This is a genomic window from Campylobacter sp. MIT 12-8780 (assembly GCF_006864535.1).
Taxonomy (GTDB): domain Bacteria; phylum Campylobacterota; class Campylobacteria; order Campylobacterales; family Campylobacteraceae; genus Campylobacter_D.
The window spans coordinates 172,192-229,862 of record NZ_QHLL01000002.1; the positions used below are offsets into that span (position 1 = coordinate 172,192).

54 protein-coding genes and 1 riboswitch (2 of these 55 only partly in view) are annotated in these 57,671 nt (G+C 35.0%); of the genes, 32 read left to right on the forward strand and 22 right to left on the reverse strand.

Annotated features, from left to right (window positions below; all coding sequences use genetic code 11):
- The 13 genes from DMB95_RS02310 to DMB95_RS02370 form a co-directional block, all read left to right on the forward strand.
- Positions 1 to 175 carry the final stretch of an acetyl-CoA carboxylase biotin carboxylase subunit gene (locus DMB95_RS02310; RefSeq protein WP_142930752.1) on the forward strand. The gene continues 1,157 nt to the left of window position 1, outside the view, so the window shows 175 of its 1,332 coding nt (coding positions 1,158–1,332); the start codon falls outside the window, past its left edge; it ends in the stop codon at positions 173 to 175.
- A gap of 473 nt (positions 176 to 648) precedes the next feature.
- Complete coding sequence (locus DMB95_RS02315; protein ID WP_238386858.1) at positions 649 to 2,703, forward strand: nucleotidyltransferase; 2,055 nt, start codon at positions 649 to 651, stop codon at positions 2,701 to 2,703.
- A gap of 3 nt (positions 2,704 to 2,706) precedes the next feature.
- Positions 2,707 to 4,503 carry a glutamine--fructose-6-phosphate transaminase (isomerizing) gene (glmS, locus tag DMB95_RS02320; protein WP_142930754.1) on the forward strand — a complete coding sequence of 599 codons (1,797 nt, stop codon included), beginning with the start codon at positions 2,707 to 2,709 and terminating at the stop codon, positions 4,501 to 4,503.
- Positions 4,504 to 4,550: 47 nt separating this feature from the next.
- On the forward strand, positions 4,551 to 7,727 hold the full coding sequence (locus tag DMB95_RS02325; RefSeq protein WP_142930755.1) for a S8 family serine peptidase: 3,177 nt from the start codon (positions 4,551 to 4,553) through the stop codon (positions 7,725 to 7,727).
- Positions 7,728 to 7,835: 108 nt separating this feature from the next.
- The gene (locus tag DMB95_RS02330) at positions 7,836 to 9,077 is read left to right on the forward strand and encodes an anthranilate synthase component I family protein (protein ID WP_142930756.1); all 1,242 of its coding nucleotides are present in this window, start codon (positions 7,836 to 7,838) and stop codon (positions 9,075 to 9,077) included.
- Entirely contained in the window at positions 9,077 to 10,690 is a 1,614-nt protein-coding gene (gene trpD, locus DMB95_RS02335) for an anthranilate phosphoribosyltransferase (protein WP_142930814.1), read from the forward strand. Before DMB95_RS02330 ends, trpD begins: the two co-directional genes overlap by 1 nt.
- A complete protein-coding gene (locus tag DMB95_RS02340) occupies positions 10,680 to 11,270 on the forward strand; it encodes a phosphoribosylanthranilate isomerase (RefSeq protein WP_142930757.1) in 591 nt (196 codons plus the stop codon). Before trpD ends, DMB95_RS02340 begins: the two co-directional genes overlap by 11 nt.
- Positions 11,267 to 12,445 carry a tryptophan synthase subunit beta gene (trpB, locus tag DMB95_RS02345; RefSeq protein ID WP_142930758.1) on the forward strand — a complete coding sequence of 393 codons (1,179 nt, stop codon included), beginning with the start codon at positions 11,267 to 11,269 and terminating at the stop codon, positions 12,443 to 12,445. The genes DMB95_RS02340 and trpB overlap by 4 nt, the downstream gene beginning before the upstream one ends.
- The gene (trpA, locus tag DMB95_RS02350; protein ID WP_142930759.1) at positions 12,438 to 13,181 is read left to right on the forward strand and encodes a tryptophan synthase subunit alpha; all 744 of its coding nucleotides are present in this window, start codon (positions 12,438 to 12,440) and stop codon (positions 13,179 to 13,181) included. Before trpB ends, trpA begins: the two co-directional genes overlap by 8 nt.
- Positions 13,182 to 13,247: 66 nt before the next feature.
- Positions 13,248 to 13,667 carry a hypothetical protein gene (locus DMB95_RS02355; protein ID WP_142930760.1) on the forward strand — a complete coding sequence of 140 codons (420 nt, stop codon included), beginning with the start codon at positions 13,248 to 13,250 and terminating at the stop codon, positions 13,665 to 13,667.
- Complete coding sequence (fliN, locus tag DMB95_RS02360) at positions 13,664 to 13,975, forward strand: flagellar motor switch protein FliN (protein WP_142930761.1); 312 nt, start codon at positions 13,664 to 13,666, stop codon at positions 13,973 to 13,975. The genes DMB95_RS02355 and fliN overlap by 4 nt, the downstream gene beginning before the upstream one ends.
- Positions 13,975 to 14,772 (forward strand): hypothetical protein, encoded by a 798-nt coding sequence (locus DMB95_RS02365; protein WP_142930762.1) that lies wholly within the window; start codon positions 13,975 to 13,977, stop codon positions 14,770 to 14,772. The genes fliN and DMB95_RS02365 overlap by 1 nt, the downstream gene beginning before the upstream one ends.
- A gap of 103 nt (positions 14,773 to 14,875) precedes the next feature.
- On the forward strand, positions 14,876 to 15,376 hold the full coding sequence (locus tag DMB95_RS02370) for a phosphatase PAP2 family protein (RefSeq protein WP_185906673.1): 501 nt from the start codon (positions 14,876 to 14,878) through the stop codon (positions 15,374 to 15,376).
- A gap of 9 nt (positions 15,377 to 15,385) precedes the next feature.
- On the opposite strand, the gene DMB95_RS02375 is transcribed toward DMB95_RS02370, so the two are convergent.
- The 4 genes from DMB95_RS02375 to plsY all read right to left on the reverse strand — a co-directional run bounded on the left by DMB95_RS02375 (position 15,386) and on the right by plsY (position 18,597).
- Positions 15,386 to 16,846 carry a Ppx/GppA phosphatase family protein gene (locus DMB95_RS02375; RefSeq protein ID WP_142930764.1) on the reverse strand — a complete coding sequence of 487 codons (1,461 nt, stop codon included), beginning with the start codon at positions 16,844 to 16,846 and terminating at the stop codon, positions 15,386 to 15,388.
- Positions 16,847 to 16,913: 67 nt separating this feature from the next.
- Positions 16,914 to 17,585: a homeostatic response regulator transcription factor HsrA gene (gene hsrA / locus DMB95_RS02380; RefSeq protein ID WP_137632132.1), complete on the reverse strand. Its 672-nt coding sequence runs from the start codon at positions 17,583 to 17,585 to the stop codon at positions 16,914 to 16,916.
- 83 nt (positions 17,586 to 17,668) lie between these two features.
- Complete coding sequence (locus DMB95_RS02385; RefSeq protein ID WP_142930765.1) at positions 17,669 to 17,986, reverse strand: dihydroneopterin aldolase; 318 nt, start codon at positions 17,984 to 17,986, stop codon at positions 17,669 to 17,671.
- Complete coding sequence (plsY, locus tag DMB95_RS02390; protein WP_260604813.1) at positions 17,971 to 18,597, reverse strand: glycerol-3-phosphate 1-O-acyltransferase PlsY; 627 nt, start codon at positions 18,595 to 18,597, stop codon at positions 17,971 to 17,973. The genes DMB95_RS02385 and plsY overlap by 16 nt, the downstream gene beginning before the upstream one ends.
- 348 nt (positions 18,598 to 18,945) lie before the next feature.
- Here plsY and DMB95_RS02395 point away from each other — a divergent pair, with 348 nt between their 5' ends.
- Together DMB95_RS02395 and DMB95_RS02400 are read left to right on the forward strand one after the other, a co-directional pair.
- Positions 18,946 to 20,589, forward strand: a complete 1,644-nt coding sequence (locus DMB95_RS02395) for a GspE/PulE family protein (protein ID WP_142930766.1) — start codon at positions 18,946 to 18,948, stop codon at positions 20,587 to 20,589.
- On the forward strand, positions 20,586 to 21,773 hold the full coding sequence (locus DMB95_RS02400) for a type II secretion system F family protein (RefSeq protein WP_142930767.1): 1,188 nt from the start codon (positions 20,586 to 20,588) through the stop codon (positions 21,771 to 21,773). The genes DMB95_RS02395 and DMB95_RS02400 overlap by 4 nt, the downstream gene beginning before the upstream one ends.
- A 224-nt stretch (positions 21,774 to 21,997) precedes the next feature.
- Here DMB95_RS02400 and DMB95_RS02405 read toward each other — a convergent pair whose 3' ends face one another.
- The 12 genes from DMB95_RS02405 to gatC form a co-directional block, all read right to left on the reverse strand.
- Positions 21,998 to 22,534, reverse strand: a complete 537-nt coding sequence (locus DMB95_RS02405; protein WP_137632136.1) for a HyaD/HybD family hydrogenase maturation endopeptidase — start codon at positions 22,532 to 22,534, stop codon at positions 21,998 to 22,000.
- On the reverse strand, positions 22,534 to 23,256 hold the full coding sequence (gene cybH / locus DMB95_RS02410) for a Ni/Fe-hydrogenase, b-type cytochrome subunit (protein ID WP_238386846.1): 723 nt from the start codon (positions 23,254 to 23,256) through the stop codon (positions 22,534 to 22,536). The genes DMB95_RS02405 and cybH overlap by 1 nt, the downstream gene beginning before the upstream one ends.
- Positions 23,257 to 23,266: 10 nt before the next feature.
- Positions 23,267 to 24,982, reverse strand: coding sequence for a nickel-dependent hydrogenase large subunit (locus DMB95_RS02415; protein WP_142930768.1), 1,716 nt, complete (start codon positions 24,980 to 24,982; stop codon positions 23,267 to 23,269).
- A 3-nt stretch (positions 24,983 to 24,985) separates the two neighbouring features.
- Positions 24,986 to 26,125 (reverse strand): hydrogenase small subunit, encoded by a 1,140-nt coding sequence (locus tag DMB95_RS02420; RefSeq protein WP_137632139.1) that lies wholly within the window; start codon positions 26,123 to 26,125, stop codon positions 24,986 to 24,988.
- 254 nt (positions 26,126 to 26,379) lie between these two features.
- The gene (locus DMB95_RS02425; protein WP_142930769.1) at positions 26,380 to 27,174 is read right to left on the reverse strand and encodes a shikimate dehydrogenase; all 795 of its coding nucleotides are present in this window, start codon (positions 27,172 to 27,174) and stop codon (positions 26,380 to 26,382) included.
- On the reverse strand, positions 27,171 to 27,974 hold the full coding sequence (locus DMB95_RS02430) for an SPOR domain-containing protein (RefSeq protein WP_142930770.1): 804 nt from the start codon (positions 27,972 to 27,974) through the stop codon (positions 27,171 to 27,173). The genes DMB95_RS02425 and DMB95_RS02430 overlap by 4 nt, the downstream gene beginning before the upstream one ends.
- Positions 27,975 to 27,987: 13 nt before the next feature.
- Positions 27,988 to 28,533, reverse strand: a complete 546-nt coding sequence (locus tag DMB95_RS02435) for a DUF1882 domain-containing protein (RefSeq protein ID WP_142930771.1) — start codon at positions 28,531 to 28,533, stop codon at positions 27,988 to 27,990.
- Positions 28,530 to 29,774, reverse strand: a complete 1,245-nt coding sequence (locus DMB95_RS02440; RefSeq protein ID WP_142930772.1) for a serine hydroxymethyltransferase — start codon at positions 29,772 to 29,774, stop codon at positions 28,530 to 28,532. Before DMB95_RS02440 ends, DMB95_RS02435 begins: the two co-directional genes overlap by 4 nt.
- A gap of 2 nt (positions 29,775 to 29,776) precedes the next feature.
- The gene (lysS, locus tag DMB95_RS02445) at positions 29,777 to 31,276 is read right to left on the reverse strand and encodes a lysine--tRNA ligase (protein WP_142930773.1); all 1,500 of its coding nucleotides are present in this window, start codon (positions 31,274 to 31,276) and stop codon (positions 29,777 to 29,779) included.
- Complete coding sequence (locus DMB95_RS02450; protein WP_137632144.1) at positions 31,276 to 31,743, reverse strand: Fur family transcriptional regulator; 468 nt, start codon at positions 31,741 to 31,743, stop codon at positions 31,276 to 31,278. The genes lysS and DMB95_RS02450 overlap by 1 nt, the downstream gene beginning before the upstream one ends.
- Before the next feature lie 15 nt (positions 31,744 to 31,758).
- Positions 31,759 to 32,307, reverse strand: a complete 549-nt coding sequence (locus DMB95_RS02455; RefSeq protein ID WP_137632145.1) for a CvpA family protein — start codon at positions 32,305 to 32,307, stop codon at positions 31,759 to 31,761.
- An 11-nt stretch (positions 32,308 to 32,318) separates the two neighbouring features.
- Complete coding sequence (gatC, locus tag DMB95_RS02460; RefSeq protein WP_137632146.1) at positions 32,319 to 32,606, reverse strand: Asp-tRNA(Asn)/Glu-tRNA(Gln) amidotransferase subunit GatC; 288 nt, start codon at positions 32,604 to 32,606, stop codon at positions 32,319 to 32,321.
- A gap of 119 nt (positions 32,607 to 32,725) precedes the next feature.
- On the opposite strand from gatC, the gene DMB95_RS02465 reads away from it, so the two are divergent.
- The 8 genes from DMB95_RS02465 (at position 32,726) to lpxD (ending at position 40,599) form a co-directional block, all read left to right on the forward strand.
- A complete protein-coding gene (locus tag DMB95_RS02465; RefSeq protein ID WP_142930774.1) occupies positions 32,726 to 33,289 on the forward strand; it encodes a hypothetical protein in 564 nt (187 codons plus the stop codon).
- Positions 33,286 to 34,281 (forward strand): hypothetical protein, encoded by a 996-nt coding sequence (locus DMB95_RS02470; RefSeq protein WP_142930775.1) that lies wholly within the window; start codon positions 33,286 to 33,288, stop codon positions 34,279 to 34,281. Before DMB95_RS02465 ends, DMB95_RS02470 begins: the two co-directional genes overlap by 4 nt.
- A complete protein-coding gene (locus DMB95_RS02475) occupies positions 34,278 to 34,592 on the forward strand; it encodes a hypothetical protein (RefSeq protein ID WP_170999453.1) in 315 nt (104 codons plus the stop codon). The genes DMB95_RS02470 and DMB95_RS02475 overlap by 4 nt, the downstream gene beginning before the upstream one ends.
- Complete coding sequence (locus tag DMB95_RS02480; RefSeq protein ID WP_142930776.1) at positions 34,579 to 35,208, forward strand: type III pantothenate kinase; 630 nt, start codon at positions 34,579 to 34,581, stop codon at positions 35,206 to 35,208. Before DMB95_RS02475 ends, DMB95_RS02480 begins: the two co-directional genes overlap by 14 nt.
- Before the next feature lie 20 nt (positions 35,209 to 35,228).
- Positions 35,229 to 36,572, forward strand: coding sequence for an FAD-dependent oxidoreductase (locus DMB95_RS02485; RefSeq protein WP_142930777.1), 1,344 nt, complete (start codon positions 35,229 to 35,231; stop codon positions 36,570 to 36,572).
- Positions 36,573 to 36,622: 50 nt separating this feature from the next.
- Positions 36,623 to 38,068: a pyruvate kinase gene (gene pyk, locus DMB95_RS02490; RefSeq protein ID WP_142930778.1), complete on the forward strand. Its 1,446-nt coding sequence runs from the start codon at positions 36,623 to 36,625 to the stop codon at positions 38,066 to 38,068.
- Between the two features lie 99 nt (positions 38,069 to 38,167).
- Positions 38,168 to 39,556 (forward strand): replicative DNA helicase, encoded by a 1,389-nt coding sequence (locus DMB95_RS02495; protein ID WP_142930779.1) that lies wholly within the window; start codon positions 38,168 to 38,170, stop codon positions 39,554 to 39,556.
- A gap of 74 nt (positions 39,557 to 39,630) precedes the next feature.
- Positions 39,631 to 40,599, forward strand: a complete 969-nt coding sequence (lpxD, locus tag DMB95_RS02500) for a UDP-3-O-(3-hydroxymyristoyl)glucosamine N-acyltransferase (RefSeq protein ID WP_142930780.1) — start codon at positions 39,631 to 39,633, stop codon at positions 40,597 to 40,599.
- Between the two features lie 205 nt (positions 40,600 to 40,804).
- Here the strand turns inward: lpxD and DMB95_RS02505 are convergent, their stop codons facing one another.
- Positions 40,805 to 41,242 (reverse strand): pseudoazurin, encoded by a 438-nt coding sequence (locus DMB95_RS02505; RefSeq protein ID WP_137632154.1) that lies wholly within the window; start codon positions 41,240 to 41,242, stop codon positions 40,805 to 40,807.
- A 476-nt stretch (positions 41,243 to 41,718) separates the two neighbouring features.
- Between DMB95_RS02505 and DMB95_RS02510 the strand changes: the two genes are divergently transcribed.
- From DMB95_RS02510 to DMB95_RS02535, 6 genes are read left to right on the forward strand one after another with little or no spacing between them, the layout of a single operon-like run.
- Positions 41,719 to 42,318: a UPF0323 family lipoprotein gene (locus DMB95_RS02510; protein ID WP_142930781.1), complete on the forward strand. Its 600-nt coding sequence runs from the start codon at positions 41,719 to 41,721 to the stop codon at positions 42,316 to 42,318.
- Between the two features lie 21 nt (positions 42,319 to 42,339).
- Positions 42,340 to 43,512, forward strand: a complete 1,173-nt coding sequence (locus tag DMB95_RS02515; RefSeq protein ID WP_142930782.1) for a glutathionylspermidine synthase family protein — start codon at positions 42,340 to 42,342, stop codon at positions 43,510 to 43,512.
- 13 nt (positions 43,513 to 43,525) lie between these two features.
- Positions 43,526 to 44,458, forward strand: a complete 933-nt coding sequence (locus DMB95_RS02520) for a D-2-hydroxyacid dehydrogenase (protein ID WP_142930783.1) — start codon at positions 43,526 to 43,528, stop codon at positions 44,456 to 44,458.
- Entirely contained in the window at positions 44,448 to 44,939 is a 492-nt protein-coding gene (locus DMB95_RS02525) for a YajQ family cyclic di-GMP-binding protein (RefSeq protein ID WP_142930784.1), read from the forward strand. Before DMB95_RS02520 ends, DMB95_RS02525 begins: the two co-directional genes overlap by 11 nt.
- 10 nt (positions 44,940 to 44,949) lie before the next feature.
- Complete coding sequence (locus DMB95_RS02530) at positions 44,950 to 45,426, forward strand: hypothetical protein (RefSeq protein ID WP_142930785.1); 477 nt, start codon at positions 44,950 to 44,952, stop codon at positions 45,424 to 45,426.
- The gene (locus tag DMB95_RS02535; RefSeq protein WP_142930786.1) at positions 45,419 to 47,143 is read left to right on the forward strand and encodes an ATP-binding protein; all 1,725 of its coding nucleotides are present in this window, start codon (positions 45,419 to 45,421) and stop codon (positions 47,141 to 47,143) included. The genes DMB95_RS02530 and DMB95_RS02535 overlap by 8 nt, the downstream gene beginning before the upstream one ends.
- 71 nt (positions 47,144 to 47,214) lie before the next feature.
- Here the strand turns inward: DMB95_RS02535 and DMB95_RS02540 are convergent, their stop codons facing one another.
- The 5 genes from DMB95_RS02540 to DMB95_RS02560 all read right to left on the reverse strand — a co-directional run bounded on the left by DMB95_RS02540 (position 47,215) and on the right by DMB95_RS02560 (position 54,784).
- A complete protein-coding gene (locus DMB95_RS02540; RefSeq protein WP_142930787.1) occupies positions 47,215 to 48,522 on the reverse strand; it encodes a Cj0814 family flagellar-dependent secreted protein in 1,308 nt (435 codons plus the stop codon).
- A 393-nt stretch (positions 48,523 to 48,915) separates the two neighbouring features.
- Positions 48,916 to 50,211: a phosphomethylpyrimidine synthase ThiC gene (gene thiC, locus DMB95_RS02545; RefSeq protein ID WP_137632161.1), complete on the reverse strand. Its 1,296-nt coding sequence runs from the start codon at positions 50,209 to 50,211 to the stop codon at positions 48,916 to 48,918.
- 108 nt (positions 50,212 to 50,319) lie between these two features.
- Positions 50,320 to 50,425: riboswitch (TPP riboswitch) on the reverse strand.
- 45 nt (positions 50,426 to 50,470) lie between these two features.
- Positions 50,471 to 51,562 (reverse strand): peptide chain release factor 2, encoded by a 1,092-nt coding sequence (prfB, locus tag DMB95_RS02550; RefSeq protein WP_142930788.1) that lies wholly within the window; start codon positions 51,560 to 51,562, stop codon positions 50,471 to 50,473.
- 62 nt (positions 51,563 to 51,624) lie between these two features.
- Positions 51,625 to 53,196 (reverse strand): hypothetical protein, encoded by a 1,572-nt coding sequence (locus DMB95_RS02555; RefSeq protein WP_142930789.1) that lies wholly within the window; start codon positions 53,194 to 53,196, stop codon positions 51,625 to 51,627.
- Position 53,197: 1 nt separating this feature from the next.
- A complete protein-coding gene (locus DMB95_RS02560; RefSeq protein ID WP_142930790.1) occupies positions 53,198 to 54,784 on the reverse strand; it encodes an AAA family ATPase in 1,587 nt (528 codons plus the stop codon).
- 166 nt (positions 54,785 to 54,950) lie between these two features.
- Here DMB95_RS02560 and rimO point away from each other — a divergent pair, with 166 nt between their 5' ends.
- The 3 genes in view from rimO to thiD are tightly spaced (at most 42 nt apart) and all read left to right on the forward strand, a layout consistent with a single transcriptional unit that may run on beyond the window.
- Positions 54,951 to 56,261, forward strand: coding sequence for a 30S ribosomal protein S12 methylthiotransferase RimO (gene rimO, locus DMB95_RS02565; RefSeq protein ID WP_142930791.1), 1,311 nt, complete (start codon positions 54,951 to 54,953; stop codon positions 56,259 to 56,261).
- Positions 56,261 to 57,256: a tRNA lysidine(34) synthetase TilS gene (gene tilS, locus DMB95_RS02570; protein ID WP_142930792.1), complete on the forward strand. Its 996-nt coding sequence runs from the start codon at positions 56,261 to 56,263 to the stop codon at positions 57,254 to 57,256. The genes rimO and tilS overlap by 1 nt, the downstream gene beginning before the upstream one ends.
- Before the next feature lie 42 nt (positions 57,257 to 57,298).
- Positions 57,299 to 57,671: the start of a bifunctional hydroxymethylpyrimidine kinase/phosphomethylpyrimidine kinase gene (gene thiD, locus DMB95_RS02575; RefSeq protein ID WP_142930793.1), read on the forward strand. The gene runs 440 nt beyond the window's last position; only the first 373 of its 813 coding nucleotides appear in the window; its start codon is at positions 57,299 to 57,301; the stop codon falls past the right edge of the window.

The window sequence follows — 57,671 nt, forward strand, 5'->3', positions numbered from 1 at the left end:
AAAGCTTGTGGTTTGGGGCGAGGATAGAAACAGAGCTATTGCAAAGATGAAAGTGGCTTTAGATGAATTAATCGTTTCTGGCATTAAAACCACACGAGATTTTCACTCTGCTATGATGGAAAATCCAGACTTTTTAAACAATACCTTTGACACCAATTACCTTGCAAGACACTAAAAGGCTAAAGGGCGAGTGAAGTTTGTCAGCCCTTTAGCTTTTCAACTCAGCAAAACACAAAGATAAATTTGCTATGATACCATCTGCAAAAAGTTTTATCATCAAAATACTAAAAAAAGAGGTTAGATTTGCAAAGCAAATTTCAAGAACTTAAAAATGATTTAAACGCCTTTAAAGCAAGTTATGGCAAGCTTTTTTTAAAACAGGGCTCTTTTAGCTTGTATTATTCTAAAGAAGTGGATAATTTTGTAAAAAAAACCTTTAAAATCATACTTGAGGATTTTTTTGAGGATTTTTTACCAGATGATGAAAGTGTGCCTTTGTGTATCTTAGCACATCATCAGTATGCAGATTTTAAACTTGCAGCTTATGAGAACTTGCCCTTACTTTTTGTGTATAAAGATGTGCCTGCGTATCATTTAAAACCTATTATGAAGGCTTTTATTGCCGCTTTAAACGATCTTGGCTTTGTTATGCAAGCTGAAATTTGCGAGCTAAATGGACTTGCAAGCAAAGCAAAACTTGGACTTGATCTGCTAAATTTAAGGTATTTGTGCGGTTCAAAAGCCTTATTTAAAGCTGTAAAAGAAACAAGCACGTTTTATCTACAAAATCACAAACTCGAGCTAGCAAACAAACTTTTAAGCCAACTCAACCACACTCAAACGCCTTTTATCGCTCAAGAATTTGATATCAAAAAAGACTTTGGCGGACTTGATAATTATCTTTTGCTTCGTTCTTTGCTTTTGTTGTTTAAAAACTCCCCTCAAAGTTACGCCCTTGAGTTTATCGATGAAAACGAGTTAAGCGAGCTAAGGCTGGCTATGGATTTTTTGCTTTCTTTAAAATCTGCTTTAAATATAGAGCATTCAAAAGATGAAGATGAATTTCAGCTTGCAAAGCTTGATTTTTTAAGCAAACTTATGCAAAAAAAAGATAAAAAAAGCGTTGATGCAAAAAAGGCTTTGCTACAAAAAGCGATGAGTTCAATGCAAACAAGTGGAATTTATGCTCTTTATCTACAAAAATGTATTCAAAACCTGCTTGATAAGAATGAAAATTTAAGCAAAATCGGGCATTTCAAGCAAGATCAAAAAGGCGTAATTTATCTTGATGAACATATGCAGTTTCAAAATGCAAGCGAGTTTTTAGCCGCTTTAAATTCCCTTGAAGATAAGCCTTTGGAATTTGACATTAGTGTTTTGATGAGCTTGCGTCGTTTAAGGGTGCAAAAAGATGATTTTGAAGAGCTTCTTAAGCATTTTAAACAAAGTCTTTACCGCAAACACAGCTTTTCTTTACTCAAGCTTTTCTTTGACAGCTCCTTTTTAAGCATAATGCTTAAGCCCTTAGCTTCATTTCGCTTTTTACTTAGCGAGGAAGGAGCTTACAGCCTTGATGAAAATGCCTTACTTTGCCTTAAAGAGCTTGAGCTAAGCTTTGATGAGTTTGAATGCTTTAAGGCTTTAAATGCTGATGAAACAATGATCTTAAAGCTAAGTGTTGTGATGAGTGCGATTGAGGCTGAAAATGAAGTTTCTTTAGCAAACATTTATCGATCATATTGTGCAAAACTTAGCTTAAATGCTGATTTGGTAGAATTTGGCTTAAGAGTGTTTAAAAATTTTAATGCCATGAAAGATATCATCGAAAAAGAAGATATTTATAATGAAACCATTATCTTTACGCTCATTAGTCGTCTTGAAAATGAAAAAACTTTGCGTTTGATTCACGCTTTAACTCTTATCAATGCACGAGTTTTACATATCACGCATGATTTTTATTTTAGAAGTCTTGAAAAACTGCTTTTAAATGCTTTGGCTGGCTTTGAAGATGTGAATTACCTTGATGAGATCGCAAGAAGGGTAAAAAAAGAGCAAACCTTAAAGCGAAGCAAGGTATTTTTAGATCAAAGCAGTATCTTGCAAGATAAGATCACACATATAGTTTCAAACCTTTTCATCATCAAAAATAGCTTTGAAGATATAGTAAAAATTGCCAAAATCGCCCAGCAAAAAGACTTTAGTTTTAGCTTTAACAACGAAAAAAATCTCATCTTAGAAATGATAGCTTTAAAGCAATTTGATATCGCTAGTATTTTAAATGCGCTCAGTAGTCTAAACCTTATCTTTATGAGCTTTTTTCAGCTTTTTGATGAAAAAATTTATCTTAAATTTGAGTATTCAAATACCATAAGTGATATTCAAAAACAAAAACTCACTCAACTTTTAGAGCAAAATTTAGTGCATAAAAACAAGATAGAGCTAAAAAAACCAAGCATTAAAAAAGATGAGCTAAAATTTGATTTAGAGTATTCAAAAAGCTATGTTAAGCTCAATCTTAATGCCAAAGATCAGCAAGGCTTAATGGCTTTTGTAATGCACGAGTTTAAACGTTTTGATTTGAATTTAAGCGCAGCTAAAATTCAAACGATCAAAGGACGCACACGCAATAGTTTTTATTTTGAAAAAAACGAAAATTTATTGCAAAACAAAGATAAACTCATCAAATCCCTAACAAGCGAGTAAAAAATGTGTGGAATAGTAGGCTACATAGGCAAGAAAGAAAAAAAAGAACTCATCATCAGCGGTTTAAAAGAACTAGAATATAGAGGCTATGATAGTGCTGGGCTAGCAGTGATGAAAGAAAATGAACTTGACTTTTTCAAAGCTGTTGGCAAGCTTGAAAATTTAAGCAATAAATGCAAAAACTTCACAAGCGAGGGCTTAGGCGTAGCCATAGGACACACGCGTTGGGCAACACATGGTAAGCCAACAGAGATCAATGCTCACCCTCATCTAGGGCAATATTCTTGCGTTATTCACAATGGCATTATAGAAAATTACAAAGAGCTTAAAGATAAGCTTGAAAGCAAGGGCGTAAGCTTTTTAAGTCAAACAGATACTGAAGTTATCGTGGCTTTGTTTGAATTTTATGCAAGCACACATGAGCCTTTTGAAGCCTTTAAGCTGACTATAAAAGAGCTAAAAGGGGCTTTTGCTATACTTTTGGTGAGTAAAAAAAGTCCAGATTGTATATATTTTGCTAAAAATGCTGCACCTTTAATCATAGGCAAAAATGCCTCAAATGAGCTGTATTTTGCTTCAGGTGATGCAGCTTTGATAGGACATGTTGATGAGGTGGTGTATCTTGAAGACTTAAGTTATGGCAAAGCTAGCCCAAATTCGCTTGAAGTATATGAAAACAATACGCTTAAAAACTTACACTTTAGCAAACTTTCTCAAGATAAATCCTACGCCCAAAAAGATGGCTTTCGCTTTTTTATGGAAAAAGAAATTTATGAGCAAAGCCGTGTTTTAAGCGAGGTTTTAATGGGACGTGTTGAGGGTGAAAGCATAGTTTTTGATGAGCTTAAAAGTGAGGACTTAACAGCCTTTGATGAGATCACTTTGTGTGCGTGTGGCACGAGCTATCATGCGGCTTTGGTGGCAAGTTATTTGTTTGAAAGAGTGGCAAAAATCAGAGCTAGGGTTGAAATAGCCAGCGAGTTTCGCTATAAAGAAGGCATTATCAAGAAAAATTCACTTTTCATCGTCATCTCTCAAAGCGGAGAAACAGCTGATACGCTTGAAGCTTTAAAGATCGCTAAAGAAAAAGGTGCAAAAAGCTTTGCGATTTGCAATGTAGATAATTCAAGCATAGTTCGCCTTGCAGATTTAAGTATTTTAACAAGAGCTGGCATAGAAAAAGGCGTAGCAAGCACCAAAGCCTTTGCTTCTCAAGTGCTTACCTTGTGGCTCATCGTTTTATATATAGCTCAAAAAAAGCAATTTAATATCAGCAAAGACATAAAAGCACTTTTACACACTCCAAGTGTGGTTGTCGTTCAAAGTAAGCTTCATGAAAAAATCCACCGCCTTAGCAAGCGTTACTTAGATGGGCATGGCTTTTTTTACATAGGACGCGATGTATTTTATCCTTTAGCTTTAGAAGGGGCTTTAAAGCTTAAAGAGCTTAGTTATCTGCATGCTGAGGGCTATCCAAGTGGAGAGATGAAGCACGGACCTATAGCCTTAGCTGATACCAAGCTTTACACCATAGCCTTAATGCCAAAAAATATGCTTTATGATAAAACAAAGTCAAATGTTGAAGAACTCATCGCAAGGGATTCAACCTTACTTTGTATCTCGCCGCTTGAGTTTGACTTAAGTGATGATTTTATCAAAACTTCAGAGCAAGAACATTATATGTGTGAGTTTTTTGAGATGATGCTCATCACTCAGCTTTTAGCTCTTGAAATTTCTGTGCGTCTAGGCAATGATGTGGATATGCCAAGAAATTTAGCCAAATCAGTTACGGTGGAGTGATTTGCAACGTTTTTTATAGTTTTATAAAAGCGTAAAGTGGAGTTAAAATGTGCTTGTTTAAAAGGGCTTGGGTTTTATTTTTTGTTTTTACATTAAAGCTTTTTGCCTTAAGTCCTTTTGAACTTCATAATGTTAATGAAGCTCATCAAAGTGGCATTACAGGAAATGGCATTCATATAAGCATACTTGATGATGCCTTTAATATTACCCATCAAAGCCTTAAAGATAGAATTTTAGGTTCTGTAGCTTATCCTAGCGATCAAAATGGGCAAAGCTATACTCCAAATTTTTTAATTGATACTCATGGTAGCCATGTGGCTGGCATAGCACTTGGTTCAAGACTTGGAGGAAGTGAGCCTTATGGGGCTGCTTATAATGCAAGCTTTTATGGTGTTGGCATTTTTGGTGATAACACACATACAAACTTACCCGATATTTACAATATACTTAAAAACAAAGGTGAAGTAAAGATCGTAAATAATAGCTGGGGTTCTAACATATACCCTGTTGTGGGGTTTGAGTATGATTTAAATAAGAACTTAGTTCAAAACACAAGTATAATAGATGATGCAAATTATGCTATGAAAGAGCTTACAAACCCTTTAGCTCACACAAGTGGGCTGTATAAACTTGCTCAAGAAAGAAAGCTTTTAAGTATATTTGCAGCTGGCAATGAAGGTGTTTTATCGCCAAACATACAATCTGTTTTGCCAAGATATGATGAAAGTATTCGATCTTGGCTTGCGGTGGGTGCGCTTGATAGCGAGTATATCACTAGACAAGCTGATGGTAAGCTTATTATCGATGGCAAGGGCGTGGCTGATTTTAGCAATGGCTTTAAAGGAGCTGTAAATTTCTCCCTCACAGCAGCTGGAGTAAAGATTAACTCAGTTGATGCAAATACAAATAATAGTTATACTTTAAAACAAGGCACTTCTATGGCTGCACCTTTAGTCAGTGGAGTTGCAGCTTTGGTGCAAGAAAAATTTCCCTTTTTAAACGGCGCACAAATTGCAGATGTGCTTTTAAGCACGGCAAATAAAGATTATCAAGCTCCAAAAATGGTTGTTAAAAGTATTGGCGAGGGCAGTGGTGCAAGCGTTAAAACAACTTATACTCTAGTGTATATAGATCAAGCCGTGCCAGCAACTGATGCTGAAAAAAGAGCTGATGTTGATGTTTTGTATAATGGCTTAGCACTTAATATAGGTGGCGTGCTTCAAAACTACACAGATTATATAATGAATAATTTAAATACCACTCAAGCTGCTCAGCAAGTAAGTAAAGAAGAGATTTTCGGACAAGGCATACTAGACGCTCAAAAAGCTTTGCAAGGTTTAAGCATACTTGATACAAATCGCTTGAATTTAAAAGACATTCAAACACATGATAACAAACAACAAGCCTTTTATACCCTTGATACTCAAGGACATACAGCCGAGTTTAGCAATGATATCAGTCAAAAAACTTGGGATAGCAATTTACATTTAAGTTCAGCTCTTAACAGCCCAGCAGCACAAATGCAAAATATCACTGAAGTAGGCTTGATCAAAGAAGGACAAGGCTCACTCATCTTAAGTGGAACAAATTCTTATCAAGGCGATACTATAGTGCGTGGAGGTACTCTTGCTTTATATAAAAGAAATGATGGTTCAGGAGGAAGCCTTCAAAGTTCAGTTTTTGTAGAACAAGGCGGAACCTTATTTGTGGGCGAAAGAAGCGATTTAAACACAGACATTAAAAGGCTTGCGAGTACATTTTCTAAGGCTATGCCAAGTACAAGCAGTGTGATTTTAAATCAAAATTTACACAATAATGGCTTGCTTGATATAGGAGGTAATGGTTTAGCAGTGCTTGAGGTAAAGGGTGCTTATACTCAAGCAAGTTTGGCGACTTTAAGATTGAGCTTTAATACAAGTGGAAATTCCTTACTTCAAGCTAATAATTACAATATAGCTCAAGGTGCTTCTTTAGTGTATGTGCCTATAATTGCTCAAATTTCACCGAGCGCGCAAAATATTGCTTTAAATTTGGGCGATTTAAAACATTCTTTATCTCAGTTTAATGTAAGTGTGGCTAATTCTTCAGTATTTGACTTTACTCTTTCACCTGATAAGCTGGTTTTAAATGCAAGCACCAAAGCAAATGTTTATGCAAATTATGAAGGAGCAAATGCCAGTTTAGCAAGGGCTTTAAGGGCTATGGCTATGTCAGGAACTTTGCCAGCTTCTTATACTCAGTTTTTTGGCGAGCTTAATGCTATGGCAAATAATGATTATGTAAAAACCTTAGAAAGTATAGACAATAACGATCATCTTAAAAATACAGCAAGGATAAGAAGAATTCAAGAAAGATTAGGCTTTGAAAATATACTCTTGCTCTTGCAAGAAAATAGCGAGCAAATCAGCTTAAATCCAAGTTATACTTATGTTGATGATGAATCTTATGATGGATATGGCGTGGGTTCAAAATTAGAAGCTTTAAAGTATGTTGATGAGAGAACTTTTTTGGCTGGATTTTTAAACTATGCGTATAATTACAGCGATTTTGAAAACTCATATATAAAAGCTCATCTTCTTTCAACGGGTTTTACTTTCAAATCTGATCTTGATTTTGTAAATGTTGTGAGTGGTGTATCTTTGGGCTTTGCTCGAAATCAACTTCGAAGAAATATTTACAATCAAGACTCTCGCCCAAAAGCAAGCTATAACAACCTTTTAAGCTCTTTTCACGCAGGTATAAGCAAGGATTTGCTTTTAGATGAAAAGCTTTCTTTTGCTTTGGTTGATTCTACATTGAAACTCTCTCCTATGATTTATGGCGCTTATACTTTTATGTATCAAGATGAGATCAAAGAAAACAAAGCCTTGCTTAGCGTAAATCATAAAAACAAAAACTATCATAGTCTTAGTATGAGCGTGGGGACAAATTTATCTTATACATTAAGTGATGCGTATGATTTAAATCCAAGTTCAGGTTTTAATCTTTTTGCGTTTTACGAACAAAGATTACTAGGCAATGTGCTTAAAAATAGTGCTTCTTTTTATGATTTTACAGGTTCAAATTTTAATCTGAAGCACAAACTGGATAAAAGTCTTATCCGCATAGGAGCAAATGTGCGTCTTGGCACAGATAAAACTTCTTTTTTGCTGGGTTTTGATGATGAGATAAGTAAAAACTCAAACAATATTAATTTTAATATAAAAGCACAATATCAGTTTTAAACTCTTGGCTTTGTTTCTTGATTTTACAATGCTTTTAAAGCTAAATTCAGCCAAATTTTAGCCTTATTATCTTAAACTTTTATTAAGAAAATAATCAAAGGTTTTTTTATGCTTTCATGCTCGCCGATTGTGTATTATAAACAACTTTTAAAGCATTATGAGTATTCTTATTTTGCTGAAGATGATAATAAAGTCATCATTGGTATTGATCCTCTTTTTTTAGACGCTAAAGATATGGACTTAAGTCAGCTTAAATTTGAGTTTTATCAAGAAAGTGCGAAAAAGCCTTTGTGTGAATATGCTGGATTTTTTGGGGTTTTAGCTGCTGATTTTTATACTTTTTTTGAAAAAATTGACACGCCTAGACTTAAAAATTATGATTTTCCTTTGTTTTTATTTGCCAATGCTAGGGCGTATTTGGTGTATGAAAAGCATTCTAAGCTTTATTTTGAGTATGGAGATAAAAAGTATTTTGAGTGCTTAAAAAATGAAGAAATTCAAGATAAGACTTGTAAGTTTGAATTTAAGATAGAAAATGATTTAGAAGCTGAAAAAGCTGATTTTATAGCCATGATACAAAAGGCTAAAGAATACCTTGCCAGTGGGGACATCTTTCAAGTCGTGCTTTCAAAACAACTTTGCATACAAAGTAATGTTGATAGCCTTAGCTTTTATAGTGAGCTTGCAAAGCAAAACCCAAGCCCTTATATGTTTCATTTTCCAAGCAGGTATGGCGTTGTGGTTGGTTCTTCACCTGAGCTTGTCTTAAGCATAAAAAATAAAGAAATTTTCATCGCGCCTATAGCTGGCACAAGAAATTTAGATGAAACAAGCGATAAAGAGGCTTTAGCAAAAGATTTACTCAGTGATGAAAAGGAATTGTGCGAGCATAGAATGCTTGTTGATCTTGCGCGTAATGACATCTCTAAATTTGGCACAAAAACTCGGGTTGAAAATGTCTTTGAGCTGGTAAATTATCAATATGTTATGCATATAGTTTCAAGTGTGTATGCTTTTTTAAAAGATGAAGCAAGCATTTTTGATGCTATAGGGGCTATCTTTCCAGCAGGCACCTTAAGTGGGGCTCCAAAGATTAGGGCTTTAGAGCTTATATCCCAACTTGAGGGGCTTAATCGTGGCGTGTATGGTGGGGCTATTGGCTTTTTAAATTTTAATGAAAATGTATGCCTAGCCATTATCATACGTTCAGCTTTTTTTACTCAAAATAAAGCTTTTATCGCAAGTGGGGCTGGGGTAGTGATGAAAAGCGAGGCTGAAAAAGAATACGCCGAGATCAAGGCTAAAAGACAAAGCCTCATTAAAAGCTTTGAAGCTTTAAGGGATAAATGATGATTTTATTGATTGATAATTATGATTCTTTTGTATTTAATGTCAAAACCATGCTTACTCAGCTTTATGAAGGCGAAGTAAAAGTGGTGCGAAATGATATGATAAGCTTAGATGAGCTTAAGGCTTTACAGCCAGATTTTATAGTCATAAGTCCAGGACCCAAACACCCAAAAGATAGCGGCATAAGCTTAGAGCTTTTTAAAAGCGGTTTAGATATACCAATACTTGGCGTTTGTTTGGGCCATCAAGCCTTAGGGCTTGCTTTTAACGCGAGTATTTCAAGATTAAAGCAAGTTGCACATGGCAATACTTCAACAATCAAGCTTAAAGATCAAGCTTATATTTTTAAAGATATGCCCTTAAGTTTTGAGGTGATGCGTTATCATTCTTTAGTAGTTGAGGATTTACCCCAGTGCTTAGAAGCTCTTGCTTATACCGAAGATGGAGTTTTAATGGCGATGAGGCATAAAAGCTTGCCTTATTTTGGTGTGCAGTTTCACCCAGAGAGTTATTTTAGCGAATATGGGCTAAAGATTTTTAAGAATTTCTTAGAATTAAAAGCTGAAAAAAAGCCTGAAGAAAAACCAAAACTCACTCATTTTATCAACAAACTTCAAGAAAATACCGCCCTTACAAGCCTTGATTTTGAAAAAATTTGTAAAATCATCGCTTCAAAAGAGTATGAGCCTATACAGCTTGCTGCCTTACTCATCTTAATCACTGAAAAATCCCTAAACGAAGAATCCCTAAGTGCCTTAGTGCGTAATATCTTAAAATACTCACAAACTTTTAGCGATGAAAGCGAGATGATCGATATAGTAGGCACAGGAGGCGATGGTTTTAAGAGTATTAATGTCTCTACCACAACAGCTTTTATCTTAGGCGCACTTGGCGTAAAGGTAGCAAAGCATGGAAATAAAGCCATTTCAAGTTCAAGCGGAAGCTCTGATGTGCTTGAAGCCTTAAAAATCAACACATATAAGAGCATAAGCAAGCAAAAAGAAGTGCTTGATAAACTAGGACTTGCCTTTTTTCACGCTCCTTATTTTCACTCCTTAGTTGGCGAGGTAAGAGAAGTAAGACAAAAACTTGGGGTAAAAACCGTGTTTAATGTCTTAGGACCATTATTGCACCCAAATTTAAAGCTTAAATACCAGCTTTTAGGTAATTATCACGAGCCTGTGCATAAGCTTTTAGCTGAGGTTTTAAGAGTGCTTGGACGAAAACATGCCCTTGTAGTGCGTGGTAAGGACGGCATGGATGAGATAAGCATTTGTGCAGATACTAGCGTATATGAGCTTAAAGATGGTGAGATCTTATACTATGAAGTAAGCCCAGAACAATTTGGCTTTAAAAGAGCTTTTCACAGCGATATAGTAGGGGCTGATGCGAGCTTTAATGCGAAGATTTTGCTTGATACTCTAGCTGGGAAGATTAAGGGGGCTAAATTTGATATAGTGGTGCTTAATGCTATGTTTGCTCTTTATACAGCAAATAAGGTTGAAAATCCTATGCAGGCTAAGGATATAGTGCTTGAGGCTATTTATTCTGGTAGGGTGCTTGACTTTTTTCACACCTATCAAGAACAATTAAGAACCTTGCATGAAAATTAAAATTTGTGGGATTAAAGAAAGGCAAAATTGCGAGCAAATTGCTAGCTTAAATATCGATTATATGGGGCTTATCTTTGCAAAAAGCCCAAGACAAGTAAGCTTTGATCTAGCCCAAGAGCTTAGCCTTATCATTAGAAATTCAGGAAAAAAAGCTGTTGGGGTTTTTGTTGATGAAAGCGATGAGTTTATACTCAAGCATGCAAGTTTTTTAGATGTCCTTCAGTGTTATAAAAAGGTAAGCAAGGATCTTTATACTCAAGCTAAAGCCTTAAAACTTGAACTTTGGCAAGTTATAAGCGTAGATGAAAAGCTTAAATATGATGAAAATATTAATGCTGATTTAGTGCTTTTTGATACTAAGGGTAAATTTAAAGGCGGTAATGGCATAAGTTTTAACTGGAATTTATTGCAAAATTACCCAAAAGACTTTGCCTTAGCTGGTGGCATAGGACTTGATAATATAGAACAAGCTTGTAAGTTTAAGCCTAAGATCATCGATATAAACTCAAGGGTTGAAAATGCTTTAGGCTTAAAGGATAAGGCTTTGATTATACAACTTTTAAAAAAGGTAGGACGATGAAGAAAAGTTATTATGGGGATTTTGGAGGCAGCTTTGTGCCAGAAACGGCTATGTTTGCTCTTATTGAGCTTGAACATGCTTTTAAAACCATAGCTTTTACAAAGGAATTTAAAAAAGAGCTCAAAGGCTTGCTAAAAGACTATGTAGGGCGTAAATCTCCACTCTATAAGGCTCAAAATTTAAGTTCATATTATGGGCATGAAATTTATCTTAAAAGAGAGGATTTAAATCACACAGGCTCGCACAAGATTAACAACGCCCTTTCTCAAGCCTTATTAGCTAAAAAAATGGGTAAAAAAAAGATCATTGCTGAAACTGGAGCTGGACAGCACGGCTTAGCTACTGCCACAGCTGCAGCACTTTTGGGCTTAGAATGTGAAGTCTTTATGGGTGCAACTGATGCACAAAGACAGGCTTTAAATGTCCAAAAAATCAAACTCTTAGGTGCTAAGGTAAGAGAAATTCATACAGGCTTAAAAACACTTAAAGAAGCGACTACAGCAGCCATTCAAGTATGGATCAATGAGATAGAAAAAAGTTTTTATGTCATAGGAAGCGTAGTTGGTCCTTATCCTTATCCTCAAATTGTCGCACATTTTCAAAGTGTGATTGGCAAGGAGTGTAAAAAACAACTTCAAAAGCTTGGTAAAAAGGCTGATTATGTCATCGCTTGTGTGGGTGGTGGATCAAATGCTATTGGAATTTTTCAAGGTTTTTTAAAAGATAAACACACCAAGCTTATTGGTATAGAAGCAGCAGGCTTAGGCATTGATACGCCTTATCATGCAGCTACTTTAACAAAGGGCAGAGCTGGCATAATCCATGGCATGAAAACTAAGGTTTTACAAGATGAATTTGGCAATATCTTGCCCGTTCATAGCATATCAGCTGGGCTTGATTATCCAGGAGTTGGTCCAGTGCATGCGTATTTACAAGAACTTAAACGCGTCAAATACTATGCCATAAATGATGATGAATGTATGAATGCTTTAAAGCTTTTATGTCAAAAAGAAGGCATTATCCCAGCTGTTGAAAGTGCTCATGCTTTAGCTTATCTTGAAAAGCTTTGTCCTAAACTTGATAAAAAAAGCGTTATAGTAGTCAATGTTTCAGGCAGGGGCGATAAGGATATGCACACTATCTTAGGCTATAAAAAAGGAAAAATTTATGGTTGATTTTAAGCATTTTTATAAAGAAAAGGCAAATGTGGCTTTTAGTGTATTTGGTTATCCAAATTTAGCCACAACTAAGGCTTTTTTACAAAGACTTGATACAAGTAAGATTGATATTTTAGAACTTGGCATAGCCTATTCTGATCCTATAGCTGATGGTAGGATAATCAGCGAGGCAGCCTTACAAGCCTTAAATGAAGGCATAAATATACACGAGGTTTTTAAAAGCTTAGCTGAGCTAAAAATCAAAAAGCCTATAGTTTTTTTAGTCTATTATAATTTAATCTTTTCTTATGGGATAAAACAATTCGTTGAAGAGAGTAAAAAAGTAGGCATTAAAGGGCTTATCGTGCCAGAGCTTCCTTTTGAAGAAAATGAAGAGCTTTTTAAGGAGTGCGAAAAAGCAGGGCTTGCACTCATCCCTTTAATCAGCGTTACAACTTCAAAAGAACGTATGCAAAAGATACTCACAAGGGCAAGTGGCTTTGTATATGTGGTGGCTAGTCTTGGCATAACAGGGGGCAAGCAAGTAGGATTTTCAAGGCTTAAAAGCTTAGTCAAAGAACTAAGAGCTTACACAACTTTACCTATTTTTATAGGTTTTGGAATAAAAAATGCTAAAGATGTGCAAAATATCAAGCAAATTTGTGATGGAGCTATAGTTGGCACAAGCATTGTTGAGGCTTTTAAGGAGAAAAAGATCACAAAAATCATGCAAAAAGTGAATGAAATTTTTTAAAAAGCGAAGAATAAATTATTTTTTTATTTTTCATTTATTATAATTATACTTAAAAAAGGAGAAAAGATGTTTAGAGCTGTTGAGGATTCTATCAAGCATTTTTTTGAGGAAATTTTAAAAGGCAAGCTTACTCAAAGAGAGCGCATAGAAGGTGAGCTTTATGGCGCGGCTATTATGCTTAAAAGCGAGATTGAGGGGGAATTTAACTTCTATCTTTTTTTCTCAAAAGACGTTTTTGAACATTTTAGATTGGTATTTTTGCAAAATGTAACTTTTCATGAGGGCGATTTTTGCGACTTAGCTAAAGAATGCGCTAATGAAATCATAGGCTATGCAAAGATGCAACTCAATGAAAAAGGCGGGGATTATGTGCTTGGCATACCTGAGTATTTAGGTAGGGTTGATTTTGAAAATTTCAAGCTTGATAGAGCTTTAACTTTTGATCTTAACGGAGCTTTATTAAGAGTAGGTTATAAAAAAATATGAGTGAAAAATTAAATGAATTTGGCGATCATGCCGGCTTACTTGAATCATACGAAGATATCTTAGACATAACCGTTGATTTTGTCAGCGAACTTGGCACTACAAATATGAGCGTAAGTGATCTTTTAAAGCTTGATGTGGGTTCTATTATCGATCTTGAAAAGCCAGCTGGAGAAAGCGTGGAGCTTTATATCAACAAAAGAATCTTTGGTAAAGGTGAAGTCATGGTCTATGAAAAAAATCTTGCCATTCGTATCAATGAAATTTTAGATTCTAAAAGCGTTTTGCAATACTTTAAAAAAGAAGTATAATGAAATTTTTACTCTTTTTATGCTTTGCTTTGCCCCTTTTTGCTACTAAGCTTGTTGATTTTAGCGTGTATGAAAGAAGCGATAGGGTTGATTTGATGTTTGTTTTTGATAGTGCGTATAAGGGCAAGATCGTCCAGAAAAAAGAAGGGAATTTCGTGCTTATCACGCTTGATGAGTTAAGCACTGCAAAAGAAGAAAAAAGGGAACTCAAGTCAAATTTACTCAAGCAAATTCTCATCACCCCACAAAATAAACAAACCCTTATCATGCTTGAAACGCAAAATAACGCAAGCGTGAATGCAAGTAGCGATAAAGATCAAATTTCACTTCGCGTAAGAGTTTTGCCTCAAGGTGTAAGTCAAAATGCCTTAAATGCCTCTACAGCAAGCATTTTAAGCTTAAAAAATGAAAACAATGAAAGCATAAAGCCCAAGAACTCGAGCCTAGAAGGCTTTGATTTTACAAATTATATCCTTGTTTTAAGTGTGCTTGTTTTACTCTTAATCGTGCTTTGGTGGATTAAACGCAAGCTTGAATACAAAAATCATTTTAACTCAAAAGAAGTTAAGCTCATCTTTCAAAGACCTTTAGATAAAAATAATAAATTCATCATACTTGAATATGATAATAAACGCTACACCTTAATCATAGGGGCTTCAAATCTACTTTTGCAAACCAGTGATGCACAAAGTGAAGAAAGCCTTGAGCATACACCTAAAGAGCGTAGTTTTGACAGCTTTTTTGAGGAAAACAAACAAAAAATTCAAAATCTTATCAAAAAAAAGGAGAAACAATGAAAAAATATCGATTAAGAAAGCTTGTGCTAGCTTTTGCTTGCATGATAAGCTTTTCTTATGGCAATGGGGGGGGGGGCATTGGATTGAAAAATATGGCGATGTAATGCAGTTTTTGCCCTTAAGCTTGGCTACTTACACGCTTGCAACACAAGATTATGAAGGCTTTAAGCAACTTGCTTTAGGCTCTGCTTTAACTCTTGCTTCAACTTACGCAGTCAAATACAGCTTCGTAGCCCTTTCTAAACACGATGAACACTCCGCTCAAATTTCTCAACGTCCTAAAAACGGCAGTTTTGATGGCTTTCCTAGCGGACATACTTCTTTTGCCTTTGTTGCAGCTGGTTTTTCGCATAAACGATATGGCTTAAAAGCGAGTTTGCCTTTTACTTTGCTAGCTAGCACGGTTGGAGCTTCAAGGATACACGCTCAAAGACACACCACAGCTCAAGTTATCGCCGGAGCAGTTTTAGGCTATAGTTTAAGTTATTTCAGCGCTGATAAGCTTGATGAAAATTTACATTTAGCTTTTCTTATGGATAGCGAGAAAAAGCTAGATCAAAGTTATCAAAACACGTATAAGCTTGTATTTTCATATAAATTCTAAGCTTTTAAATCAAGGCTTTTGATTTAAAACAAGAACCAAGTCCTGAGGCAAGATAAGTTTTTTAAGCTCATCTTTTGGGATATTGAGATTTTTAGTGCTGTAAAGATATAAGCTGTTATTGTGAAGTGTAAATTCAAGTTTGCTTTCATTTGGGTGATTTAAAGCGATGATTTTTGCATAACCAAGCATAAAATTCAGCCAAGACATAATCTCAAATGAAGGCAAAAGCTCCTTAAAAGGCTCAGCATAAATGCCGATCTTTCGTCCAGCACTACGAATAAGTATGGCAATGAGTGTTTTTTCTTGATGAGAAAAATTATAATTTAAAGCATTGAGGATAAAATATGAACTATGCTCATTTGAAAAGTAAAAATTCAAATACGAGCCTATATTGCAAAGCTTAGCAGCATGAATTAATGTGCTTTTATAATGTGCGTCAAGATTGTGTAAATTTGAAAGCTCGTCAAAGAGCAAAGAAACATAATGAGGAATTTTAGTTTTTTCCTTACCCAAAAATCGATCCTGCAAGGACTTTACGCTTGGATTAAAATTACTTGCAAAGCGTTTATTAGGTGGTAAGATATCATTTAAATACACACCCTCACGCACTCCAACTCCACTTGTAATCACTTCTTTTGTGCCAAGTTTGGCTGCGATTTTTGTAAAGATCAACGTGCCTTCTCTGATCGTATCAAAACGATCCTTTTTGATACCATAATCATACAAATCCTCAACGCTCGCATTTAAAATTCTCTCAAGGTGTTTTTTTTCATTTTCAAGTTTATAACTAAATTCGTGCAAAGTTTTCAAAGGATATGAGTTTTTATCCATAATGGAACTTGAAATCGCCCTTAAACTTCCCCCTATAGCGATGAGTTTGTCGTTTTTAAAATGCTCTGGGATCAGCTTTAAGCTCTCATCTAAAAAAGTATCAAGCTTTTCAAACCTGTTTGTATCATAAAATAACTCCTTAAGCCTCACTGTTCCAAGGTCTAAAGAAAGGCAGTCTTGAATTTTACCCTCTTTAATCAAACACAGCTCACTTGAACCTCCGCCTATATCTAAAGTCGTCGCATTTTTTATGTTTGAGAGTAAATTTAAAGCCGCTAAGCCGCCTAGGTAAGATTCTGTTTTGCCGTCTATACAGCGTATGTTTAAGCCAAGCTTAGCTTTTACTTCTTTGATAAAATCCTTACCATTTGGAGCGTCTCTTAAGGCTGAGGTGCCAACAATGAGAATTTTTTTACATTTGTGTTTTAAAGCCATTTCTTTAAAATACTCTAAGGTTTCTAGAGTCCTTTGCATGGCTTGAGCTTGTAAGAATTTAGCATTATTATAGGCGTTTTCGCCAAGTCTTACCTTGCGTTTGTATTCAGCTAAAGTATGAAAGGCGTATCGAGAACTTTTTTCAAAGATAACAAGACGCACTGAGTTAGAACCCAAATCCACTATAGCTGTTCGTTTTGCCATCACAAAACTCCCTAAGCAATTTGGGTTTGATTGTTGAGTTTTTGCATTATCTCAAACTTTAAATAGCTTATGATTTTTTAGGAAAACAAAAGCGATAACCGCGACGACGAACGGTTTCTATGGTTGAGATATTTAAAGGTTTATCCATTTTTTGACGAATTTGATTGATAGCAACTTCGATGACATTAGGAGTGACAAGCTCTGGCTCTTCCCAAATCGCATCTAAGAGTTGTTCTTTAGAGACAATTTGATCAGAATGCCTTGCAAGATGTGTAAGAACTTCAAAAGGCTTACCTTTAAGCTCTATTTCTTGTCCTTTATAAGTGATCTTTTCTTCATCTGGATCGATAGTTAGCTCATCTATCTTGATGACATTGCTTCCACCCATTCTTAAACGAGCTTCAATGCGGGCTAAAAGCACATCAAAATCAGCTGGCTTTTTGATATAATCATCAGCACCAAGTTTAAGGGCTTTGATCTCATTTTGCTTGTCGTTTTTAGCAGAGAGTATCAAAACAGCAGTGCGAGGAGATTTTTGCTTTACCACACCGATGAGATCAGCACCCTCGCCGTCTGGTAAGCTCCAGCTTGAAAGTACAAGATCATAATGTCTAATGCCGATAAAGTATTCGCCATCTTTGAAATTTTCTGAAGAATCAGTTTGATAGCCTGATTGATTGAGATTTTCTACGAGGTTTTTGTTTAAAGCATTGTCGTCTTCAATCACTAAAATTCTCATTGGATTAATCCTTAAATTTTTAAAATCTTAAGTGTAAATGATAACACAATTTAAGTAAATATTCAAAAAACTTTAAAAAAAATTTAATATTTTTTCTTTAAGTAAGCACCGCATTTTGCTTTTTTTATAATCTTTGGTTTATAAATGCTGATTTTTATAAATGTCAAATTTGGATAAAGCTCTTTTAGATGAAGACTTATAAAGCTCAAAGCCTCTTCTAAAAGTCTAAATCGCTCTTCTTTGAAAGTCTTTTTAAGCCATTTACAAATCAAAGCATAATCTAAAAAATCACTACTTTTAGCCCTAAGCTTAATGATAATCTTTTGCTTTTTTTCTCGCTCAAAATCCAAAATTCCAATGATACATTTGAATTGAAGTTTTATTTTTATATGACTTTGCATTCTTCTTTGAAAATCAATCTTTTGATATTTGGTATGTGTTTATAAAAGATGATAAAACAAATGATAAGAATCGGTGCGTGTGTATGAATTTGGGGCATATCATAATGAAATACAAAAGAAGCGATAATAAAGCTTAATGCCCCAGCAAGTGAAGCAAGACTTGAAATTTTAAACACTTTACCAACCACAAACCAAACAAATAAAGCCACCAAAAGCTCAAGTGGCAACAAAACAGCCATAACCCCAGCCCCAGTAGCTATGCCCTTGCCTCCGTCTAAAAAAAGATAGATAGAAAAACAATGCCCAAGCACCGCAAAAACACCTATACTCCAAAGCATATTTGCATCAGCTCCCATAAATTTAGCGATTAAAATCGGACATGCTGCCTTAGCAAAATCAAGAATGATAGTTGCGATAGCAAGTTTTTTAGCTAGGGCTGGGTCAGTTTGCTTGACTACTCTTAAGACATTTGTTGCGCCTATGCTTTTGCTTCCCTCGCTTTTAATATCTACTTTTGCAAAAACAAGGGCTAAAATCAGTCCAAAAGGAATGGAGCCTAAAAGATATATGCTAAGATAAATGAGTAAATTTGCCCCTTGATTTGAACTTATATCGCCAAAAGCAAAGTTAAGCACGATGAAAAAGCCCACAAAAACATATAAAGCGCTATCATCAAAGTCTAGTTTTTTAAACGCACAGACATACAAAATAAGCCCAGAAATCAGTCCGCAGGTGATTTTAAGCATAAAATGAGTATGAAAAAACGGCACAACGCAGATCAAAACAGCTGCAGCTAAGCCAAAAGCAAAGAGAGTGGTATTTTTTTGCATCAATTTTTCCTTATTTTTTGAAATTATACCCGAATTCATAAGCCATAAATTAACACATTCTTAAAAAATCTTTATAAATTCGCCTTTCTTAAAGTTGGCTTTTGTTATGATTAAAGAAAGGAGGGTAGGGTGCAAAATTGTGATGAGTTAAAAAACAAATTTCAAGCTTTAGGCATAAATATTCAAGATAAAAACTCGCTTCAAAAACTTGAGTATGCGAAAATCTTGCCTATTTTATGTGAGTTATATGAGCAAGATAAGCTTACACTTGATACAATTTATCTTGATTTAAATATCAATAAAGAGCATTTTTTTCGTGATTTTGCTGTGTTTAAAGGGTTTGAATTTCAAGCTTTAAAAGAGTATGATCCTTATTTTTTGTCTAAATTAAGTCTTAAGCAGATGAAAGAGTGTCAATGTCTTGTTTTTCAAGAAGATGAAAATTTCATTTATCTTGCTTTTGCAAAAATACCTTCAAATGAACTTTTAGACAAGCTTCAAGCTTCTTTTAAACATAAATTCATCAAAATTTTTCTTGCAAATCCTTCAAAGATAGAAAATTTCATTGAAAAATATAGCCTTGAATGTGAGATTAATGATTTGATCGCTGAGCTTAAAATAGAGCTTACACATAGCGATAAAAAGGATAAAAGTGCAGTAGCAAAGCTTTTTGAACTTATTTGTTTGCAAGCTATAAAGCTTAGGGCAAGTGATATACACTTTGAGCCAAGCAGTGAAGAAGCTTTGATACGATTTAGGATAGATGGACTTTTGGGCGTTTTTTTGCGAGTAGAGCTTGAAATTTATCATGCTTTGATTTTATATATCAAGCTTTTGGCTCACTTAAATATAGCTGAGACAAGAAAAGCCCAAGATGGAAGTTTTGTGATGGAATTTGAGGGTTTAGAATACGATTTTAGGCTTTCATCTTTACCTTTGCTTTATGCTGAAAGTTTAGTGCTTCGAATTTTAGAACGAAAGCAGAAGTTTTTAAGCCTTGAAAATTTGGAGTTTGAAGCTAAGAGTTTGCAACTTTTTCGCCAAAGCATTCAACTGCCTTTTGGTATGATTCTTGTTACAGGACCAACAGGAAGCGGAAAAAGCACGACTTTGTATGCAGCGATGAGTGAAATTCAAAATGAAAATAAAAAGATTATTAGTGTTGAAGATCCGGTAGAATACCGCTTAAGCTTGGTGCAGCAAATTTTACTTAATCCTAAAGCTGGACTTGATTTTAACAATGCTTTAAGGGCAATTTTAAGGCAAGATCCAGATGTGATTATGATAGGTGAGATGAGAGATGAGCAAAGTCTTGATATAGCTGTTAAATCAGCTCTTACAGGGCATTTGGTATTTTCAACCTTGCATACAAATGATGCTGTCTCAGCCATCAGCAGAATGCTTGATATGAAAGCAAAGCCTTATTTGCTTGCTTCAGCTCTTACGCTCATCATCGCTCAAAGGCTTGTGCGAAAGCTTTGTAAGCATTGTAAAGAAAAAGTTAGCATTGAATTTGAAGGCGTAAAAGAAGAGTTTTTTGAAGCAAGAGGTTGTGAATACTGCAGGCAAAGCGGTTTTGTAGGTAGGGAAGTGGTGGCTGAGTTTTTATTTATTGATACAAATTTAGCTGAAATGATACGAGAAAACAAGAGTAAAAACGAGCTTTTAGCGTATGCAAGAAAACAAGGTTTTAAAACTATGTTTGAGCTAGGTTTGGCTAAGGTAAGGCTTGGAGTTACGAGTTTGCAAGAGCTTTTAAGGGTGCTAAGATGAAAAAATTTAGTGTTCTTATCAAGTCTAAAAATAAAACAAAAAGCCTTATCATCAAAGCTCAAAACAAGCTAAAAGCACAAGATGAGCTTAGGGCTAAGGGTTTTAATGTCCTTCATATAGAAGAATTTAGGTATTTTGATCTTAGCTTAAAGCCACAAATTTTAGCCTTACTTTTTAAGGAGCTTTCCTTGCTTTTGGGTGCTGGAGTGAGTGTATCTTTGGCTTTTAAAGAGTTAAAAGCTCATCATAAAGACACTAAAATCAAGCTTTTTTTAACACGAATTCTCCAAGCTCTTCAAAGCGGACAAAGCTTAAATATAGCTTTTGAAAATTCTGGTTTTGCTTTTGATAGGGCTGAGCTTGCTTTGATTAAGATGGGGGAGAATACAGGCGATTTATCTAGTGTATTTTTAAGACTTTGCGAACTAAGAGAAAAAAGCTTAAACAACACAAAACGTCTTAAAAAAGCTTTGGCGTATCCTTTGTTTGTCTTTGTATCTTTGATCGTGGTATTTTGTGCTTTAATGCTTTTTGTAGTGCCTGAATTTAAACTTATCTTTGATGATTTTGAGCTTGAACTGCCTTTTATCACGCGTTTTATGCTGGCTATATATAATTTTTTGCAAGACTTTTTCGTGCCTTTGCTTGTGTTTTGTTGCGTGTTTTTGATATTTTTTGTGTATTTGTATAAGAAAAATCACGATTTTGCGTATTTTAATCATACTCTCTTGCTAAAAATTCCTTTTTTCTCAAAACTCATCTTTTATAATCAAAACACTCATTTTTTTATGATTTTTGCTTTGCTTTTGCAAAGTGCGTTGCCACTACAGCACTCTTTAAAACTTGCAAGAATGAGCCTAAGTAATCTTTTCTTGCAAGAAAAGTTTCAAAAGCTAGACGAGCTTTGCGAGCAAGGCTTAAGGCTTGATGAGGCATTTAAGAGGCTAGCTTTGTTTGAGCCTATAGTTTTATCTATGTTAGCTGTAGCGATGAAAAGCTCCAAACTTCACGAAATGAGTGCAAAAATCGCTGAGTATTATGAGCTCAAACAAAATCATATCATGGATACTTTTTTACTTCTTTTAGAGCCTTTAATGACGCTTTTTGTAGCAGTTTTGGTGCTATTTTTGGCTTTGGGAATTTTCTTGCCAATGTGGGAGCTTAATTCTGGCGTAAGTTTTTGATATGAAATAAATCATAAAAAAGCAAGAATTTTTTCCATTGTGAGAAATGAAAGGGCATTATAATCTAATCTTTAGTTGCCTCAAGCTTAACAACCAATCCACAAAATTTAGTAAAATCTAATTTTCTTGGTTTAAATTTTTACATAATAAATTATTTTTCTCTTAATTTCATTTTTTAAAAAAGTATTAAATTTAAGCTTATATTAAAAATAAGCGGGTGTGGTTTAGGGGTTTTTATATGAAATTTCAGCAAGTTCTTGTATAGAAAAATCATTTATTTTTTCGTAACTAAAGCCTTCTTTGCTAAGGTATTCAAGTAAAGTTTTTTGCATGAGAGGTATGGCTTTTAAAAGCTCGCTTGAAAGCTCAAAGCTCATAGGTTCTATGCGTTTTGGTATCACAGCTAGAATTTGAGTTTGGGGCAAATCCCCGTTTAGCTCCATAAACTGCAGAGTTTGAAGCATTTCTATCTCATGAGCGCTTCCACTCCAAGAGATTTTTTTTGGCATGGCTGAATAAGGAAAGAAAAACACATCGCCTATATTTGCATCATCAGCTTCTAAGCAATCTATAATGATAAGCCTATCATAGCTTGCAAGTATGTAGCTAAGCTGAAAGGCTAAGGTGCCTCCATCCATAAATTCAAGGCTTGCATTTGGGTGATGAAAGGCGTAGTTTTTTTGCATAAGCTTTGCAAAATGCACCCCCACGCCCTCATCGGCAAACATGATATTGCCTATACCAAGTACAAGATAACGCATTAAAATCTTTGATCGTCTCTTATGTATTTGTAGCCACTAAATATAGCATCTAAACTACCATCTTTACCTTTAAGCGAGTTAAACACAGCCATATAAATGTGTATAGGCACAAAAACAATAATAACCCACATTAAAAGCCTATGGTAAGTACGAACTTCAGCTAATCCACCAAGCATAGCTTCTATAGGGCGAAGTATGCCATACAAAAAGCCGCCAAGTCCGTCATGATATACATGCACATACAAAATAAGCCCTGTGATAATGATACCAAACATAACTGCATAAAAAAAAGTATAAGTTGCAAACTGCAAAGGATTATAACAACCTTTTAAATGTGGATGTTTGCCTATAAAAAGATAGAATTTAAGCTGCTCTATCCATACTTTTGGGCTAAGCGTATCTTTAAGACTGACGCGTTCTTTGTGACTGATCCTATCAAAGAAGAACAAATATACCTTAAAAAGTATACAAGCAAGCAAGATAAAGCCAGCAACTTCATGCACAAAGCGGTATTTTGCCTGCATAAAATTTGTTGGCTCTGCATTGCTTATAGGGCTTTGAAACACATAAGAAAGGTAAAAGCCTGTGCCTACTAAAATCACTATGCTAATAGCTCTAAGCCAATGCGTAGCACGAAGTCCTATGCTAAATTCATACTCAGTGCGACGAGGCTGTCCGTCAAGATCAGCTCTTAGGCTATTGAGTGCAATTTTTTCTTTCATGTGAAGCTCCTTAGACATTTACGCTGACTTTGTATTCGCTTAAATTGTTGCCTTTAGTATCCATAACATGCACAGCACACGCTATACAAGGATCATAAGAGTGAATTTTGCGTATGATTTCAAGCGGTTGTTTAACATCAGCTATTTTAAGTCCTATGAGGCATTCTTCATAGCTTCCGCCTTTGCCTTTGCTATCTTTTGGGGAGGCATTCCAAGTGCTTGGCACTACAGCTTGCCAGTTTTCAATCACGCCGTTTTTAATCCTGCACCAATGAGATAAAGTTCCTCTTGGCACATGCCCCATATATCGTCCTTTATACTCTTTGTTTGGATCGATAACATAAGGCGCGCAAGTACTTTGATCTGTTTTTAAATTTTCAACCAAGTTGTTAAATGCTGTAAGAGCATTATCAGCGATAACTTTTGCTTCTATACAACGAGTTGCAGTTCTTCCAAGTGTGCTTAAAACGGCTGTTATAGGAAGCCCTGTTACCTTTAAGAACTCATCAACAACTGGTACGACATATTTATTACCTTTGACATAATTTACAGCTATATTTGCCAAAGGTCCTACTTGCATAGCCTCACCATCATATCTTGGTGCTTTGATCCAGCTGTATTTACCTGCTGTGTTAAAATTCTTTGTTTTCACAACTTTGCCGTGATGATCTATGCTCTCACCATCAACAAGTCCGGTATAATTTGGCTCAGTTTCGCCATCATAAGGATGAAGTGGAGCATCATTTTTATACCAAGAATGCGTTGCTTCTTCAGTGATCTTATCTTCTTCTACCTCATAAACCTTGCTTAAATCGCCATTTTTGATGATACCGCTCTCAAAGAGCCATTCATTTGCCCCAAGTTGAAATTCTTTGAAAGTAAATAAATTTGGCACGCCCACATCATTAACCACGCTTGCTTCTGTGGCGTATTTTTTACCAGCCATGATTAAATCCGGATAATACGCACGATTTACAAAGTCAGCCACTTCTTTGAATTTTTCTAAATACTCGCCCATTCTAGCTGGACTTAAAAGATCCATAATACAAGTTACACCACCAACTGTTAAGCTTTGAGGGTGTGGATTTTTAGCCCCAAAAATAGCCATACATTGAGCGATAATCCTTTGCACTCTTAAGCACTCAAGATAATGAGAGAGTGCGATAAGGTTTTCTTCTGGACTTAAGCGATAAGTTGGGTGTCCATAATACGCATTTGCAAAAGGTCCAAGATTGCCCTTATCCACAAAGGTTTTTACTCTTTTTTGCACTTCTAGGAGTTTATCAGCTCCAGTTGCATAAGGATTTGGAGTGAAAGTAAAAGCCAAATCACTTGCTTTTTTCACATCAGCACTTAAGGCTGAAACTATATCTACCCAATCAAGCGCGTGTAATTGATAAAAATGCACTATGTGATCGTGTAAAAAGAGGGCTGAATTCATCAATGTCCTCGTTAAAAGCGCATTAAGAGGAGGGGTGATACCAAGAGCGTTTTCAACTGCTACAATGCCTGCTTTATAATGAGAAAAAGTGCAAACCCCACAAATTCTTTGTGTTAAAAAGCCAGCATCTCTTGGATCGCGTCCTTTAACGATAACTTCTATACCACGCCACAAAGTTGAGCCTGAGTAGGCTTCTTTAACGACATTATTTTCATCAACGACAACTTCAACTCTAAGGTGTCCTTCTATTCTTGTGATAGGATCTACGATAATTTTTTGACTCATATTTTATTCCTCATTTCCTTTTTTCATAGTTGCAATTGCAGCGTGAGCAGCTATAGCTACGCCTGTAAGACAAAGCACGCCAATGCCGATTTTATCAGCCATAGCATCAGAACCCAAACCACCAAATACGCTGTTAAATTGGTGGCTTGCTAAAGGTTTTTCAAAAGGTTGCATAGTATCCCAGAAATTTGGCTCAGAACAGCCTATACAACCATGTCCTGCTTGGATAGGCCAAGAGGTATGCTGGTTAAATCTTTCTCTTGAGCAATTATTAAAAGTATAAGGTCCTTTACAACCTACTTTATATAAACAATATCCATTCTTTGCTCCCTCATCACCAAAATGCTCGACAAATTCACCCGCATCAAAATGCCCCCTTCTTTCGCAAAGATCGTGAATTCTTAAGCCATAAGCCCATTTTGGACGATTATACACATCAAGAGCTGGTTTGCCAAAGAGTAAAAACTGAAGCACATTGCCAACAATGTTTTTTTCACTTGGCGGACAGCCCGGGACATTAATCACTTCTTTGTTTGTGATTTTGTGTAAAGGTTTAGCATTGCTTGGATTTGGGTGGGCTGCTTGAATGCCACCAAAGCTTGAGCAAGTGCCTATAGCAAGGATAGCTTTGGCGTTATTACAGGCTTCAGTAGCGATTTGTCTGCCTGTTTTAGCGTGAGCTCCTATAGTAAGATAGTTTTCAGTTTCTCCAACTGGAATTCCGCCCTCAACCATTAAAAAATAATTCCCTTTGTATTTTTCAATGGCTGATTCTAAATTCTCTTCAGCTTGCCAACCAGAAGCTGCCATAACGGTTTCATGGTATTCTAAAGAGATATAGTCAAAAATAAGGCTATCAATAGTTGGTGTATCGCTTCTTAGTAAGCTTTCGCTACAACCTGTGCATTCAGCCATATGCAGCCATATAACAGGCACGCGATCAGTAAGCTCTGCAGCCCTTGCGACCATAGGCGTAAAGCTTGCAGGCAAAGCTAAAAATGCTGTCATTGCTCCAGCCCATTTCATAAAATCTCTTCTTGAAAATCCAGCTTCTTCTAAAGCTTTGGGTATAGAAGAATTTCCTTTCATAGAAGGCAGACTTTCAAGCTCTTTCAAACGAGCTTCTAGTTCTTTAAAAGTCATTTTGACCCCTTTTGGTTTTTATTTGATTAAGCTAATGATAAGATAAGATTTATTAATTTTAGTTTAATTTTGATAATTTATTTTCAAGCGTGTGAAAAATAAACACAAGAGAAATGTAATTTATTTACCTTTTAGTTTTATATTTTTGTGCCTTATGCATATTTTCGCATTTTTAACATATCTAAAAATTTTTCTTACCTAAGAGCTTTTTAAAAGTAAATTTTTAGCTAAAAAACTAAATTTATAAGTTTTGATTATAGTAAAAGAGCTTCTTTCATGGCTTTGATTATGCTTGCATCTTTAGTCTCGTCTTTTAAATCAAAAAAGAGTTTAAAAGCAAAAATACCTTGCCATAAAAGCATATCAAGTCCGTCTTTGCATTCAAGTTTGTTGTATTTGCAAAGCTGTAAAAAGGGTGTTTGCTTGCCATAAATCACCTCAAAAGCATATCGAGCTTTTTTGCAGAGTTCGTTAAGTAAATTTACTTCGCAAGGTAAGTTCTCATCTTTAAGTCCAGCTGAAGTAGTATTGATGATAAGATCGTATTCTTGCACTTTGAGTTTGTCATAAGTATAGTTTTCATAGTTTTGAAAATGAAGTAATTTTTCTTTTGAGCGATTTGCAACGCACACTTCAACGCCTTTTTGATCAAGCATAAAGGCTAAAGCCTTAGCTGTGCCACCAGCTCCTAAAATCAAGGCTTTTTTTATGGTTGTGAAATTTTCTATAGCCTTTAAAAAGCCTAAGCCATCGGTATTATAAGCATAAATTTGCTTTTCTTTGATAAGTAGAGTATTGGCTGAACCTATTTTTAAAGCAAGTTCATCCTTAAAATCAGCGATTTTTAAAGCTTCTTCTTTAAAGGGTAAGGTGATATTTGCTCCATAAAGCCCTAAAGCAAAAAGTGTATTTTTTAGTTCATTTTTATCACGCAAATGATAGCGAAGATACAAGCCATCAAGCTTTAAAGCTTTAATGGCGTTGTTGTGCATTCTAGGGGACTTTGAATGCACGATAGGATCGCCAATAACAGCTAAAAGACGTTTCATTTTACTTGGAAAGTAAAGGCGTCTTTTTTGATCTTTTCCCTGATCTTGCTAAGTTCGGCGCTAAGTTCATCTTTTGAGAAAGGTCCTATAAGCACTCTTGTTACATCGTTATTATTGACTTTTGTTTTATAAAGCTTATATTCATAGCCATTTTGCTTGATGAGGGCAAGTTCTTTTGACTTTGGATCAAACTTAGACACTGAAAAAATTTGTATATAAGTCCCAGCACTAAGTTTGTCATCATTTGCTGTGGTTTTTACATCATCAAATAAGTCTTTAGGATCAGTAGCTGCTGGTTTTGGCTCAGTTTTTGGCTTTGTTGTAGTTGTAGGGCTTGATTGGGTTTTGCTTGGTGGTGTTGGTTTTTTCTCTTCGGCAGAGGGCTTTGCTGTCGTTTGGGCTGGTTCTTGTGGCAGGGTAGTTGGAATTTCTACCCTAGGTTCTTCTAAAGGTGGCATTGCAAAGCTTTGATTGGCTTCATTACCAGCACTTTCGTTTTGTTCAAGTCCTTGCATTCTATCTCTTAAAGCTTGAAATTGATCATCTTCTATGGTTGAAGAGCTGATTGGAATTTGATCAAAAGTATTTGGACTTTGTTCGTTGCTTGGTTCGCTCGGAAAGATACTTTGAGAATTTTGCGCTTGGTTCGTGCTTTCATCGCTGTTAATGAGCTTCATCACTATCATTACAATCAAAAACAAGATAACAAGGGCGATAACACGAAGCAGGATTTTTTTAATCTTTTCGCTTTTGTTGTTTTTATCCAAGATGAGATCATCAAAACTATTTTTATTCTCCATATTTTTGCTCCTTTTACATATGTCTAGACCATGAAGAACCGCGTTCTTTGCGATATACTTCATAAGGTAAGATCATGATATTGTATTCTTTTGGCATATTTAAATTTGGAAATGCCCTCCATTCAGTTGGCATTTTGCTTGCAAAAAGCGAAGAAAGCTTTGAAGCAAGCTGGCAACCTTCTGTAAAGGTTGTATGCCCTTTATGCACATAAAGATGCAAATGCCCAGGCGTTTTTGTTTTGTAAGCTGTAAAATTAATAAAGCCTTGCTCTCTTAAGATGAGTTGGGCTCTATGCCAGAATTTTTCAGCATTAAAACCATTGTAATCAAAGACTATATTTTCGACATGATTATCTCTCGTGATGAGATCGTGAGCAATGATAATCTTGCCTTCCATATGTTCTTTGATTAAATTTGAAGTTAAAGGAGCATTAATTCTTTCAAATTTATTGAAAAAATATCTACCCCGATATTCAAATTTATTGATTATCTTATCCCGTTTTATAAAATAATGATCGCTAATCATCTTAATCAGCGATAAATCACTCATAGCAATCAAAACATAGCCTTTGTATAGATGATAAATTGATGAGCTAGTTCTTTAAGCTCTTGTTTTACCTTAGCTTGTAAGGCGGTGTTGTTAATGTCATCTAAAACATCAGCAATTTTTTCTCCTACAAGCTCAATTTCTTGTTCTTTAAAGCCCCTTGCTGTAAGTGCTGGAGTGCCAAGTCTTAAGCCAGATGTGATAAATGGACTTCTTTTTTCACCTGGAACTGTATTTTTATTTGCTGTAATACCAGCGTTTCCAAGTGCTATATCAGCATCTTTTCCGCTAAACTCACGATCTAAAAAGCTCATTAATACAAGGTGATTATCTGTGCCATCACTTACGATTTTGTATTTTCTTGCCATGAGTACTTGGGCTAATTTTTTTGCATTTTTAATGATTTGCTCGGCATATACTTTCCACTCAGGACTAAGATTAAACTTAAAGCCTACTGCTTTTGCAGCGATAACATGCATTAAAGGACCGCCTTGAATGCCTGGGAAAATGGCTGAGTTTATCTTTTTAGCAAGCTCTTCATCATTTGTCATGATAATACCGCCTCTTGGACCTCTTAAGGTTTTGTGCGTAGTTGAGCTTACTACATGAGCGTGAGGAAAAGGACTTGGATGAACCCCACCTACAACAAGCCCAGCAATATGGGCTATATCAGCAAATAAATACGCCCCAACCTCATCAGCAATCTCTCTAAATTTAGCAAAGTCAATCACCCTTGCATACGCACTTGCACCACATACTATCATCTTAGGCTTTACTATGTGAGCGATTTGTCTTACTTTTTCATAATTTATACGCCCATCAAGTTCAACGCCGTAAAAAAAGCTCTCATAAACCTTGCCAGATGAGCTTACCTTAGCCCCATGTGTAAGGTGTCCGCCGTGGCTTAAATCCATACCTAAAATCTTGTCGCCAGGTTGAAGCAGTGCCATATACACGCCTTGATTTGCTTGTGAGCCTGAATTTGGCTGCACATTTGCATACTGACAATTAAAAAGCTTTTTGCAACGCTCTATAGCTATGTTTTCTATCTCATCAACAAATTCACAACCACCATAATAACGCTTGCCAGGATAACCCTCAGCGTATTTGTTAGTAAGTATGCTACCCATAACCTCCATAACTTCAGGGAGGGTAAAATTCTCACTGGCTATCATCTCAAGATGATCGCATTGCCTAGTAAGTTCTTTGTTGGTAAGATCAAAAATTTCTTTGTCAAATTGCTCTAAACTCATTTTTACTCCTTGATTTCTGTTTTTAAAGGACGCATAGCTGGGAAAAGTATGACATCGCGTATTGATTTTTTGTTGCTTAAAAGCATAACAAGCCTATCTATGCCTATGCCCTCACCTGCTGTTGGCGGCATAGCATAGCCTAAAGCCTGCACAAAATCCTCATCCATCTCGCAAGCTTCATCATCACCTGCTTTTTTTGCTTCTATTTGTTTTAAAAATCTCTCATATTGATCCAAAGGATCATTAAGCTCATTAAAGCCATTGGCAAATTCTTTACCAGCGATGAAAAGCTCAAACCTTTCAGCAATTTGTGTGTCTTCATCACTTCTTCTTGAAAGTGGGCTTATGGAAATTGGAAAATGCGTGATAAAAGTTGGATTGATGAGCTTACTTTCTACATAATGATCAAAAAGCTCAGCTTGCAAATAGCCTAAATCAAGCTTTTCATTGGCTTCAAAGCCATCTTGTTTAAGTTTGGCTAGAATTTTTTCCTTATCATTAATGAGGGTTTCATCTAAATTGCCATATTTTTTCAAGGCGTCTTTATAGCTTATCCTCTCAAAAGGCTTTGAAAAATCGATAATTTGCTCATCATATTCAAGCTTAGTGCTTAAATTTAGCTCTTTTAAAAGCAAAGCAAAAAGTTCTTCAGTTAAGTTCATCAAATCCTCATAATTATGATACGCCCAGTAAAACTCTATGGAAGTAAACTCAGGATTATGCGTAAGATCCATGCCCTCATTTCTAAAACAACGATTGATCTCAAAAACAGCCTCAAATCCCCCTACAACAAGTCTTTTTAGATAAAGTTCAGGGGCTATTCTTAAAAAACGCTCTACGCCTAAGGCATTATGATGAGTGATAAAAGGCTTTGCATTTGCCCCACCAGCAATAGGGTGCATCATAGGGGTTTCAACCTCCAAAAAGCCTTTGTTTTCAAAAAAATGGCGGATTAAAGAGATGATTTTTGAACGCAAGATAAAGTCTTTTCGCACCTCAGCATTCATAATCATATCAAGGTATCTTTTGCGGTATCTTTGCTCTATATCAGTTAAGCCATGAAATTTCTCAGGTAAAGGCGTGATAGCCTTAGCAGCAAGCTCTAGCGTATCAACATGCAAGCTAAACTCGCCAGTTTTAGTCACAAAAGGATAACCTTTAACAAGGATTATATCGCCTACTTCAAGGTTTTTTTTGATGAGATTATAATACTCTTCACCCAAGCCATCTTTATTAAAATAAATTTGAATGCGATCAAGCTCATCTTCTATGTGAGCAAAAACAGACTTTCCAGCTATCCTTAAAAGCTTTAAACGACCGCTTATTACGACTTTTTGGCTCTCATCTCTGCCCTCTTGGCTTTCTTTAACATAAGCAAATTTTTCTTTAAATTCGCTTATATTCAACTCTTTTTTAAGAAAGTGAGGATAAGGATTGATCCCATTTTTTCGTAGCTCTTCAGCCTTAGCTATCCTTTGTTGTTCTAAAACATTATCAAACATTAAAATTTCACTTTGTTTTGGTTGCAATCCTCACAAATTCCATAAAGCTGCATTAAATGCCCAGTAAGCTTAAATTTATGCTCTTTGGCAATGAGGGCTTGTTGTCTTTCTACGGTTGGATTTTCAAATTCGACTATTTTGCCACAATTTTTACAGATAAGGTGATCGTGGTGAGGTTTGTTAGCAAGTTCAAATTTCTTTCCAGCTGTACCAAAAGAGATGGAAGTAACAATCTCGGCTTCTTCAAGTAAATTTAAGGTTCTATAAACCGTTGCTATACCGATATTTAAATCCGGTTCTTTGGCTTTTACTTCCATATATAGAGCTTCAGGTGTGTAGTGCATATCACTATGATAGAGAATTTTTAATACAACTTCTCTTTGTCTTGTGTATTTAAGTCCGCTTTCTTTCAAAATCTTTTTAAATTTCTCGAGCAAAGCATCATACTCTATGTTTTCGATAAACATTGTTTTTCTCCTTAATTAGTTTGTTTTTGTATCATTGGTGTCAAAACTTTGACTTACGCTTTCAATACCTGCTTTTACTGAAGGTGCATTCATGATAAAAGCACCGGTTTGTTCAAGCAAAGGTAAAGTATAGCTTCCTTGAGTAAATTTGCGTAAGTTTTGATCTAGAAAATCTATCCTGCCGATACAAAAAAGCAAGATTGCAAAAATCAAAAAAACTTTCGCACTTCCAAAAAGAAACCCTCCTATTCGGTCTAAAATTCCCAAACCACTGAGTTTAATCAGCTTTGATACCACACTTCCTATAATCAGACAAAGTATCCAAAAGATAAGTAAAACTGCTAAAAAGCCAATGAAAACGGCTAAGTCTTGATTTTGAATTTGATAAAAGCTTTTATCGATAAAAGCAGCTGCTTCTTGAGAGTATCTTGATGCGACAAGCACGCCACCCACAACGCCTAAAAGCCCAAAAAATTCTTTTACAAGTCCATTAACAATACCCTTAAGTCCTAAGATAATGGTAAAAGCAATGATAAATACATCAAACCAATAAATATGACTCATTTATCCCTCTATTATTCTATAATTTTTGGCACTATAAAAAAGCCATCTTGACATGATGGAGCGTGCGCAAACACTGCATCAATAACCTGTGAAGACTTTACTTCATCTTGTCTAAAAGGCGTTGCAGCTTCGATTACGCTTGTTGTGCCTTGTATAGAATCAAGTTCAAGTTCGTTTAAAATTTCAACAAAGCTTACGATCTCGCTCAGTTGTTCTATGGTTTCATTTTGTTTTTCAGTTGCTATTTCTAAGGCACTGAGCTTTTCAAGTTTATGGAGCAATTCATTATCTATTTTCATAAGCAAACCTAAAATCAATATTTTCCTTATAATTATAGCACAAAATTATCAAAATTTTAGGATATTTGTAATTTTTTAATGCTACAATTATGTTTTATTTTTAAGTTTAAAGGAAAAATATGGCTTTAAAAGATGATATAAAAGCGATCAAAACGGGTTTAAGCACCGAAGAACAGATGATCGAAAACTTCATTAAAGGCGAACGATTTTTTAAAAAATACAAGTATTATATCCTGGCTTTAGTGCTTGCATTGGTGGTTTATTTTGTTTATGATTATGCAAGTGGGGTGATTCATGAAAAAAACACAAAAGCAAATAATGAAATTTATGCAAATTTAATGCAAGATCCAAACAATACCCAAAATCTTGACTTGCTTAAAGAAAAAAACGCAAATTTGTATGCTTTGTTTTTACTCGCCCATGAAAAAGATATGAGTGATTTTGAAACAAGATTTGCAGAGCTTGAAAAGCTAAAGCTTGATCCTTTGTTAATCTCGATTTTAAAATCAGATTTAAATAATAGCACTTTTTTAAGAAATTATAACAAGCTTTTACAAGCTTTTGAACTGCTTGAAGAAGGCAAGATAGAACAAGCTCAGCTTTTGCTTGCTCAAATTCCAACGACTTCTGAGCTAAGAGGATTGGCAAATAATTTTAAGCACTATAAAGGCATAAAGCAATGAAAAGCTTTCTTTTAGCTTTAAGTTTTGTTTTGTTCTTTACGGCTTGTGGAACGAAGCGGCAGTATTTTGAACCAGAAAGTATAGAGGCAAAATTAAGCTATGATGAAAAACTAAGATCAAGCATTATAGATAAAAATTTAAATTATGCAAAATTACGCAACAATCAAGTTCTTGACGCAAACGGCGTCATTGAAAATTTCAAGCTTGAAAAAGGTTATGAGCTTTTAAAATATGAAGCAGGCGAGTTTGTCATTGCAGATGCGAACGGAAATTTAAAGATTATTGATGAAGCAGGCGAAGAGCTTTATGCGCATAAGTTTAGTGCTGCTGTTTTAAGTGTGGCTTTAGAAGGTGATGATTTGGCTCTTGTTTTGGCTGATAATACGCTTATTTTAGCCAACCGAAGTTTAGGTATAAAAATGAGTCAAGCTTTAACCCCAGCACTTGCACAAGATTCACGCGTTGTAGCACCGTATTTTTTATCAAGCATTATTGTGTATCCAAGTTTAGATGGCAAACTTAATATCGTTGATAAAAGCACGCAAAAGATCATCAGAAGCGTAGTTGTAAGCAGTGAGGATTTTTTTAATAACATCATTTATTTTGAAATTTTTCACGATAAAATGATCGCTGCCACAGCAAAAAAGATCGTTGTGGTAAGTGCTGAAAATACTTATTCTTTAGATGAAGATATTAAGAATGTGGATTTTGCGGACGATTTTATTTTTATCTTTGCGAAAAATGGTAACATTATCAAAACAGATTTGACTTTACAAAAGCTTGTTGAAAAAAAATTTAAATTCGCGATTTATAATGAGAGTGAAATATATAATAAGCACTTATATGTTTTTGAAAAAACCGGCTATTTGATAAAAAGTGATTTAAACCTTGAAAATGTGAAAGTTTATAGGCTTAAAGGTGCGGTTGATGAGAAAGCTTTTATGAAGGAAGGTAGATTTTATTATTCTAATAAAATTTTAGATTTGTTATGATAGAAGAATTTTGTGATTACTTGGGGCTTAAGTATATAAAAAGTATCGATTTAAGCCAGCTAAGTAAAAAAAGAGTATATCGCTGTGCTTTAGCAAGCGAGTTTAAAGATGAAGATACCCTTGTTTTTTCAAACTCAGCTCAGGCAAGATTTGTTTGCAAAGACGCTTTGTTTTTATTTGAACTTAAATTAAAACTTATCCAGCATTATCAACACATTCAAAATTGTATTATTTTTATCAAAGCGCCTTTATGCTCAAAAGCAAAAAAGCTACTTGATGAAAGGCAGATAAAACACTATGCTTTTGTGTGATATAGGCAACTCAAGTGCGAGCTTTTTAGATGATAATAAATACCACAGCCTTAGCCTTGATGAGTTTGTGAATTTTCAAAGTGAAAAGAAGGTTTTTTATATTAGCGTTAATGATAGGCTTAAAGAGCTTATAAAACAAAAATCTCATTTTGTCAATCTTGAGCCTTATTTTAAATTTGACACTATTTATAAGGGCTTAGGCATTGATAGAATCGCTGCTTGTTATACTATAGAAGATGGTGTAGTCGTTGATGCAGGTAGTGCCATAAGTGTAGATATAATGTCAAATCGTATGCACTTAGGAGGCTTTATCCTGCCCGGTATTGCAAGCTATAGAAAAGCTTATGCTGAAATTTCTCCACGTTTAAAATGCGAGCTAAACACTCAACTTCGCTTAGATGCCTTTCCGCAACGAACTATTGATGCTTTAAGTTATGGGGTATTTAAAGGAATTTGCTTGCTTATAGAAAATGCTACGCACCAGCAAAAGCTTTATTTTACCGGTGGAGACGGGCAGTTTTTGGCGAATTTTTTTGAAAAGGCGATTTATGATAAATTACTTGTATTTAGAGGAATGAAAAAGGTTATTGAGGAAAACCCGCAGCTTTTGTATTAAAAAAATGATAAGGAAAAAAAATGAAAGAATTTGATGTCATCGTTATCGGTGCTGGAATTTCAGGTGCAGCTTTGTTTTATGAGCTTGCAAGATATACAGATATTAAAAACATTGCACTGCTTGAGAAATACAACGCCCCAGCAACGCTTAATAGCAAGGCTACGAGCAATTCTCAAACCATTCATTGCGGAGATATAGAGACAAATTATAGCGCCCAAAAAGCAGCTAAAGTAAAGCCAAATGCTGATATGGTGGTAAAATATGCCCTTAAAGAAAAAGAAAAAGGCAATCTTTTTGTATATTCACACCAAAAAATGGTGCTTGCTGTTGGCGATAAAGAGTGCGAATATCTTACAAATCGTTATGAAGAATTTAAAAGTTTGTATCCTTACGCACAATTTTTTGACAAAACTCAGCTTAAAAAGCTTGAGCCAAAAGTTGTACTTGGCAAAGATGGCATAAAAGATAGAAGTGAAAATATAGTCGCTATGGGTGCTGAAGCTGGCAAGTCTTATACGACTATTGATTTTGGTAAGATGAGTGAAAGCTTGGTAAAAAACGCCACACAGGAGGATAAAAATACCTTTGTAGCCTTTAATCAAGAAGTGATTAAGCTTGAGAAAAAAGATGGCTATTTTTATATTTTTACCAAAGATTATCAAGAATACAGAGCAAAAGCTATAGTAGTAAATGCCGGAGCGCACTCCTTATATCTTGCACATAAAATGGGCGTTGGGCTTGATAAGTCTTGTTGGCCTGTAGCTGGGAGCTTTTATTTAACCAAACAAAAGCTTTTAAATGGCAAGGTTTATACAGTGCAAAATCCAAAACTTCCTTTTGCGGCTTTGCATGGCGATCCAGATATCATGGCTGATATGAATACCCGCTTTGGACCTACTGCACTTGTGATCCCAAAACTTGAACGATATAGAGGCTTAAAGTCAATGCCTGAATTTTTTGAAGCCTTAAAATTTGACAAAATGGTTGCAAAAGTAAGCCTTGATATGCTTAAGGATAAGGTTGTAAGAAATTATATATTTTATAATTATTTATATGAAATTCCAATGCTTAATAAACAATTATTTGCCAAAAAGATAGGTAAAATCATACCTAGCTTAAAACCAGAGGATATTTACTATGCTCATGGCTTTGGTGGGGTGCGTCCTCAAGTGATCGATAAAACAAAAGGTGAATTACTTTTAGGCGAAGCAAGTATCAATGATATAGAAGGCATTATCTTTAACATGACTCCAAGTCCGGGCGCAACAAGTTGCTTAGGCAATGCTAAAAAAGATGCTTTAAGCGTGTGTGCGTATTTGGGCGCAAAGTTTGATGAGGATAAATTTCAAAGCGAGCTAGTGTAGCCTTTTTGTTTCCAAAATACGCTATGATATGAGAAAATCAAGGAGAAATGATGATTAAAAAAACAAAGATTGTCGCAACCGTTGGACCAGCTAGCCAGAGCAAGGAAGTGTTAAAGCAAATGATCATCAACGGGGTAAATGTTTTTCGTCTTAATTTCTCACATGGCACGCACGAATACCACCAAAACAACCTTAGCACCATTCGAGAAGTTGCTAAAGAACTTGGCGCAAGAGTGGGAATTTTGCAAGATATTAGCGGACCAAAGATAAGAACCTTAGAGCTTAAAGAACCTTTTGAGCTTAAAAGTGGCGATAGGCTTGATTTTTATAAAGAGCACATCATCGGCGAAAAAATAGCACCAAATCATTACAAACTAGGTATAAATCACCCAGAAATTCTTGATATGCTTAAAATTGGCGAATATATCTATCTTTATGATGGTAGCATTAGGGCTATAGTTGTGAAAATCAGCGATGATAAGGTAGAAAGCGTGATTGAAAATGATGGCTTTTTAAGCTCAAACAAGGGTATAAATTTCCCAAATACTCGTATTAATATCGATGTAATTACGACTAAAGATAAGGACGATTTGCTTTGGGGGATTGAAAATAATGTGGATTTTTTAGCTATATCTTTTGTTCAAAATGCCCATGATATAGATGAAGTAAAGCAAATTTTAGCGCAAAACAATGCTAAAATAGCTATATTTGCCAAGATAGAAAAATTTGACGCTGTAGAAAATATCGATGAAATCATCAAAACAAGCGATGGCATAATGGTAGCAAGAGGCGATCTTGGTATAGAAGTGCCGTATTTTAAAGTCCCAAATATACAAAAACAAATCATCTTTAAAGCAAATCAAGCCAGCAAGCCCGTCATCACAGCCACTCAAATGCTCTTTTCTTTGGCAAAAACCAAAAATGCTACAAGAGCTGAAATTTCAGATGTCGCAAATGCTGTTTTAGATGGCACTGATGCGGTAATGCTTAGCGAAGAAAGTGCAGTGGGTATAGATCCGGCAAATGCTGTAGATATCATGGCAAAAACGATTATAGAGACAGAAAAAAACTATCCTTACAACAAATTTAGTCTTTTTGATGACTTTGATGAAACAGATATTATGATGCGTTCAAGCGTCCATCTTGCAAGGGATTTAAATGTTAATGCACTTATTGCTCTTACAAGTAGTGGAAAAAGTGCCATTAAAATGGCAAGGTATCGCCCAAATGCAAGTATTATCGCTGCAGCACATAGCGAAAAAACCTTGAATTTTTTAAGTATAGTTTGGGGCGTGAATGCTGCAGTTCTTGTTGATGGAGATAAGAGAGATTTAACAGATCTTATAAAAGATGCGGTAAATACAAGCCTCAAACAAGGATTTATCGACAAAGATAAAACTTATATCCTTACAGCTGGTTTTCCAACCGGTGTTGAGGGCTCGTGTAATCTTATTCGCTTACTTAAAAAAGAGCAAATTGAGTATTATTTAAGGTGAGTTTTCACCTTTTTGAGCGTAAAAACCTTAAAAAACTCATTAATTTATCCTGATTTTAAAGCTTTCTTTGTTAAAATTTACTCTTTTTAGAGGGTGTGTATGAAAAACAATATAGACGAAAATGTGGATTTGGATTTAGAAAGAGCGATTTTGAGTTCTTGCTTGTATAGTGAGGATTCTTATGCGAGTATTGCTGGGGATATTGAGCCAAGTGATTTTAGCTTTAAGCCTCATCAAGATATATTCAAAGCCTTTGTAGCATGCGTGAGTGCAAACGATCCTATCAGCTCAAGTTTTGTAAAAAAACACGGCAAGATTGATGAGAATGTATTTAATGAAGTGCTTTCTACTACAGCTATAGTTGATATTGTTAAATACGCTCACGAGCTTCGTGAAAAATCTATCAAAAGACAGCTTTTAAATTTCGCTCACACCATACCTTCAAAGATCAACTCAAACAAAGCCGTATCACAAATCACTGATGAATTAAATAAAGAAATTTTTAACCTTACAAATCGCGTTAATAGCGCTGATATAAAAGATATGCAAGTGGTTTTAAGCGAGCTTTTGGAAGAGTTTAAAAAGCAAAAGCAAAGTGAGCACAGAGAAATTTTAGGGCTTGATACAGGCTTTTCTGATTTAAACAAAATGATAAAAGGCTTTAAAGATGGTGATCTTATCATCGTTGCAGCAAGACCGGGTATGGGTAAAACAACGATTTGTTTAAATTTCATCGAAAAGGCGTTAAGAGAAGATCAAGGTGTGGTATTTTTCTCTCTTGAAATGCCAGCTACTCAGATCATGCAAAGATTACTTTCAGCCAAAACTTCCATTCCTCTTCAAAGGCTTTTGATTGCGGATTTAAATGATGATGAATGGAGCAGGGTAAGTGATGCTTGTGATGAGTATTCAAAGAAAAACTTTTATATTTATGATAGTGGATATGCAAGTATCACGGATATTAGAGCTGTTTTAAGAAGGTTAAAATCAAGCGATGAGAGTATCAAGCTTTGCGTGGTGGATTATATAGGCTTGATGATGAGTAATTCAGACTTTAAAGATAGACATTTACAAGTGAGTGAAATTTCAAGAGGCTTAAAACTTCTTGCAAGAGAGCTTGATATGCCTATCATCGCTCTTTCTCAGCTTAACAGAAGCCTTGAAAGTAGAGCAAATAAACGCCCAATGCTTAGTGATTTACGTGAAAGTGGAGCCATAGAACAAGACGCAGATACCATACTTTTTGTATATAGAGATGAAGTGTATAGAGAACAAGAAGAAAAAGAAAGAGAAAATAAAGCAAAGGCTGAAGGCAAGGAATATGTCAGGAAATTTATCCCACACCCTTTTGAAGAAAAAGCAGAACTTATAGTAGGTAAAAACAGAAATGGACCTACAGGCACGGTTGAGCTTGTTTTTTATAAAGAAAAATCAAGTTTTGCTCAAGTTCCTAAGGAAGAATTTGTAGCAACGAGTTTTGAAGAATGAGTGTGAATTGCTAGGATTTATTCTTTTTTTACGAAAGAATGATTATAATATTTTTATTTTATTAAGGGGCGATGATGAAATTAAGCGAGATAGCGGAGTTTTTGGGGCTTGAGTTTAAGGGCGAGGATTTAGAGATTAAGGCTTTAAATTCGCTTTCAAGGGCAAGTTTTGATGAATTGAGTTATTGCGATAGCGATAAAAATGCCAAGAATATCGCTCATTGCGGAGCTGGAGCGATCATAGTAAGCAAAAAGCATGAAAATTTAGTGCCAAAAGATATGCAAAAGCTCGTCAGTGCTAATCCTCAGCTTTCTTTTGCGTATTTAAGTAAGCTATATGCAAAGCCTTTAGTATCGAATGAAAAAAAACCAAATACTATCGCTAAAAGTGCTACTATAATGCCAAATGTGTATTTAGGAAGTGGCGTAAATATAGGCGAAAATGTCGTGATTATGGCAGGAGCGTATATAGGTGATAATGTCAGCATAGGCGATTTTAGTATAATCCACCCAAATGTGGTTATTTATAGTGATAGTCAAATCGGTAAAAAATGCCATTTGCTTGCAAACTGCGTTATAGGAAGTGATGGCTTTGGTTATGCTCACAACAACGCTGGGGAGCATTATAAAATTTATCATAATGGCAATGTGATTTTAGAAGATTTTGTTGAGATTGGGGCTTGCACGAGTATCGATAGGGCTGTGTTTGAAAGCACCATTATCAAGGCTGGGACTAAGGTTGATAATCTTGTTCAAATAGGACATAACTGCGTTATTGGCAAAAACTGCATTATCGTAGCTCAAACAGGAATTTCTGGCTCAAGCGAACTCGGGCAAAATGTCGTTATGGGCGGGCAAAGTGCGACAAGCGGACATCTTAAGATAGGCGATTTTACTACCGTTGCTGCACGAGGTGGGGTAAGTAAGAGCTTAGAAGGAGGCAGGGTATATGGAGGCTTTCCTATCATGCTTCAAAAAGATTGGCTTAAATTTCAAGCTAAGCTTGCAAATTTGTTTCATAAGGATTTAAAAACAAAAGAATAAATTAAGAAGCTATGAAAGTCAAGAAAAGGGCTGAATTTAGCTCTTTTCTTTGCTTGTGTTTTAAAGATATTAGCTATTAAAGCTAAGAAATACCTAGCCACACAAGAGCTAAATGCGTCTATAAGTCCTATATTTCACATCATTTTAGTGCGTAAATACTCGTAAATATTTTCAAAATCTAGGCTAAAAAGCCTAGATTGAAACTTTATTTTTGAATTTGAGCAGCGTATTTATTAAATCTTTCTTTTGCCTTTGCTGGTTTAAATAAGCCATCATTTACCTTATCAGCATTAACAGCTTTTCCAACTTGAATGAGTCCTACCATACCCATTGGAGTGTGAGGGACGCATTCATATACATATACGCCTTCTTTATCAAGCTTTACGCTGTATTTTTCACCTTTTTTTACTGTTCCACCCGGACTTTGAAAACTTGAAGCACCATCTGGAACAAGCACACTTTTAACATTGTGAGTTGGATCAGTAGCCACAAAAGTGATAGTATCACCTGCAGCTGCTTTGACATAAGCTGGTTCAAAAACCATAATGCCATCAGCACCTTTATTAAGCATCTTTACTTCATGTTCGGCTGCAAAAAGAGCACTAACGCCTACCATAGCAAGCATTGCTAAAGTTTTTTTCATTTGAAATCCTTTAAGAATTGAATTTTTTAAAACACAAATTTTTGTGTGAGAATAATTATAACTTTAAAATAGTTAATTCATTATTAAGTTTTATTAAAACTTATATATTATTAGAATTCAAAGATATAAGATAATATTTTAGATATTAATATTTCTTATTGTTTTTAAGTAGTTTTTAAAAAATGACATGATATTATCATCACACTTAAAAAAAAATATTTTATAGAAAGGATAAGCAGTGAAAAAGATCGTTTTTGCAGCTCTTTTGAGCCTTTTTAGCATTTCAGCTTTTGCTTGCGCTGATCATAATACTAAATCTGATCAAGCTAGCCATCAACATTAAATTTTAAGCCTGAGTTATTCAGGCTTTTGTGTTTATTTTTATTCTACACTTTTGCAATTTTCTTTCATTTTTACAAAATTTTAGTAAAACTTTGCTACACTTAAAAAATTTCATTTTTTACTAGGAAAAGATCATGAAACACATCAAAAAAATAGCCAAACTTACCATGATAGCAGGACTGAGTGCGGTTGCAGCTGGAGCTTTGATAGCTTGCAATGATGGAGGAACTAGGGCAGAGGATATGAGCCAAAATGCCCAGCAAGGTGCCTTTGTCATTATAGAAGAAGTTGCAAAAGGCGAGTATAAGATCAAAGAACAATTCCCAAGTGCTGAAACTAGAGTGGTTTTACAAGAACTTAATGGCACTGAAAGAGTGCTTACTAAAGCAGAAATGGACGCCTTGCTTAAACAAGAAGAAGCTAAAATTGATAATGGCACTTCAAAGCTTACTCAAGAAAACGCCCAAATGAGCGGAGGTGGTTTAAGCTTAGGAGAAGCCTTACTTGCTAGTGCAGCTGGAGCTATCATAGGTTCTTGGATAGGCTCAAAACTTTTTAATAATCAAAATTTTGCCAACAATCAAAGAGGAGCTTTTTCAAATCAAAGTGCCTATCAAAGAAGTATGAATAGCTTTAACAGCCAAAACGCAAGGGCTGGTTCAAGCTCAAGATCAGGCTTTTTTGGAGGCGGTTCAAAGGCAGCAAGTTCAAGTTCAAGCAGCTTTGGCTCTTAATTTAATAAAGATGAGGTTAATATGAATTTTTTAAGAGTAAAAGCCCTTGAAAAAAGCTATTTAGAAAGCATAGGTTTTAGCTGGCACACCGATAATGATGGCAGTGAGTATCTTTCAAATGAGCTAGTGCAAGTGAGTCAAAAAGAAGCAAATGCGTATTATGAAGCGGTAAATGAGCTTTATGATATGGTTGTGGCTGCAGCTCAAGAAGTGATTGATAAGAACCGCTTTGATGAGTTAGGCATTCCTTTTAACTTAATTGATGCTATTAAGATGAGCTGGGAAAATGAGGTGCATTGGCATTTGTATTCTCGCTTTGATCTAGCTGGTGGGCTTGATAGCAAGCCAATTAAGCTTATAGAGTTTAACGCTGATACTCCAACCAGTCTTTTTGAAACAGCGATTTTACAATGGGCGATTTTAAAGCAAAATGCTCTTGATGAAAGCTTGCAATTTAACAGCCTTTATGAAAGCTTGATGGATAATTTTAAAAGACTTGTTACTCTTGAAGAAAGCGTTGAGGGCTTTGAGCAGTATTATCAGGGCTGGAAAATCCTTTTTTCAAGTATAGCTGGTTCTCATGAAGATGAGATCACCACTAAGCTTTTAGCTCATATTGCTAAAGAAGCTGGCTTTGAGAGCGATTTTAGTTTTATTGATGAGGTGGAGTTTAGCCCAGAGGGAATTTTCAAAAATGGTATCAATTTTGAATATTTCTTTAAGCTTATCCCTTGGGAAAATATAGCCATAGAAGAAGGCGAGCTAGCCATGCTTTTAACGCAGATCATGCAAAATCAAAAGGCGATTATCTTAAATCCAGCCTATACCTTACTTTTTCAAAGCAAGGGCATATTAAAAGTGTTATGGGAGCTTTATCCAAACCATCCTTTGCTTTTAGAAACTAGCGATAAGCCTTTAGTGGGTAAAAAATGCGTGAAAAAGCCTGTTTTTGGTAGAGAAGGAGCAAATATAAGCATAATAGAAGCAGATGGTTCTATCAGCTTTGAAACAGGGGGCGAGTATGCAAATAATAAATTCATCTATCAAGAATTTGTGGAGTTTAACGAACATGAGGGACAAAAATACCAAGCTGGAGTATTTTTTGCCTATGAGGGCTGTGGTTTAGGCTTTAGAAAAGGCGGCTTGGTGCTTGATAATTTTGCTAAATTTGTAGGACATATCATAAAGGCATAAAAAAGGAGATATAATGAAAATAGTTTGTTTAGACGCCCTTACTTTAGGGGAAGCTGATTTGAGTGCTTTTCGGGACTTTGGCGAATTTGTAAGTTATGAGCTTACAAGCAAAGATGAGGTGATACAAAGGCTAAAAGGAGCTGATGTAGCCGTGGTTAATAAAGTCATCATTGATGAAGAAGTTATTGACAATACCAACCTAAAACTCATCTTAGAAACAGCCACAGGCACGAATAACATAGCCGTAGAATACGCCCAAAATAAAGGCATAGTGGTAAAAAATGTAGCAGGTTATTCTACTTCAAGTGTTACTCAGCATACCTTTGCTTTGCTTTTTGCCTTTTTAAATCATATAGTGTATTATGATACTTTTACTAAGAGTGGGGCATGGTGTAAGAGTGCTATTTTTACCGATTTTTCTCGTATCATTCATACACTTGAGGGAAAAAATTATGGCATTATAGGGCTTGGTAGTATAGGAAAACAGGTTGCAAATATAGCTTCTAGCTTTGGAGCAAAGGTTTTTTATCATTCTACAACAGGGGCGAATTTAAAGGCTGATTTTACTCATCTTAGCCTTGAGGATTTGCTTAAAACTTGTGATATTATCAGCATTCACGCCCCGCTTAATGAAAAGACAAAAAAGCTTATCTCACAAAAAGAGCTTGAACTTATGAAAGATGGGGCTATTTTGATCAATGTAGGACGCGGTGGTATAGTAGATGAAGAGGCTTTAGCCCTTGTGCTTGATAAAAAAGATATAAGAGTAGCACTTGATGTGCTTGAACATGAGCCTATGAGGGAAAATCATCCACTTTTAAAGATCAAAGCCAAAGAAAAACTCATCATCACACCTCACATAGCCTTTGCCAGTGCTGAAGCTATGAAAAAGCTCATAGAAATGGTGCTTGAGAATTTAAAGGAGTTTGTAAAAAATGGCAAGTGAGCATAGTTTTGATATAAGCGCAGCTATTGATAGCGGAGAGCTTAAAAATGCCCTAGAGCAAGCTAAAAAAGAACTTGAAAGCAGATATGATTTAAAGGGCGTAAAGGCTGAGTTTGAGCTTGATGAAAAGCTTGGACTTTTTAAAATTTCTTCCTCAAGTGAAGCTAAGCTTGATACCTTAAAAGATATGCTTATTTCAAAGCTTATCAAAAGAGGCGTTAATGCTGCCGCTATTAAAGAAAAAAGCAGAGAAAGTGGGGCTTTAGCAAGATTAAGCCTAGAAGTAGCCTCAAGCATAGATAGTGAAAATGCCAAAAAAATCAACAAAGCCATCAAAGAAAGCAAGCTTAAGGTAAGCTCTCAAATTAGAGGCGAGGAGATTAGGGTAAGTGCTAAGCAAATTGATGATTTACAAGCCGTGATGAAGCTGGTTAAAGAGCTCAATTTAGAGCTGAATTTAAGCTTTAAAAATTTAAAATAAAGTCTAAATTTTGAGATTTACCATCATTTTACTAAGCTTTTTTTTACTCAGTTGTTCCATACCTTTAAAAAAAGGAAAATCAGAGCCTGTATATGTAAGTTTAAAGGTGCAGGGCTTAAGAAATGCTGATTTTGGTTTTTTGTATGAAAAGCAAAAGGGAGTGAGCTTAGAGCTTTATAAACTCGCTCAGGTGCTTTTAAGGCTTAAGATAGAAGATAAAATTTGCTTAGAACAAGCTTGTTTTGAGAAAAAAGCTTTTAATCAAAGGTATTTAGGACAGGCTTATTATGATGATTTTTTAGAAGATATTTTGCGTTTTAAACCTCTTTTTGAGGGTAAGAATTTAGTGCAAAATGCTTGTGGTTTTAGCCAGAATTTACAGGGTGTAAATTATGATATAAGCTATCAAGTTTGTGATAAGGAAATGCTTTTTATAGAAAAGAAAAATAATATAAGGCTAAGCATTAAAAAGGTTGATAATGAATGATTTAAAAGAGTTTTTAAACAAGAAAAATATCACAGAAACTAAGCTTTTTAAAAAACTCAAATGCAGTGAAAATGAGGCTTTGATCTTAAGAGAGCTTTGCAAAAACTATGTGCAAGCAAACTCAAGCACCAGTGCTTTTAGCGTGCTTTTTACTCTTTTTGGGGATTCTTCTTTTTCACATTTAGATCACCTAGAAGAGCTTAAACATCTTATAGAGCTTGGTTTTATCACTCAAAGTATGAGTGCTTTTAAAAGCACGGATTCAAGGGCTTTAAGAGCTTCAATGCTTTATTTACTTCAAACTGAGTTGAGTTTAAGTGAGCTTTTTTTGCATTTTATCGAAGAAAAAAGTGTGCTTGATATGTCTAAAAAAGATGCTTATGGTGATTATTTGGAGTATTTAAAAGATGAGTTTGAACGTATCGAGCTTTATGCAAGACTTAATTTTAACTTAAAATATCAAAATGATGAGCTTAAAAACACCATAAAAGCTTATGAAAAGCATATCAAAGAGCGTCTTAAGCACAGCAAATTTTATAATGTCCTGGCTGAAATTTTTAAAGAATACGCCTTAAATGAAAAAGAGCAAATCATATTCATCGCCCTTTTAAAAGAAGAATACAGCATTAATGATGAAAACTCAAATGCAAGGGATTTAAATTCCTTACTCTTACTCATTAGCAATTCTGAGCTTGAAAGACTTAAAAATAAAGCCTTATTTGATGAAAACTCAAAACTTATGGAAAAAAATCTCATTGATTATGATGAGTTTTTAAGCCCTTTTGGAGATATTAATAAAAGCTTTTATTTAAGCGAGAGCATTTTACAACGCATAATTGATTTTAAAGAGCCAAGCAAAAACACTAAGCTAAGATTAGAAAGCGTTGTAAAGGATCAAGATATATTTGAGCTTATAGAGCCAAACACTGATATAAACGATGTAATCATGCCTATAAAAACAAAGGAGCTTTTAGAAAATATCTTAAAGCAACAAGATAAAAAAGTACTTGAGCGTTTAAGTTCTTGGGGCATAAAAAGTTCTAAAAATATAGAAGCAAAGATCATCTTTTATGGACCTGCTGGAACGGGTAAGACTATGAGTGCTTTAAGCCTTGCAAAGTCTATGAAAAAGGCGGTTTTGAGCTTTGATTGTTCTAAAATTTTAAGCAAATATGTGGGCGAAAGCGAGCAAAATGTAAGAAAAATTTTTGACACTTATAATAAAATCGCTCAAAATTGCAAACAAAGCCCAATTTTACTCTTAAATGAAGCCGATCAGTTTTTAAGCACAAGGATTGAAAGTAGCAGTGGGGCTGATAAAATGCACAATCAAATGCAAAATATTTTCCTAGAGCAAATCGAGCGTTTTAGTGGAGTGATCATCGCTACAACAAATTTCTTAGAAAGCCTAGATAGTGCCTTTTCAAGAAGGTTTGAGTATAAGATAGAGTTTAAAAAGCCAGATTTTACTCAAAGGCTTTTAATCTGGCAAAAATCCCTACCTAAAAATGCCGAATTTGACAAAGAATTTAGCGTTAATGTGCTAGCAAATTATGAACTTAGCGGCGCTCAAATCATCATGGTGATTAAAAACACAGCCCTAAAAGCAGCCATTTCAAAAGAGGGCATTTTCAAAATGCAAGATTTTTTAGAAAGCATACATAAAGAATTAAGCTCAAGCTTTGATAAAAACAAAATCGTAGGTTTTGGAGCTTAGGAAGTTTTTAAAAAGTTTGAGTTTAAAAATATTTTCATCAGCAAGCAAAATATCAAGCTTATCTCCCAGCTTCACACCTTCACATCTAAACTCTTATTTAAAACATTAAAAGTATTTAAGCTTATCTTTGAAAGCATACTTACTAAATCATTTGAATTTAAAAACTCACTTGAATTTAAATCAAGACTTTTTAAATTTACATTCTCATCTTTTATCCCAAAAATCATTTCAAGAAAATCTTTTTCATCAAAACTTTCTTCTAAAAGTTTTTTAAGAAGCTCATTTGTATCTATAGCTTTATAAGTTTCATTTTTACTTTCTGCTTGTATTGGAGTGAAGGTTGTTTTGTTTGTTTCATCACTTTGTGGGTTATCATTGTTTTGGGCTAAAAAGTTATTTGTATTATTTAAAGCTTGTGAATTTAGCTTTTCATCTTGCATCGCGGTATAAGCTTTTTCAGATTCAGCTTTGAGTTTTAGCCATTCGTTTTTGAAGTCTTCTATGTTTAAGTTTGAACGCAATAAATCAAGTTTTTTGCCAAAAAGTGATAAAGGATCGTTTGTAAAATTAATAGTATTTTCTTCTAAAAATGCTTTTAAATCTTTTATCTCTTCTTGAGAAAAATCATCATCTACGCCATTAAGCTTCCCCAAAATACTTGCTGTTCCTTCAAAAACTTCATAACTTGAACTTGCATACAAAAAGGCTGTTAAAACACCTCCTTTAGCGACACTTCCATCATCATTTTGATAAACACTTGCATTGAGTTTTAAAATGCTTGTGTTGAATATGGTATTTGTATCTGGGCTAAGAAATTGATTGTTTTTATAATCAGGTGCAAAACTATGCCAAAGTCTTGTATTTTTATTTTGTAAGCTACTCTCGTTTGAGATGGCACTTTTAAAATCTTGGCTATTTTTATAAATTTTAAGCACATTTAAGTTTTTTGTATCAAATTCATATCCTATTGGTAAATTTTGAATTTGTTTTTGCGAGAAAGTATCTGAATTTAACTCATCTTGTATGAGTTGAGAAAATATTTTATAAGCATTAGCTAAAGTTTTAGCTATATCAATGTCTGTGTGCGTAAGGGCAGAGCTATTGTGATAATCTACAAATTTTTGTATATCTTTTGCATAAATTTTATAATCTTTTGGCAAGCCAGCTGCTTCATTAAAATCACTAGTAAAAAAGCCTTCTTTATCTACACCATAACCTAAGACTTGAGAGACTGCCTTGCTTTTATCTTGGACTAAATTTGAAATGCTTGAATTTAAGGCATTAGTTTGAGTGGAATTTTCATTTAAATTTTGAGTTTTTGTTTGAGAATTAAAAGTATTTGCGTAGTTTGAGTATGAATTTATAGAGCTTATTTGCATTTGAGCTTACCTTTTGAAATTTATTATTAAAGTAAATCGGCAGAATGAATTTTTGCTGAAGCCATCAAACTCCAGCAAATTGAAAATATTATTTAATTTGCAAACCGCCAAAATGTCTATCAAAGTGAGTTTTTAAATTCAAATGATTGAGCAAGTATGCTTTCAAAGATAAGCTTAAATACTTTTAATGTTTTAAATAAGAGTTTGGATGTGAGGGTGTAGCAGTAAAAGAGCAAGATAAATTTGATCTGCTAGGGTTTAAATTGAAGAGTTTGTATTTTAGGATAAGGAATGCTTAGATTTTGCTTTTTTTGTATTTGAGCTTTGATTTAAAGATTTTTTGGTGTTTAAGCATATTGGCGTTAAACACCAAAAGTAGGCAAAAGTCAAATTTCACACAAGGCTTACTTGTTCGCCTTTTAGGATTTGATTCATGGTATTCATCGCACACATTTTTCCACACATTGAGCAGGAATTGAGCTCTTCAGGACGTCTTTCATTAAACATTTTTTTAGCCTTGTCCCCATCAATTGCAAGCTTAAACATCATCTGCCAATCAATTTCTTGCCTAGCCTTACTCATCGCATCATCAATCTCCCTTGCTTTTTCAAGTTTGGCTATATCTCCAGCATGAGCTGCGATTTTAGTGGCTACTATGCCATTATGCACATCGTCTAAATTTGGCAAACGCAAATGCTCTGCCGGGGTTACATAGCAAAGTATATCAGCCCCATTTGCAGCCGCAACTGCCCCGCCAATAGCCGCGCTTATATGATCGTGTCCTGCACCTATGTCAGTAACCAAAGGTCCTAGCACATAAAAAGGCGCTTCATTGCAAATTCTTTTTTCAAGTTGCATATTTGCAGCAATTTCGTTAATCGCCATGTGCCCTGGTCCTTCTATCATCACTTGTACATTTGCCTCCCATGCCCTTTTTGTAAGCAAGCTAAGCTCGATAAGTTCAGCGATTTGAGCTGCATCACTTGCATCATGCGTGCAGCCTGGACGCAAAGCATCGCCAAGTGAAAGCGTAACATCAAATTTAGCACAAATTTCAAGCAAATCATCATAATACTCAAAAAAAGGATTTTCATTTCCACTCATTTTCATCCACGCATAAAGCACAGAACCACCTCTTGAAACTATGTTGGTTATGCGAGGATTTGCCTCTTCAAAAACCCTTGCTGCACGTGAGTTTATGCCAGCATGAATAGTCATAAAATCCACCCCACTTTTAGCATGATGATACACCACATCTAAAAAATCTTTTGCCTTAATTTGAGCTAAATCTTTTTCCAAAAAGCCCACCGCATCATAAACTGGCACCGTACCTATCATAGCTTTTGATTTAGCGATAAGTTCATCTCTAAAACGGCTTGTTTTGCCGTAATTACTCAAATCCATAATGGCTTCAATCTTAAATTTATGTGCCAAATCAACCTTTTTCATCTCCTCAGTATAATCCACACAATCATTTGAAACGCCTAGATTAACATTGACTTTGGTTTTTAAACCCTTGCCTATACCATTTGGCTCAAGGGCTTTGTGGTTGATATTTGCAGGGATAATGATCTTGCCTTTAGCGATATTTTCAAGCAAAAAATCCTCGCTAACTTCTTCTTTTTTAGCAACTTCTTGCATTTGAGTGGTGATTATGCCCTTTTTGGCATAAGACATTTGAGTATTCATTTGATCTCCTTGTTTGAATTTTTGAAGATAAATGAAAGAAGTTTGAGTGTGAGAAATAAAGAGTGTTTATCTTTGCGTGTAAAATTTACAATACCTCAAGATAAAAAACAGCAAAAACATAAATCTTCCCGACGCTAGCATTATCTAGTTCCGGTTCGGTCTAAGCCTTTTAGCTTACTCTCAGCCTGTTACACAAGCTCCCGTCATTTATGAGGTGAATTTTAACTTAGTTTTGCTTTAAGAAGGCTAAATTTAACTTTTATTTTGAAGCGATTAAAACACCCTCAATGAGCTTTTTAATATCCCCATCTAAAATGGCTTCAACATTGCTAAATGCTTCATTTGAACGAGTATCTTTAACCTGCTGGTAAGGAAAAAGCACATAAGAGCGGATTTGATGTCCCCAGCCCATTTCGCTTTTTTCTCCTACTTGGCTAGCATCTTGTTGTTTCATCAGTTCTAGCTCATAAAGGCGAGATTTGAGCATTTTAAAGGCTGTGGCTTTGTTTTTGTGCTGATTGCGATCATTTTGGCACTGCACCACTATGCCACTTGGAAAGTGAGTGATTCTTACTGCTGAATCAGTTTTATTAATATGCTGTCCTCCAGCCCCACTAGCTCTGTAATAATCCACTCTGATGTCTTTTTCAGCAATTTCTATTTCTATATCATCATCAAGTTCAGGGCTTACCATAACGCTACAAAAGCTAGTATGGCGGCGTCCTGCACTATCAAAAGGGCTGGTTCTTACAAGGCGGTGTATGCCATTTTCAGCCTTTAAATACCCATAAGCATTTATGCCTTTTACCAAAAAGCTCGCGTCTTTTAATCCAGCTTCTTCTCCCTCTTGAAAGTCTAAGGTTTCAACCTTAAAGCCCTCTCGCTCGCAAAATCTTAAATACATTCTATAAAGCATACTTGCCCAGTCATTACTTTCTGTGCCACCAGCTCCTGGGTGTATGGAAATAATGGCATTTTTATTGTCATTTTCATCACTTAAAAGCATGGAAATTTCAAGCTGACTGATATGTTCTTCAAGGCTTTTGGAGTCTTCAAATAAAGCTTCAAGCGTGGCGTGATCTTCTTCAGCATTAGCTAGCTCAAAAAGTTCATTCGCGTCATTTAGGGCATTAAAAGCATTTTCATAATTTTTAAGCAAATTTGAAAGTTTGGTTTTTTCTTTGCCAATGCTCGCTGCGTTTTTAGCATCTTGCCAAAAATCAGGCGAGTTTTCAAGCTCTTCTATAGCTTTTAAACGCGTTTTAAGCTCATCTGGCTTGATGATGGAAGCGATATTGCCGACTTTATTTTTTAAGCTTTTTAAAAGTTCGCTGTATTCATAAGTATCCATTTTATCCCTCAAAAAACTTAAATTCTAACAAAACTTGGCTTAAAGTTTGAGAAAAAGTTAAGTTAAATTTTAGCTTTTAAAGTTTTTATCTTAAGACTGAGATTAGAAACTCTGCCATTTGCTTCGCAGACAAACTCATCATCAAAAAGCTTTGTTTTTGCTAAACTATCCCCAAAAGATCCTACATAAAGAGCATAACACTTATTTGTTTCATCTTTTTGTTTCATTAGGGTTTTTATCCTTTGTGTATCATAGTCACTAAAGATAAAATCACTAATCACTAGCATATCAGCCTTTTGATACGCTTCTTCTTTCATCTTTTTAAAGCCAGCTTCTAGGGCAGGCAAGGCATCTGTGCCTCCGTTAAAACTTAGTTCTAAAAAATTATAAAGCTTAAAAAGGTTGTTTGGTGGGCTAAGATCAAGGGTATGAATGTCATCGCTAAAATTGATAAGATAACACGCTCTTTTTTGCTCCATAGCCCTTTTTGCTATATATAAAGCCACGACTTTAGCTATGGTTTCTGGTGTGCCACTCATACTGCTACTTGTATCTACGCAAAGTATTATAGGACCTTTTGCTTCGCTTAGCTCTTTTTCTTTTTCCTCATCTATCATCTTTTGTTTGCTTTGACTTTGAAAGCCTTGTTTTTCAAAACAAAAAAGGCGGTTTTCGCTAAATTTAAGATCAAAAAGTATGCCAAAATCTGTATCATCGATTAAGGCTAATTCGCTTGGCAGGGTATTTTCTAAATCCCTACCTAAAACAATGCCCGTGATTTCTTCTTTGATGTGTGGTGTTCTTATTTTGATATCATAGCTTTGAAGGCTTTGTATCTTTTCAAACTCTAGCTTTTTTTCTTCTTTAGTAAGCTTACCTAGCATATCACAAAGTTTTTTTACGCTTTCTTGATTTAAAAGCTTAAGCCAAGAACTTAAATTTTGTATGCGTTTTTTTAACTCCCCTTTGCCTCTATCAGCACCGCTTCCGCCCCTAAAATGATTTCTTGCTTCACTATCTTGTAAAAACTCATCAGCGCTTCTACCGCTTGCTAAACCTTCTTTTAGCTCATTCATCACTCCATCTTTAAATACCTCACCAGCTTCGCCCATCTCATCAAAGCTTTCTTGCATTTTCCTTATAAGCTCAAGCCATTCTTTTGTGTCTTTGATGAGTTTGGTTTGAGTGTTTTGAGTGAGATTTTCTTTGTGTTTGTTAAGCTTTTCTTGAATACATTCTTCCCAGCTATTTAAGGCGTTTTTGTGTAAATCTTTTGCGTCGTAGTCTTTTTCTTTTGCTTGTCTTTGCTTAAGCTCTTTTGTATAAAATTTGGTATCAAATTTTGCATTATATTCTTTTATCTCTTGCAAAAGTTCTGGCAAAGCTGATAGACTCGGCATTTCTTGGGCTTTAAATTCAAGTTCGTGCTTAAAATGTTTGCTTTTTTCTTGTTTGATCTCAAGAGGTATATTTTCAAGTTTTTTTTGAAGTTCTTCATCGCATAGATTTCGCCTTTGTTCTAAGCTTTCTTTGATACCTAACTCATCATGCTCTAAATCATACCCACAATGAGAGGCTAAATGCCTTGTATCACAAAGTTTGAAATCTTCTTTTTTCTCCTGCTTTAAAGCCATTTTAGCCCTTTATATTTGGGTGCTTTTCAACCCTATCATAAAGCTTTTTAGTTTCTATGACAAGTTGTTCGCAGGTGCTTTTTTCTGTTTCTAAACCTTGAAGTAAGATTTGAAATTCTTCATTTTCTTGATCGATAAAGGCATTTTGATTTTCTTTGCAAAATACTTCTTTTTTCTTTTTAATCATATCTAGTTCAGCTTGAAATTTCTCAATCATTTCTTCGCAGTCTTCTTTGAGTTTTGCTTGAATTTTTAATGAGATGCGTGAAGAAACTATTTTTGAGTGATTTGTGATGCTAATTTCTTTTTTACATTCACATTGTGATGGATCATTATATTTAACATTTATATAAATAAGGCACTTATTTCTTGCTTTATTAAAACAATAATAATGTTCGCTTGTTCTCCGCCACCCATAATAAGAGTCATATTTATATCCTTGAAAAATTTCCTTTTTATCTAAGTCTTCTTCTGGTGCGTTAATATGCGCTATCTCTTGTTTTTTGTCTTTGTTTAAGTATGGGATTTCATAATGTATAAATACTTTTCCATCTTTTTTTAATGTTTTATAATAAAACACCTCTTCTTCTAAACTTTCTATAATGCCTTCTTTTTGCTCCTCAAATTCCTTTTCATACTTTAGTATTTGGGTATTTGATCCAGTTAAGCTTTTATTTAAAAGTTTTTCTACAACCTCTTTTTGTTCTTCATCGCTCCACAAACAATGTTTGATTAAAAGCAAATCAACGGCTTGCATTTTTGTTCTGTCACTTAAAACTACAGCAAAGCGTAAAAGCTCCATTATAGCTATCCATCTTCTTTCACTCACATCGATAAAATTTACATTTACTTCTTGATTTGTTTCTAGTTCTTTGTTGAAAAGCTCTATCCTTGCTTTAAGGTTAAGTAATATGTCTATGATTTCTTTAGGAATTTCTACTTTTTTGGCTTTTTCTTTGATACTTTCAAGCTCATCATTACTAAATTTCAAAGCCTCATCAAGCTTTATTTCCTCATTTAAAGGTAAGGTTTGTAAAAGCTTAGCAAAATTGTCCTTTTCCTCAAGTCTTGGCACAATCAAACGCATGATAAAACGATCATATAAGGCTTCTAAGCCTTGATTTTTAGCTGGAAGTTCATTACTTGCAGCAACAAGGGCTTTTAAAGGCACTTTGATATTTTCTTTGCCATTTTTAAATTTCTTTTCATTGATGATAGTAAGTAAAGCATTTAAGATAGCTGGGGAGCTTTTAAAAATTTCATCTAAAAATGCAAAATCCGCATCTGGCAAAAAGCCTTCTATGTTGCGTTCTAAATTGTCTTTTCTTAATTCACTAAGTTTTAAAGGACCAAAGACTTCTTCAGGAGTGCTAAATTTATTCATCAAATAATCAAAAAATTTATGACTTTGAAAGGCTTGACTTACACGTCTTGCCACAAGACTTTTTGCTGTGCCAGCAGGACCATATAAAAAGATAGATTTGCCAGCTATCATGCACAAAAGCGTTAAAGCAATGGCTTCTTCTTTTTCAAGCAAACCTTCGCCTAGAACTTTTCGTAGTTTTTGAATTCTTGAAATATAGTTCATTTTTTTTCCTTTAAAAATAAAAATAATTTTGTATTATAACGACTTCTTATGACAGGTTGTGTCATTTTTTTTTGAATTTTTGTTACGGAAAGTTAAAATTTTATACTATCTTTAAATTTAAACAATTTTAGCTATAATTTGCCTTTAATTTATCAAGAGGAAGATTATGCCAAAACTTTACCTGCAGTCTTTAGGCTGTAATAAAAATTTAGTTGATAGTGAGATTATGCTAGGACGGCTTGAAAATTATGAGCTTTGTGATGAGCCTCAAAACGCTGATGTGTTAATCGTAAATACTTGTGGCTTTATCAAATCCGCCAAGATAGAAAGTGTTAATGCCATTTTATCCTTGCACGAGCAAAGAAAAGATAGCTCAGTGCTTGTTGTAACAGGCTGTTTGATGCAACGTTATAAAGATGAGCTTGTTAAGGAGCTTCCTGAGGTTGATTTATTTACTGGGGTGAGTGATTATGATAAGATTGATGAGATCATCCTTAAAAAAGTGAATTTGTTTTCAAACTCAACCTATTTGCAAAATGAACAAAGCAAAAGGCTTATCACTGGTTCAAAAACGCATGCTTTTATCAAAATCGCTGAGGGCTGTAATCAAAACTGCTCCTTTTGTGCCATACCAAGCTTTAAAGGCAGGCTAAAAAGTAGAAGCATAAAAAGCATAATAAGCGAGCTTGAAAGCCTTATAGCAAAGGGTTATTTTGACTTTTCTTTCATCGCTCAAGATACGAGCTCTTATCTTTTTGATGAGGGGCAAAAGGATGGGCTCATTAAGCTTATAGAAGCGGTTGAAAAGCTAGAGGGCATAAAATCTGCACGCATTTTGTATTTGTATCCAACGACTGCGAGCAAGGCTTTGATCGAAAAAATCATCGCTTCAAAGGTTTTTGTAAATTATTTTGATATGCCCTTGCAACACATCAATGATACTATGCTTAAAATCATGAAAAGAGGCACAAGCAAAAAGGCTTTATTAGAGCTTTTAAAGCTTATGAGTTCAGCCAAAGATAGCTTTTTACGCACAGGCTTTATAGTAGGACATCCTCATGAAAACGAGGCTGAATTTAACGAACTTTGCGAGTTTATTAAGGACTTTGACTTTGATAGAATCAGCGTTTTTGGTTATTCTAAAGAAGAAGATACTGCTGCTTTTAGCATGCCTCAAGTGCCAAGTAAAATCATCAACAAAAGACTTAAGATCATCGAAAAAATCGTCGATGAGAGCCTAGAAAAAAGCTTTGCAAAAGAAGTAGGCAAAACAAGGCAAGTTGTCATCACAGGGCAAAGTAGCGAGGGCGAGTTTTTCATCGCTGGAAAGGATTTGCGTTGGGATAGGGAGATTGATGGGGAAATTCTCATCAATGAAAGTCTATGTGGCAAGCTAGAACTTGGTAAAATTTATGAATGCAAAATCACTCAAAGTATCGATAAAAAGCTCATCGCAACAGCCTTAAAAGAGCTTTGATGAAGCTTAGTCAAAAAAGCTTGCAGGCTTTAAGCAAGGCTAAGAATTTACTTGGCTTTTCTTATCAAAGCGATAGCACAGCTTTATTTTACACGCTTTTAGAACAAAATATCAGCTTTGATTTAGCCTTAGTTGATTATGGCACAAGAGCGCAAAGCAAGGCTGAGCTAAAAGCAGCCAAAGAGCTTGCCAAAAAGCACAATAAGCAAATTTTTATAAAAACTGCCCCAAAATTTAAGAATAATTTTGAAAAAAATGCAAGGGATTTTCGCTATAGCTTTTTTAAAGAACTTTGCGAGCAAAAAGGCTATGAAAACCTTATCTTAGCCCATCAGCTTGATGATAAGTTTGAGTGGTTTTTAATGCAGCTTAAAAAAGGAGCAGGCTTAAGTGAGCTTTTAGGTATGCAAGAGCTTCAAAAAGAGCCAAGTTTTACCTTGGTGCGTCCTTTTTTAAGTGTGAGTAAAGATGAAATTTTAGATTTTTTAGAGCAAAAGCACATTGTTTATTTTAAAGATTTAAGCAATGAAGATGAACGATTTGAACGCAATTATATAAGAAAACATTTCTCAAAGCCTTTTTTAAAGCTTTTTGCTAAGGGAGTAAAAAGAAGTTTTAATTATCTTCAAAAAGACGCAAATACCCTTTATCAAAATGCTTTTTACAAGGAATTTAAAGGCATAAGTATACTCTCAAAGCAAGAAAGCTTGATCGCAAAAGCCATTAAGGCAAAAGGACTAAGAATAAGCGCTAAGCAAAGAGAGCAAATGATGAAACAAGATGGGGTTATATCAGGTAAAATAGCACTTTGCTTTAAAGATGAGCTTGCCTTTGTATTTGAGTATAAAACTTGTGAAAAAATCCCAAAAGAATTTAAAGAAAGGTATAGAAAAGCAAGTATTCCTAAGCTTTTAAGGGCTTATTTTTACACTCAAGGCATTAATGAACAGGATTTTTTAAATGAAATTCAACAAAGTTTTAAACTTGGCTCATAAAGCTTTAAATTTTGATATAATTTCAAGCAAAAAAGGATACAAATGAAAGCTATAGGATCGAGTTTAACACCTATTTTAACGATAGCTGGGAGTGATTGTAGTGGTGGGGCTGGCTTGCAAGCTGATCTTAAAACCTTTAGTGCTTTTAAGCTTTTTGGAATGAGCGTTGTAGTAAGCGTTGTGGCTGAAAATACAGCGCGTGTGATAAGCTGTTTTGATATACCAAAGCAAGTAATTGACGAGCAAATGCAAGCTATCTTTGAGGATATCCCTCCAAAAGCTGTTAAGATAGGTATGCTTGGAAGTAAAGCTACTATAGAATGTGTGGCTGAAAATTTGGCTCATTTTAAGCCAGAAAATATTGTGATTGATCCGGTTATGTTTGCTAAAAATGGCTTTGCCTTAATGCCTCTTG

Coding starts and splice junctions, on each gene's coding strand:
- DMB95_RS02315 (WP_238386858.1), top strand. CDS start 649: ATGCAAGCTGAAATTTGCGAGCTAAATGGACTTGCAAGCAAAGCAAAA.
- glmS (WP_142930754.1), top strand. CDS start 2,707: ATGTGTGGAATAGTAGGCTACATAGGCAAGAAAGAAAAAAAAGAACTC.
- DMB95_RS02325 (WP_142930755.1), top strand. CDS start 4,551: ATGTGCTTGTTTAAAAGGGCTTGGGTTTTATTTTTTGTTTTTACATTA.
- DMB95_RS02330 (WP_142930756.1), top strand. CDS start 7,836: ATGCTTTCATGCTCGCCGATTGTGTATTATAAACAACTTTTAAAGCAT.
- trpD (WP_142930814.1), top strand. CDS start 9,077: ATGATTTTATTGATTGATAATTATGATTCTTTTGTATTTAATGTCAAA.
- DMB95_RS02340 (WP_142930757.1), top strand. CDS start 10,680: ATGAAAATTAAAATTTGTGGGATTAAAGAAAGGCAAAATTGCGAGCAA.
- trpB (WP_142930758.1), top strand. CDS start 11,267: ATGAAGAAAAGTTATTATGGGGATTTTGGAGGCAGCTTTGTGCCAGAA.
- trpA (WP_142930759.1), top strand. CDS start 12,438: ATGGTTGATTTTAAGCATTTTTATAAAGAAAAGGCAAATGTGGCTTTT.
- DMB95_RS02355 (WP_142930760.1), top strand. CDS start 13,248: ATGTTTAGAGCTGTTGAGGATTCTATCAAGCATTTTTTTGAGGAAATT.
- fliN (WP_142930761.1), top strand. CDS start 13,664: ATGAGTGAAAAATTAAATGAATTTGGCGATCATGCCGGCTTACTTGAA.
- DMB95_RS02365 (WP_142930762.1), top strand. CDS start 13,975: ATGAAATTTTTACTCTTTTTATGCTTTGCTTTGCCCCTTTTTGCTACT.
- DMB95_RS02370 (WP_185906673.1), top strand. CDS start 14,876: ATGCAGTTTTTGCCCTTAAGCTTGGCTACTTACACGCTTGCAACACAA.
- DMB95_RS02375 (WP_142930764.1), bottom strand. CDS start 16,846: ATGGCAAAACGAACAGCTATAGTGGATTTGGGTTCTAACTCAGTGCGT.
- hsrA (WP_137632132.1), bottom strand. CDS start 17,585: ATGAGAATTTTAGTGATTGAAGACGACAATGCTTTAAACAAAAACCTC.
- DMB95_RS02385 (WP_142930765.1), bottom strand. CDS start 17,986: ATGCAAAGTCATATAAAAATAAAACTTCAATTCAAATGTATCATTGGA.
- DMB95_RS02400 (WP_142930767.1), top strand. CDS start 20,586: ATGAAAAAATTTAGTGTTCTTATCAAGTCTAAAAATAAAACAAAAAGC.
- DMB95_RS02405 (WP_137632136.1), bottom strand. CDS start 22,534: ATGCGTTATCTTGTACTTGGTATAGGCAATATCATGTTTGCCGATGAG.
- cybH (WP_238386846.1), bottom strand. CDS start 23,256: ATGAAAGAAAAAATTGCACTCAATAGCCTAAGAGCTGATCTTGACGGA.
- DMB95_RS02415 (WP_142930768.1), bottom strand. CDS start 24,982: ATGAGTCAAAAAATTATCGTAGATCCTATCACAAGAATAGAAGGACAC.
- DMB95_RS02420 (WP_137632139.1), bottom strand. CDS start 26,125: ATGACTTTTAAAGAACTAGAAGCTCGTTTGAAAGAGCTTGAAAGTCTG.
- DMB95_RS02425 (WP_142930769.1), bottom strand. CDS start 27,174: ATGAAACGTCTTTTAGCTGTTATTGGCGATCCTATCGTGCATTCAAAG.
- DMB95_RS02430 (WP_142930770.1), bottom strand. CDS start 27,974: ATGGAGAATAAAAATAGTTTTGATGATCTCATCTTGGATAAAAACAAC.
- DMB95_RS02440 (WP_142930772.1), bottom strand. CDS start 29,774: ATGAGTTTAGAGCAATTTGACAAAGAAATTTTTGATCTTACCAACAAA.
- lysS (WP_142930773.1), bottom strand. CDS start 31,276: ATGTTTGATAATGTTTTAGAACAACAAAGGATAGCTAAGGCTGAAGAG.
- DMB95_RS02450 (WP_137632144.1), bottom strand. CDS start 31,743: ATGTTTATCGAAAACATAGAGTATGATGCTTTGCTCGAGAAATTTAAA.
- DMB95_RS02455 (WP_137632145.1), bottom strand. CDS start 32,307: ATGAGTCATATTTATTGGTTTGATGTATTTATCATTGCTTTTACCATT.
- gatC (WP_137632146.1), bottom strand. CDS start 32,606: ATGAAAATAGATAATGAATTGCTCCATAAACTTGAAAAGCTCAGTGCC.
- DMB95_RS02465 (WP_142930774.1), top strand. CDS start 32,726: ATGGCTTTAAAAGATGATATAAAAGCGATCAAAACGGGTTTAAGCACC.
- DMB95_RS02470 (WP_142930775.1), top strand. CDS start 33,286: ATGAAAAGCTTTCTTTTAGCTTTAAGTTTTGTTTTGTTCTTTACGGCT.
- DMB95_RS02475 (WP_170999453.1), top strand. CDS start 34,278: ATGATAGAAGAATTTTGTGATTACTTGGGGCTTAAGTATATAAAAAGT.
- DMB95_RS02480 (WP_142930776.1), top strand. CDS start 34,579: ATGCTTTTGTGTGATATAGGCAACTCAAGTGCGAGCTTTTTAGATGAT.
- DMB95_RS02485 (WP_142930777.1), top strand. CDS start 35,229: ATGAAAGAATTTGATGTCATCGTTATCGGTGCTGGAATTTCAGGTGCA.
- pyk (WP_142930778.1), top strand. CDS start 36,623: ATGATTAAAAAAACAAAGATTGTCGCAACCGTTGGACCAGCTAGCCAG.
- DMB95_RS02495 (WP_142930779.1), top strand. CDS start 38,168: ATGAAAAACAATATAGACGAAAATGTGGATTTGGATTTAGAAAGAGCG.
- lpxD (WP_142930780.1), top strand. CDS start 39,631: ATGAAATTAAGCGAGATAGCGGAGTTTTTGGGGCTTGAGTTTAAGGGC.
- DMB95_RS02505 (WP_137632154.1), bottom strand. CDS start 41,242: ATGAAAAAAACTTTAGCAATGCTTGCTATGGTAGGCGTTAGTGCTCTT.
- DMB95_RS02510 (WP_142930781.1), top strand. CDS start 41,719: ATGAAACACATCAAAAAAATAGCCAAACTTACCATGATAGCAGGACTG.
- DMB95_RS02515 (WP_142930782.1), top strand. CDS start 42,340: ATGAATTTTTTAAGAGTAAAAGCCCTTGAAAAAAGCTATTTAGAAAGC.
- DMB95_RS02520 (WP_142930783.1), top strand. CDS start 43,526: ATGAAAATAGTTTGTTTAGACGCCCTTACTTTAGGGGAAGCTGATTTG.
- DMB95_RS02525 (WP_142930784.1), top strand. CDS start 44,448: ATGGCAAGTGAGCATAGTTTTGATATAAGCGCAGCTATTGATAGCGGA.
- DMB95_RS02535 (WP_142930786.1), top strand. CDS start 45,419: ATGAATGATTTAAAAGAGTTTTTAAACAAGAAAAATATCACAGAAACT.
- DMB95_RS02540 (WP_142930787.1), bottom strand. CDS start 48,522: ATGCAAATAAGCTCTATAAATTCATACTCAAACTACGCAAATACTTTT.
- thiC (WP_137632161.1), bottom strand. CDS start 50,211: ATGAATACTCAAATGTCTTATGCCAAAAAGGGCATAATCACCACTCAA.
- prfB (WP_142930788.1), bottom strand. CDS start 51,562: ATGGATACTTATGAATACAGCGAACTTTTAAAAAGCTTAAAAAATAAA.
- DMB95_RS02555 (WP_142930789.1), bottom strand. CDS start 53,196: ATGGCTTTAAAGCAGGAGAAAAAAGAAGATTTCAAACTTTGTGATACA.
- DMB95_RS02560 (WP_142930790.1), bottom strand. CDS start 54,784: ATGAACTATATTTCAAGAATTCAAAAACTACGAAAAGTTCTAGGCGAA.
- rimO (WP_142930791.1), top strand. CDS start 54,951: ATGCCAAAACTTTACCTGCAGTCTTTAGGCTGTAATAAAAATTTAGTT.
- tilS (WP_142930792.1), top strand. CDS start 56,261: ATGAAGCTTAGTCAAAAAAGCTTGCAGGCTTTAAGCAAGGCTAAGAAT.